The organism is Allobacillus saliphilus, from assembly GCF_018138385.1.
GTDB classification, from domain to species: Bacteria; Bacillota; Bacilli; order Bacillales; family Alkalibacillaceae; genus Allobacillus; species Allobacillus saliphilus.
In genome coordinates this window covers 1-50,461 of record NZ_JAGSIE010000028.1, presented here as the reverse complement: position 1 = coordinate 50,461, position 50,461 = coordinate 1, and the positions used below count along the sequence as shown (strand labels likewise).

Annotated in this window: 47 protein-coding genes, 2 pseudogenes and 1 riboswitch; of the genes and pseudogenes, 38 read left to right on the top strand and 11 right to left on the bottom strand. The window is 39.4% G+C overall.

All coding sequences use genetic code 11. The features are described from left to right. The first annotated feature begins 246 nt into the window (after window positions 1-246). The 4 genes from KC820_RS09760 to KC820_RS09745 all read left to right on the top strand — a co-directional run bounded on the left by KC820_RS09760 (window position 247) and on the right by KC820_RS09745 (window position 3,723). On the top strand, window positions 247-441 hold the full coding sequence (locus tag KC820_RS09760) for a CsbD family protein (protein WP_212370571.1): 195 nt from the start codon (window positions 247-249) through the stop codon (window positions 439-441). 186 nt (window positions 442-627) lie between these two features. Continuing rightward, window positions 628-1,317 carry a FadR/GntR family transcriptional regulator gene (locus tag KC820_RS09755; protein WP_212370569.1) on the top strand — a complete coding sequence of 230 codons (690 nt, stop codon included), beginning with the start codon at window positions 628-630 and terminating at the stop codon, window positions 1,315-1,317. Between the two features lie 2 nt (window positions 1,318-1,319). Next, window positions 1,320-2,570, top strand: coding sequence for a CynX/NimT family MFS transporter (locus KC820_RS09750; protein ID WP_212370567.1), 1,251 nt, complete (start codon window positions 1,320-1,322; stop codon window positions 2,568-2,570). A gap of 223 nt (window positions 2,571-2,793) precedes the next feature. Next, window positions 2,794-3,723: a glycine betaine ABC transporter substrate-binding protein gene (locus KC820_RS09745; RefSeq protein WP_212370565.1), complete on the top strand. Its 930-nt coding sequence runs from the start codon at window positions 2,794-2,796 to the stop codon at window positions 3,721-3,723. A gap of 73 nt (window positions 3,724-3,796) precedes the next feature. Here KC820_RS09745 and KC820_RS09740 read toward each other — a convergent pair whose 3' ends face one another. The 4 genes from KC820_RS09740 to KC820_RS09725 all read right to left on the bottom strand — a co-directional run bounded on the left by KC820_RS09740 (window position 3,797) and on the right by KC820_RS09725 (window position 6,135). Then, window positions 3,797-4,111 (bottom strand): DMT family transporter, encoded by a 315-nt coding sequence (locus tag KC820_RS09740; protein WP_212370563.1) that lies wholly within the window; start codon window positions 4,109-4,111, stop codon window positions 3,797-3,799. Between the two features lies 1 nt (window position 4,112). Then, entirely contained in the window at window positions 4,113-4,466 is a 354-nt protein-coding gene (locus KC820_RS09735; protein WP_212370561.1) for a DMT family transporter, read from the bottom strand. 87 nt (window positions 4,467-4,553) lie between these two features. Further along, complete coding sequence (locus KC820_RS09730) at window positions 4,554-5,165, bottom strand: TetR/AcrR family transcriptional regulator (protein ID WP_236782609.1); 612 nt, start codon at window positions 5,163-5,165, stop codon at window positions 4,554-4,556. Window positions 5,166-5,400: 235 nt separating this feature from the next. Next, complete coding sequence (locus tag KC820_RS09725) at window positions 5,401-6,135, bottom strand: glucose 1-dehydrogenase (protein WP_212370559.1); 735 nt, start codon at window positions 6,133-6,135, stop codon at window positions 5,401-5,403. Between the two features lie 280 nt (window positions 6,136-6,415). Here KC820_RS09725 and KC820_RS09720 point away from each other — a divergent pair, with 280 nt between their 5' ends. After that, a complete protein-coding gene (locus KC820_RS09720) occupies window positions 6,416-7,846 on the top strand; it encodes a polysaccharide deacetylase family protein (protein WP_212370558.1) in 1,431 nt (476 codons plus the stop codon). 100 nt (window positions 7,847-7,946) lie between these two features. Here KC820_RS09720 and KC820_RS13255 read toward each other — a convergent pair whose 3' ends face one another. Both KC820_RS13255 and KC820_RS13250 read right to left on the bottom strand, forming a co-directional pair. Then, window positions 7,947-8,486, bottom strand: coding sequence for a phosphatase PAP2 family protein (locus tag KC820_RS13255; protein WP_236782608.1), 540 nt, complete (start codon window positions 8,484-8,486; stop codon window positions 7,947-7,949). 147 nt (window positions 8,487-8,633) lie between these two features. Next, window positions 8,634-8,864 carry a hypothetical protein gene (locus KC820_RS13250; protein WP_236782607.1) on the bottom strand — a complete coding sequence of 77 codons (231 nt, stop codon included), beginning with the start codon at window positions 8,862-8,864 and terminating at the stop codon, window positions 8,634-8,636. Between the two features lie 233 nt (window positions 8,865-9,097). After that, a riboswitch (cobalamin riboswitch) is annotated at window positions 9,098-9,291 on the top strand. A gap of 132 nt (window positions 9,292-9,423) precedes the next feature. Between KC820_RS13250 and KC820_RS09710 the strand changes: the two genes are divergently transcribed. The 6 genes from KC820_RS09710 to KC820_RS09685 all read left to right on the top strand — a co-directional run bounded on the left by KC820_RS09710 (window position 9,424) and on the right by KC820_RS09685 (window position 16,176). Then, a complete protein-coding gene (locus tag KC820_RS09710) occupies window positions 9,424-11,658 on the top strand; it encodes a ribonucleoside-diphosphate reductase subunit alpha (protein WP_212370556.1) in 2,235 nt (744 codons plus the stop codon). After that, on the top strand, window positions 11,655-12,089 hold the full coding sequence (locus KC820_RS09705; protein ID WP_144162804.1) for a flavodoxin: 435 nt from the start codon (window positions 11,655-11,657) through the stop codon (window positions 12,087-12,089). The genes KC820_RS09710 and KC820_RS09705 overlap by 4 nt, the downstream gene beginning before the upstream one ends. Then, the gene (locus KC820_RS09700; RefSeq protein ID WP_144162802.1) at window positions 12,070-13,113 is read left to right on the top strand and encodes a ribonucleotide-diphosphate reductase subunit beta; all 1,044 of its coding nucleotides are present in this window, start codon (window positions 12,070-12,072) and stop codon (window positions 13,111-13,113) included. Before KC820_RS09705 ends, KC820_RS09700 begins: the two co-directional genes overlap by 20 nt. A 167-nt stretch (window positions 13,114-13,280) precedes the next feature. Next, entirely contained in the window at window positions 13,281-13,736 is a 456-nt protein-coding gene (locus KC820_RS09695; protein ID WP_336511039.1) for a MarR family winged helix-turn-helix transcriptional regulator, read from the top strand. A gap of 91 nt (window positions 13,737-13,827) precedes the next feature. Next, entirely contained in the window at window positions 13,828-14,592 is a 765-nt protein-coding gene (fadH, locus tag KC820_RS09690) for a 2,4-dienoyl-CoA reductase (RefSeq protein ID WP_144088390.1), read from the top strand. Window positions 14,593-14,631: 39 nt separating this feature from the next. Then, window positions 14,632-16,176 (top strand): class I adenylate-forming enzyme family protein, encoded by a 1,545-nt coding sequence (locus KC820_RS09685; protein WP_144088389.1) that lies wholly within the window; start codon window positions 14,632-14,634, stop codon window positions 16,174-16,176. A gap of 70 nt (window positions 16,177-16,246) precedes the next feature. Here KC820_RS09685 and KC820_RS09680 read toward each other — a convergent pair whose 3' ends face one another. Then, the gene (locus KC820_RS09680; protein ID WP_186278611.1) at window positions 16,247-16,402 is read right to left on the bottom strand and encodes a hypothetical protein; all 156 of its coding nucleotides are present in this window, start codon (window positions 16,400-16,402) and stop codon (window positions 16,247-16,249) included. Between the two features lie 82 nt (window positions 16,403-16,484). Between KC820_RS09680 and KC820_RS09675 the strand changes: the two genes are divergently transcribed. Continuing rightward, on the top strand, window positions 16,485-16,748 hold the full coding sequence (locus KC820_RS09675; RefSeq protein ID WP_212370575.1) for a cytosine permease: 264 nt from the start codon (window positions 16,485-16,487) through the stop codon (window positions 16,746-16,748). A gap of 195 nt (window positions 16,749-16,943) precedes the next feature. Beyond that, a complete protein-coding gene (locus KC820_RS09670) occupies window positions 16,944-18,458 on the top strand; it encodes a BCCT family transporter (protein WP_212370554.1) in 1,515 nt (504 codons plus the stop codon). A gap of 3 nt (window positions 18,459-18,461) precedes the next feature. On the opposite strand, the gene KC820_RS09665 is transcribed toward KC820_RS09670, so the two are convergent. Further along, entirely contained in the window at window positions 18,462-19,343 is an 882-nt protein-coding gene (locus KC820_RS09665; RefSeq protein WP_212370552.1) for a LysR family transcriptional regulator, read from the bottom strand. A 137-nt stretch (window positions 19,344-19,480) separates the two neighbouring features. Between KC820_RS09665 and hutG the strand changes: the two genes are divergently transcribed. The 5 genes from hutG to KC820_RS09640 all read left to right on the top strand — a co-directional run bounded on the left by hutG (window position 19,481) and on the right by KC820_RS09640 (window position 25,475). Continuing rightward, entirely contained in the window at window positions 19,481-20,455 is a 975-nt protein-coding gene (gene hutG, locus KC820_RS09660; protein ID WP_212370550.1) for a formimidoylglutamase, read from the top strand. 4 nt (window positions 20,456-20,459) lie between these two features. Further along, a complete protein-coding gene (gene hutU / locus KC820_RS09655; RefSeq protein WP_212370548.1) occupies window positions 20,460-22,115 on the top strand; it encodes a urocanate hydratase in 1,656 nt (551 codons plus the stop codon). Window positions 22,116-22,142: 27 nt separating this feature from the next. Next, entirely contained in the window at window positions 22,143-23,405 is a 1,263-nt protein-coding gene (hutI, locus tag KC820_RS09650; RefSeq protein WP_212370547.1) for an imidazolonepropionase, read from the top strand. A gap of 76 nt (window positions 23,406-23,481) precedes the next feature. Further along, window positions 23,482-24,816: a YjiH family protein gene (locus KC820_RS09645; protein WP_236782605.1), complete on the top strand. Its 1,335-nt coding sequence runs from the start codon at window positions 23,482-23,484 to the stop codon at window positions 24,814-24,816. Window positions 24,817-24,992: 176 nt separating this feature from the next. Beyond that, window positions 24,993-25,475, top strand: coding sequence for a nucleoside deaminase (locus KC820_RS09640; protein ID WP_212370545.1), 483 nt, complete (start codon window positions 24,993-24,995; stop codon window positions 25,473-25,475). Between the two features lie 381 nt (window positions 25,476-25,856). Here KC820_RS09640 and KC820_RS09635 read toward each other — a convergent pair whose 3' ends face one another. Further along, complete coding sequence (locus tag KC820_RS09635) at window positions 25,857-26,273, bottom strand: hypothetical protein (RefSeq protein ID WP_212370544.1); 417 nt, start codon at window positions 26,271-26,273, stop codon at window positions 25,857-25,859. A gap of 643 nt (window positions 26,274-26,916) precedes the next feature. On the opposite strand from KC820_RS09635, the pseudogene KC820_RS13245 reads away from it, so the two are divergent. From KC820_RS13245 to pdxA, 10 genes and pseudogenes are all read left to right on the top strand, one after another. Then, window positions 26,917-27,027 (top strand): annotated as a pseudogene (locus tag KC820_RS13245) (nucleoside deaminase); the annotation flags it as partial. A 516-nt stretch (window positions 27,028-27,543) separates the two neighbouring features. Continuing rightward, window positions 27,544-28,020, top strand: coding sequence for a hypothetical protein (locus tag KC820_RS09630; protein WP_212370543.1), 477 nt, complete (start codon window positions 27,544-27,546; stop codon window positions 28,018-28,020). 14 nt (window positions 28,021-28,034) lie between these two features. After that, entirely contained in the window at window positions 28,035-28,484 is a 450-nt protein-coding gene (locus tag KC820_RS09625) for a hypothetical protein (protein ID WP_212370542.1), read from the top strand. An 85-nt stretch (window positions 28,485-28,569) separates the two neighbouring features. Further along, window positions 28,570-28,686: pseudogene (locus KC820_RS13240) on the top strand (nucleoside deaminase); the annotation flags it as partial. 257 nt (window positions 28,687-28,943) lie between these two features. After that, a complete protein-coding gene (gene codB / locus KC820_RS09620; protein WP_212370540.1) occupies window positions 28,944-30,197 on the top strand; it encodes a cytosine permease in 1,254 nt (417 codons plus the stop codon). A 3-nt stretch (window positions 30,198-30,200) separates the two neighbouring features. Further along, window positions 30,201-31,463, top strand: coding sequence for a cytosine deaminase (gene codA / locus KC820_RS09615; RefSeq protein ID WP_212370538.1), 1,263 nt, complete (start codon window positions 30,201-30,203; stop codon window positions 31,461-31,463). Window positions 31,464-31,880: 417 nt separating this feature from the next. After that, window positions 31,881-33,599, top strand: coding sequence for a PrpR N-terminal domain-containing protein (locus KC820_RS09610; protein WP_212370536.1), 1,719 nt, complete (start codon window positions 31,881-31,883; stop codon window positions 33,597-33,599). Window positions 33,600-33,813: 214 nt separating this feature from the next. Then, on the top strand, window positions 33,814-34,800 hold the full coding sequence (locus tag KC820_RS09605; protein WP_212370534.1) for a 2-keto-3-deoxygluconate permease: 987 nt from the start codon (window positions 33,814-33,816) through the stop codon (window positions 34,798-34,800). A gap of 21 nt (window positions 34,801-34,821) precedes the next feature. Beyond that, window positions 34,822-36,123, top strand: a complete 1,302-nt coding sequence (locus KC820_RS09600; RefSeq protein WP_212370532.1) for a four-carbon acid sugar kinase family protein — start codon at window positions 34,822-34,824, stop codon at window positions 36,121-36,123. Continuing rightward, window positions 36,116-37,111, top strand: coding sequence for a 4-hydroxythreonine-4-phosphate dehydrogenase PdxA (pdxA, locus tag KC820_RS09595; RefSeq protein WP_212370529.1), 996 nt, complete (start codon window positions 36,116-36,118; stop codon window positions 37,109-37,111). The genes KC820_RS09600 and pdxA overlap by 8 nt, the downstream gene beginning before the upstream one ends. Before the next feature lie 53 nt (window positions 37,112-37,164). Here pdxA and KC820_RS09590 read toward each other — a convergent pair whose 3' ends face one another. Next, window positions 37,165-38,568, bottom strand: coding sequence for a purine-cytosine permease family protein (locus KC820_RS09590; RefSeq protein WP_212370526.1), 1,404 nt, complete (start codon window positions 38,566-38,568; stop codon window positions 37,165-37,167). Between the two features lie 428 nt (window positions 38,569-38,996). Between KC820_RS09590 and KC820_RS09585 the strand changes: the two genes are divergently transcribed. Continuing rightward, window positions 38,997-39,911, top strand: coding sequence for a DMT family transporter (locus KC820_RS09585; protein WP_212370523.1), 915 nt, complete (start codon window positions 38,997-38,999; stop codon window positions 39,909-39,911). Between the two features lie 315 nt (window positions 39,912-40,226). Here KC820_RS09585 and KC820_RS09580 read toward each other — a convergent pair whose 3' ends face one another. Next, window positions 40,227-41,069, bottom strand: coding sequence for a MurR/RpiR family transcriptional regulator (locus tag KC820_RS09580; RefSeq protein WP_212370521.1), 843 nt, complete (start codon window positions 41,067-41,069; stop codon window positions 40,227-40,229). 230 nt (window positions 41,070-41,299) lie between these two features. Here KC820_RS09580 and KC820_RS09575 point away from each other — a divergent pair, with 230 nt between their 5' ends. From KC820_RS09575 to KC820_RS09535, 9 genes are all read left to right on the top strand, one after another. Continuing rightward, a complete protein-coding gene (locus tag KC820_RS09575; protein WP_212370518.1) occupies window positions 41,300-42,175 on the top strand; it encodes an N-acetylneuraminate lyase in 876 nt (291 codons plus the stop codon). A 25-nt stretch (window positions 42,176-42,200) separates the two neighbouring features. Beyond that, window positions 42,201-42,869, top strand: a complete 669-nt coding sequence (locus KC820_RS09570) for an N-acetylmannosamine-6-phosphate 2-epimerase (protein ID WP_212370516.1) — start codon at window positions 42,201-42,203, stop codon at window positions 42,867-42,869. A gap of 54 nt (window positions 42,870-42,923) precedes the next feature. Further along, window positions 42,924-43,967, top strand: coding sequence for a sialic acid TRAP transporter substrate-binding protein SiaP (locus KC820_RS09565; protein WP_236782604.1), 1,044 nt, complete (start codon window positions 42,924-42,926; stop codon window positions 43,965-43,967). A gap of 25 nt (window positions 43,968-43,992) precedes the next feature. Beyond that, on the top strand, window positions 43,993-44,469 hold the full coding sequence (locus KC820_RS09560) for a TRAP transporter small permease (RefSeq protein ID WP_212370515.1): 477 nt from the start codon (window positions 43,993-43,995) through the stop codon (window positions 44,467-44,469). Next, window positions 44,470-45,747: a TRAP transporter large permease gene (locus tag KC820_RS09555; RefSeq protein ID WP_212370512.1), complete on the top strand. Its 1,278-nt coding sequence runs from the start codon at window positions 44,470-44,472 to the stop codon at window positions 45,745-45,747. Window positions 45,748-45,776: 29 nt separating this feature from the next. Then, window positions 45,777-46,685: an ROK family protein gene (locus tag KC820_RS09550; RefSeq protein ID WP_336511038.1), complete on the top strand. Its 909-nt coding sequence runs from the start codon at window positions 45,777-45,779 to the stop codon at window positions 46,683-46,685. 251 nt (window positions 46,686-46,936) lie between these two features. Further along, a complete protein-coding gene (locus KC820_RS09545) occupies window positions 46,937-47,578 on the top strand; it encodes a GDSL-type esterase/lipase family protein (RefSeq protein ID WP_212370509.1) in 642 nt (213 codons plus the stop codon). A gap of 546 nt (window positions 47,579-48,124) precedes the next feature. Next, window positions 48,125-49,033, top strand: coding sequence for a glycine betaine ABC transporter substrate-binding protein (locus tag KC820_RS09540; RefSeq protein WP_212370507.1), 909 nt, complete (start codon window positions 48,125-48,127; stop codon window positions 49,031-49,033). 188 nt (window positions 49,034-49,221) lie between these two features. Then, window positions 49,222-50,370 carry a dicarboxylate/amino acid:cation symporter gene (locus tag KC820_RS09535; RefSeq protein ID WP_212370505.1) on the top strand — a complete coding sequence of 383 codons (1,149 nt, stop codon included), beginning with the start codon at window positions 49,222-49,224 and terminating at the stop codon, window positions 50,368-50,370. Window positions 50,371-50,461: the final 91 nt, after the last annotated feature.

Here is a 50,461-nt window from a genome sequence, read left to right as displayed (position 1 = left end):
GACTACGGGGATAGCCTGATTATTTCCGCTCAATAGAGTGGATGACCCAGGAATCTCCCTCCTCAAAACGCGCTAGCATTTAGGTGGGAGTAGTTCAAACGTTCACAAATCAATAGTTTGTCTCCTGTTTTAGCAAGATACATGTTTACAAATTCTCCATGACGGTTAAATAAAAACTGTAAGCTTTCTAAAGCTTTTACTGATTTTAATTACAACCTGAACATTGCACAACAAGGAGGATTTAATATGTCAGATAAAGGTTTTGAAGAGAACGTAAAAGGTTCAATGGATAAAGTGAAAGGAAAAGCGAAAGAGGAATATGGTGAAATGACAGACGATGCTTCGAAAGAAATCGAAGGCAAGAAAGATCAAGTAAAAGGCGAAGCCAAAAAGAAATACGGCGATATGAAAGATAAGTTTAGCGATGATGATGAAAAATAATCGTTAAGATATGCAAAGCAACTTGTTGTTATTCAACAGGTTGCTTTTTTCATTTGGAATTTCGTTCGTAATCTATTCAACAGAAATGATCCCCCATTAAATAATTCACATAGTTTACAAAACCATTACCCTCACGTACAATATCCTATGTACCAATCATCCTACAACTTTTACGGAGGAACGAAAATGATTCAAAAAATAAATCGTTTATCGTTGGTGGAACAGGTTGCTGCACAAATGGAGCAATTAATTGAACAAGGACAGTGGAAGATAGAAGAAAAGCTTCCGCCTGAGATGGAGCTAATGGAAAAGTTCGGCGTCAGTCGCAACACATTACGTGAGGCGATTCGGGCATTAGTACACGCTGGTTTATTGGAAACAAAACAAGGGAGTGGAACGCTCGTCAAATCAGCGAGTGTTTTAGGCGCTGCTTTAAAACGTCATGTGAAGAAATCTACGATGTTAGAAACGCTTGAAGTGCGTTTTTCACTTGAGAAACAAGCTGCTAAAATGGCTGCTGAACGTCGAACAGAAGAAGACTTGACGAAACTTGAAGCAATTGTTTTAAAAACTAAAGTTGCTTCTGAAAAAGAAGACATAGATCAATTTATTACTTCTGACATTGAATTTCATAAAGCGATTGTTCAAGCTTCTGGCAATCAGTTACTCATTGATTTATATGAGCATATGACGGATTTATTATATTCATTTGTCCATGATTTCTTAGATATGCAGCCTTCTTTTCAGTTGGAGCAAGGACTTCACCTAAATTTATTGGATGCGATTCAGAAACAGGATCAAGCGTCTGCTGCAATGTATGTTGAGAATGATATGGAAGTATTAAAAGATTACATATTGAAGATGACGGAGGAGTAGTTTTGAGTAAGCAAACAGGAATACAAACAGACAACAATACTACGAGAGCCAGTTGGCTATTATTAATTGGTGTGATTTTAATCGGTTCAAACTTAAGGGTACCTATTACTTCAGTCGGGGCATTGATTACATTTATCCGTGACGATCTCGGAATTAGTAACTCTGTCGCAGGGCTAATTACCACGTTACCATTGCTAGCTTTTGCGGTGTTTTCACCATTTACACCGAGGATTGCAAGAAAAATTGGTATGGAATGGACAATTGGTTTGTCGATGATGTTGCTAATCGCCGGGATTGCGATTCGTTCGATTACCGGCATTGGCTTTTTATTTATAGGAACTTTATTTATTGGCTTGGCGATTGCCGTTGGGAACGTCTTAATACCAGCAATTATTAAGATGAGTTTTCCTTTTAAAATTGGGCTCATGACAGGTATATATGCTGTATTTATGAACATTTTCGGTGCTTTAGGTTCCGGGTTGAGTGTACCAGCTTCCTCGATTGGCAATATGGGATGGCAAGGTGCGCTAGGTGTATGGGGATTGCTTGCTGTCATCGCGTTGCTCATCTGGACTCCTCAACTACGCAAAAAAGGTGATTCATCACCGAAAGTGAATGTACAAACGGAGCAAAAAACGAATTTATGGCGTTCTCCGTTAGCTTGGGCTGTTACGGTTTTTATGGGCGGACAGTCTTTGGCCTTTTACACATTAATCACGTGGATGCCAGATGTGTTGAATTCAATTGGTTATAACGCAAGCACAGCCGGTTGGATGGTCTTTCTGTTACAAGCAGCCATTATCCCGACAACACTTGTCATGCCAATGGTTGCAGAAAAAATGAAGAATCAGGTCGGTTTGGCAATTGGAGCTGCTGTCATGTTTATCATCGGGTTTTCTGGATTGCTGCTCGGTAATATGGCATTCGTACCAGTATCAGCCATTTTACTCGGAGTTGCTGGAGGAAGTTGCTTCAGTCTTTCCATGATGTTCTTTACGTTAAGAACAAGAGACGGGAAAGAAGCGGCCGAATTATCAGGAATGGCGCAATCATTTGGATACTTGCTAGCTGCAGTCGGCCCTGTCTTTGTCGGTACATTGTATGACATAAGTGGTAGCTGGACGATGCCGATCGCATTTTTAATCGTGATTTCAATCATCATTCTGATTGCAGGTATTATATCTGGTAAGGAAGGTTTAGTCTCTGATCGATCTAAACAACAACATAAAAGAGATTTAGCTGGAGTTAATTAATCTAAAACAACGCTTGGGTATCGATTGCCTAAGCGTTGTTTTTCTTATGGTTTTATTCTTTTGAGATGTATAGGGAAAAACTGGGATTCAAAACTGTGCTAAACTATTAATAGAGGTGTATGTAAAAAATACACGAGCTAGAACCATATTCAATCATTGCTATTCAGTTTACTCACGCTAGAAACATGCTAGTAACAACAAGAAAAGGGAGTTGGAAGCAAAATTGTTTAAGACAAAATCATTCAACACATTTAATTTTTCAGTGTTGATTCTTATCGTTTTGACATTGTTTGTTGCAGGTTGCCAATCTGAAGATGTGGCTACAGAGGAAGAAGACCAGGATATTAATTACAGTGAAGAAGTAAACCATACAATTATTGGCATAGAGCCAGGTGCAGGCATTACTGTGACAACTGAAAAAGCCATTGATGAATATGAAAATTTAGAAGGTTGGAAGCTTGAGCAATCATCAACCACTGCTATGACAGCAGCACTTGATGATGCTATAGAAAAGGAAGAACCAATTATTATTACAGGCTGGAATCCGCATTGGATTTTTGCGAAGTATCCAGACATGAAGTATTTAGAAGACCCTGATAATGTTTATGGTGACGAAGAAGTGATTAAAACCCTTGCACGTAAGGGACTAAAAGAAGATATGCCTAATGCATATAAACTAATTGATCAATTTCAATGGGACATCGAAGATATGGAAGGGATTATGTATGAGACTCACCAAACGGGCGATGATTTGAAGGATGTCGCCAAGCGTTGGGTAAAAGATAATCCAGACAAAGTAGCGAAGTGGACAGAAGGTGTTGAGAAAACAGATGGAAAATCGATAGAATTGACATCAACACAATGGGATTCTGAACTATCAGCGACTTATGTTGTGGCAGAAGTACTAGAAGAATATGGCTATGATGTTACCGTAACACCTGTTGATTTGGCAATTGTTTATGAATCGGTTGCAAGCGGCGATGCCGATGCAACATTAGCGGTTTGGATGCCTATTACAACGAAAGCATTCTATGATAAACACGAAGGTAACTTTGACGACTTAGGTGAAAACCTTACCGGAGCTAAAATCGGTTTAGTCGTTCCCGAATATATGGATATTAACTCGATTGAAGATCTAGAGCCAGCAAAATAATGAGCATTTAAATAAAACGACTTGAACTCTCTAATGAGTTCGAGTCGTTTTTCATAATTCATCGTAATAATTCTTAAGAGACGGCTTTTAATCCTGTTACGCCAATAATTATAATGATTAAACTGATGATTCGTCCTAAGCTCTTTGATTCATTAAAGAAAATCATGTTTACAATTACTGCAGCCGCGGTTCCTATGCCGATCCAAACGGCGTAAGCTACACTGACCTGAAGATAATTAAAGGATGTATAGAGAAATAGAAATGCGCCGCCGAAACCACCGAAAAAGAGTAATGTGTTAAAAAGTGTTTTCCGTTCGCTGAATTTATTTAACCCAATAACGCCAACTAATTCGAGTATGGCTGCAAAAGATACGTAAACCCAACCCATATTAAGCACCTCCTTGTTCAGGTTCTAATTTTGATTCAGGTTTTTGATCTGCTAGGTTTAAAGCAATAACGCCGATGACAAGGATACTGATAAATAATCCTTTTTCCGCACTGAACGATTCTCCAAAAATAAAGACATCCATTAGCGAAGTACCAACTGCGCCGGCAGCTGCGAAAACAGCATACACCGTTCCTGTCGGTAATGACTCACATGCTTTTGAGAGAATAATAAAGTCTAAGACTATGATAGGAATAATAATTGCCCAATGCCACCAAGCAGAAGCGACGTTGAATCCGAAAATCCAAAATAATTCTAATAAACTTGTTAAGCTGACATAAAACCAAGCTCTTTTCATAAAAATTTCCTTCCTCATATGTGATTAGATTTAATTTAAATTTTTAGTGAATGAACGTCAGTCATTTTCAGATAAAATAAAAGGACGCTACGTGTGAGCGCCTAAAGCTTTGATCAAAAAGTAATATAATTCTTTTTGGTGTTCTTTGACAGCCTCTGTCTCTTGCTGATCATAAAGATATGCTTGCTCTGCCGCTGATTCAATCGTTCCGACTATAATTTTAGCAGTATATTTCACATTTAGTTCGGAATCAATTACCTGGTCTTTCATCCCGTTTCGCAATAGCTCTTCTATCCATTCGTATAAAGGGGCATAGATAATTTCCCAATTACCTACATACTGCGTTTGTGTTAATCCGGTGTATAGCAGTTTCGTAAGCTCTTTATATGTTTCTGTTAAATCGAAAATGACATGAATGATATCATTGATCTGCTGCTGAATAGGGCCACCGCTTACTTTTTTATTAAGACCTTCTAGTATTTTGTTGACCATCACTTCAGCAATCGCAGGCATAACTGCTAATTTAGAAGAAAAGTATAAATAAAAAGTCCCTTGAGCAATACCCGCTTTCTTTACAATCTCTGAAATTGTTGCTTTTTCAATTCCTTTTTCGGAGAAAACATCAATTGCCGATTGAATGATTCGTTCTTTTTTATCGATGCGACTCACGCCCTTCTTTCCAATATGACTGAATGTCATTCATTTTCAATTATATGCCGATTTTTAGAAAAATCAACTGATAAGTTCGATATGTTTCCACTTCATAATAAAGACGAGCGGTTTTGCTACTGCATTCATGTGAATCCTTCAGCGTTAATTCTAAATCCTTCAGTGTTAACCCGCTACTTTTCAGTGTTAAGCAACCTAACTATAAAAAAAGCACCTACCGAAGTCAGTTCTCGTTTTATTGATCATTCACAACTTACAATTACGCTTACTGTGCAGTCAATCCACCATCAATTACAAATTCTGAACCTGTGGAATAGCTAGATTCATCAGATGCTAAGAATAGTACCATATTGGATACTTCTTCAGGCTGTGCGACACGCTTCATTGGAATGCTTTTCGAGAACTCTTCAACTGCAGCTTTTGTGTCTTCTTGAACAACCATTGGTGTAGCGATGACACCTGGGTGTACAGAGTTTACGCGAATGCCCATTGGAGACAAGTTAAGAGCAGCTGCTTTCGTCATACCACGAACAGCGAACTTCGTATCTGTGTATCCGATTGCTCCTCCAACTAGGCCATTCATTGAAGAAATGTTAACAATCGAACCGCTACCTGCTTTTTTCATAGATGGTGCTACTGCTTTCATTCCTAGGAATACAGATACTTGGTTAATTTCAACCGTACGCTTGTATTCTTCTAATGTTAGGTCGAAGAGGCTTTTTGCCAAAGTAATTCCAGCGTTGTTCACAAGCACGTTAGCCGGTCCAAATGTTTCTTCTGTTTTCTCAATAACAGTCGTCCAATCTTCTTCGGATGTTACATTTTGTTTTACGAAAAGAGCATTTTCGTCCAGTTCATTTGCTAATGCCTCGCCTTTTTCTTCGTTCAAGTCTGTTAGTACGACTTTTGCTCCTTGCTCAATGAATAACTTTGCGTGAGATGCACCCATACCTTGTGCTGCCCCAGTAATAATTGCTACTTTATTTGCTAAACGACTCATAGGGTAATCCTCCTTGAATGATAGTGTGCAAGAATTCTTAGATGTCTTCACTCTTTTCATTTAAAACGAAGAAATAAGCTTGTTCAATTGTTTTGCTTTAGTTAGACGAAGTGTTTTTAAATGAAAAATTCAGAATGTATTTCAAGGAGATCATCGTTAGGAAATTATTAAAAAGTCGTTAAAAATTCATTGACTTATCAATAACGACATTGCAATCGTAAAATGATTTGACTACAATAAAAATATTGCAAAAAACAGAGACCAGACGAGGAGTTCACCGATGAAGCCCAAAAAAATCACTATATATATTTTAGTAGTCCTAGGAATATTAGTGGCTTTCTACATTAATAAAATCCTGTTAACTGATGATGACAGCGATTCTACAGATCCATTAAATGAGATTAACAAAGAAACGGAGCATTCAGCATATTCCGGAGTCAATATCATAACTGAAATCGCAGACGAATCATCTTATAACATGGCGATTCACTATCCTGAATTTGCAGGTGAGTCTTTAAATGAGGAAATAGAAGATTATATATCTATGTCTAAACAAGACTTTTTAACAGAGGTAAAAGAAAATGAAGATATACTTCAAGAATTGCCTGCTACGCTAAACGTTTTGTTTAATATTCATCCTGTAAATGAAAATATTTATTCAATTGTATTTCATAAAGAAAGTTATGTTACCGGCGCGAACGGCTACCAAAGTTCAAAAGTTCGATTAGTAGATGTCGAGCAAGAGAGATTTATTGAGCAATCAGAAATTCTAATCGATAACAAAGAAAATAGAAATAAAATCTACAACTTATTACTCGAAAGATTTCAACAACAAGAGGAATCCTATTTATTTGAAGACTTTTTAAAGGAATGGACAGAAAGCGAAGATAATCAATTTACAAATATGTTCTTTAAAGACCAGTCTGTTGTTTTTAAGTTTGATAAATATGAGGTGACTGCTGGTGCTGCAGGATCTCCCGAAATTTCAATACCTTTTCATAAAATGAAAGATATGTTTACGGACGGATGGAAAGAAAAAATCAATTTTGATCCTAAAGAAGAGCCGGAGCCAAGCAAAGAAGATGAATCGGAGACACCGAAGCCAAGCGAAAACGATGACGCGGGTGAAGAATCAAAAGAAGATGCAAATTCGAATAAAAAGAAAGTCGCTTTAACGTTCGATGACGGTCCACATCCAACAAACACATTGCAGATCCTTGAGTTGTTGGATAAACATGATGCGAAAGCTACTTTTTTCATGTTAGGGAACCGGGTTGACTTCTATCCAGACATTGCAAAAGTTATTGCGGAGAAAGGCCATGAGTTGGGAAATCATACGTGGACGCATAAAGACTTGACGACACTTGGTCAAGAAGAGATTAGCGAAGAAGTCGAAGTAACAAATGAAACGATATTGAGTGCAACAGGCGAAGAGCCGACAGTATTCCGGCCACCGTATGGAGCGATCGATGATCAAGTGCGAGAAGTTCTAGGGCTTCCACCAATATTATGGACAATCGATACTTTGGATTGGAAGTCTCGTGATCCTGATCAAATCGTTAAAATCGTTGAAGAAAACGTTACAGATGGTTCAGTAATTTTGATGCACGATATTCATGAAACAACGGTAACAGCAGTAGAGAGAATTTTAAATTCATTAGAAAAAGAAGGATATGAATTCGTGACGGTATCTGAAATAGAATCCAATTGAACAAATGATATTTAATTAAAAAATCCGAACGACGATTCTTGAAATAAACGAATCGGTTCGGATTTTTTTAGATGACATTAGGTTTAGTCTCTTCCTTAGATTAATAAAATAACTTTGGTCCATGCGCATGGGTATTTGATAAGTGTTGTTTCTTTTTTCTTTTTGGATTGAATTTATTGGCTACTAACGAATCGCAGGAGTCATCGAATTGAAAAGGGATGACTTGTTCATAAGGTGGCGGTGTGAGTTGAACATTTAAAGAATTACGATAAGGTGTATCGATACTTCGGCTTTCTATATCTCGATCTCTTTGCAATTGTCTTGTCACAAGCTCACCGACTTGCCTTCCAAGTCGTAAGCCTTGCTCGTTATCAACTGGAAAGTGGACGCCAGCGTATAATCGAGATTGTGCGGCTTCCTCTGCTAGCTCGTGTAGCTGCCTTCTCTCTGCCGGGAAAAAATAAGATAAAATGACTGCAGCCGCACCAGCGACTGCTGCGTGCCCAGATGGATAAGTAGGATGTCTTGGTGTGCAAAGGAACGTAGCTAACTTTTCGTCTAATTGGTTCGGGCGTGCAACGAGCCATTTAAATTTATAAAACCATGTCACAACAAATGCATCGTTGATTCCGGCATGCAACGCAGCTAAAATTCTTGCACCTCTTGGAGCTTCAACACCGTAAGAATCGATGAGCTAATCTGCAATTGGTGTCCATTGTTTTGTCGCAACTCCTGTACCCCAATAGGCCGCAATCGCTTTCTGTTCTCTCGTTAAATTCCGTTGTGTTCATTGTACGACGGTTAATTGTTGTTCCCAATTAATTGTACTAGGATGACGAACTTGAAAAGGGATCGTTTCACCAGTAAAGGTAGATACCCATTTTTCATCTTCTAACTGAATGAAATATGTCGTCCAGCTTCCTGCAAATGGAGCTTCGGGATTTTCAACAGGTCTTGATTCCCCCGCGTAAGGGAGTTCATCCCAACGAGGGTAATTCGTCGTTCTGGATTTGCTCAATGTGATGGACCTCTCTTTTAAAAAACTTTATAGTTATCATATGTCGTTATATCGTTGTGGTATAGGCTGATATAGATGGAATTCTTTATAGTTAAAATAAAAGAGAGGAGGGTCATAAAAGATTTCCGTACACTTACTGAGTGATTTTCTTTATATTAATCTTGTAATTCATTTTTGAGTATGATAGTCTTAACACAATATATTGATTTGTTTTTAGTTCATTTAAACTATATATAGTAATTTGGGGTTAAGGTGACATATTTGTCTTAATAGGGAATCCAGTGAAATGCTGGAACTGCCCCCGCAACTGTAAGTGTATCAGGTTAGACGTCCACTGTATTGCTCGTTTCACGATGGCAATATGGGAAGGGCTCTAATAGATGTTAAGCGCACGAGTCAGGAGACCTGCCGTAACTCTCAAGTTTCATTTCTCCGGGGTGAGGGATTATGAAACGATAGAAAAGTGTGCTTACAGAGGATATTTCTGTCGTTTTATAGTCGTTCAACTCGTTGAGAGGAACGACTATTTTTTGTTGGAATTAAAGAGGAGGGACGATGGATGATTACCGAACTAACTGTAAATGAGGAATCCATACGACAAGCGATTGATGAAGCGGCAGACGGACTACCGATCGAAACAGGTCCATATAAAGAAAAGTCGTTAAAAAGCATTCAACCAGATATGGAATATGAAAAAATAACAGATTTATTGATTAAAAATGCACTTGAAAACATTGATGAAGCAACACCGGATTGGAAGTATGTTGCAGCAAGACTTTATCTACGTGAGCTTTATAAAAAGGCAGGAGAAAACCGGAACGTCGATCCACGTATTGGCTACGGATCTTTTTATCAACTCATCCAAACGTTAACGGAAAAAGGTATTTACTCGGAAGCGATTTTGACGAAATATACAAAGGATGAAATTGATCATTTTCAAACGGTCATTGATCCTAAAAAAGATATGTTGTTTGACTATTTGGCTTTATATACATTGGCAACGCGTTACACGGCGACAGACCATGAAAAAAATGTATATGAATTGCCTCAAGAGCGTTGGATGATTATCGCGATGTATTTAATGCAAGATGAGCGTGTAGAGAAGCGGAGAGAGCTTGTAACTGAAGCGTATTGGGCATTAAGTAATTTATACATGACGGTTGCCACACCAACGTTGAATAATGCCGGAAAAACACATGGCCAACTATCCAGTTGTTTCATCGATACGGTGGAGGACAGTTTGCAGGGGATCTACGACAGTAACACGGATATAGCTAACCTATCGAAAAACGGTGGAGGTATTGGTGTTTACATGGGAAAAGTAAGAGCCCGCGGAAGTTCGATTAAAGGATTCAGTGGAATGTCCAGTGGGATCGTGCCATGGGTGAAGCAGTTGAATAATACAGCGGTCAGTGTCGACCAGTTGGGCACGAGAAAAGGAGCTATTGCTGTTTATTTAGATATTTGGCATCAAGACATTGAGTTGTTCCTTGATTTGAAGCTAAACAATGGTGATGAGCGCATGAGAGCGCATGATATATTTCCAGGTGTGACACTTCCGGATTTATTTATGGAAACGGTGGAAGAGCGCGGTGACTGGTATTTATTTGACCCACATGAAGTGAAACAAGTCATGGGCTATTCATTAGAAGACTTTTATGATGAAGAAAAGGGAAGCGGCTCCTTCCGAGAAAAATACAATGAGTGTGTTCAAAATGACCAATTGAGTAAGAAAAAAGTGAAAGCAATTGATTTGATGAAACGGATCATGCGCTCTCAATTGGAGTCGGGGACACCATTTATGTTTTACCGAGATGAAGTGAACCGACAAAATGTCAATTCACATACTGGAATGATTTATTGCTCTAACCTTTGTACGGAGATTACGCAAAACCAATCCCCGACCGAATTAGTGGAAGAATACATTGAAGAAGAAAATACGATTGTTAAAAAATATAAAGCAGGCGACTTCGTTGTCTGTAATCTTAGCTCAATTAACCTCGGTCGCGCGGTACCTGACAATGTCATTGAGCGGTTGATCACGATTCAAGTCCGTATGCTCGATAACGTCATTGATTTAAACAATCTGCCTGTGAAGCAAGCGGTTGTGACGAATCATAAATATCGTGCGATCGGCCTAGGAACATTTGGTTGGCATCACTTACTTGCACAGAAAAATATCGAATGGGAAACGGATCAAGCTGTGCAATACGCCGATGAACTATATGAAAAGATTGCTTACTACACGATTAAAACAAGTGCAGCTTTGGCGAAAGAAAAAGGAAGCTATCCATATTTTGAAGGAAGCAAATGGAGTACAGGGGAATATTTTGACCAGAAGGATTATTCAAACGAGCAGTGGACGGAATTAAAAGAAGAAGTTCAAAAGCATGGGATTCGAAATAGTTATCTGATGGCCGTTGCGCCAAATTCTTCTACATCAATGATTGCGGGCTCAACGGCAAGTATTGATCCGGTTTTTAAACCTTTTTACAGTGAAGAGAAAAAAGACTTTCGCATTCCTGTGACAGCGCCTGATCTCGACCATCATACGTATCACATTTATCGTCGTTCGGCTTATATTCTAGACCAGCGTTGGTCTGTTAAACAAAATGCAGCTCGTCAAAGACATGTCGATCAAAGTATATCTTTTAACTTTTATGTACCTCATACAATCCGAGCTTCAATCCTGCTCAATCTACATCTGCAAGCATGGAAGGAAGGGTTGAAAACGACTTACTATGTTCGTTCGACAGCAAATGACGTCGAAGAGTGTGAGTGGTGTGAAAGTTGAGGGTGATCATTCCTTATTTATCATACAGCGGGAACACGAAAGAAGTAGCGGAGTTAATTGAGGAACGATTAAAGAAGCGGGATGTTTTTGTAGACATGCACCCAATCGGAATTAGTCCTCCGTTTGACCCGATGGATTACGATTTAATTTTTCTCGGTACATTCACGTGGGATTACGGAGGTGTACCTGAAGAAGTGAAAGATTTTATTTTGGAAATTGGATATAAGCCTGATCATATTGCTGTTTTCGGTACAGGAGATACTCAATTCGGTGGAGAGGAATTGTTCTGTAACGCCGTAAACAAGCTTACAAAGTTTTATCACAGTAAATGGCCGGGATTAAAAATCGAACAATCGCCTAGAGGAAGTCAGGAAGAAAAAGTACACAACTGGGTTGAAGGAGTGTTACAACATGGAAAAATCTTTGCTTGAAAGAGCGAAAACGCTTGAACCGCTAAACCCGAATAAATCAACAGGGTTGTTTGGTGGACAATCAAGTGGGATTTTAAACTGGAATGATATCGCTTATCCTCATTGGTATAAAATGTACAAGCGACTATTGGGGAACTACTGGCAAGCGGATGAAGTGAATATGTCTGGTGACGTCAAACAATTTTCAGACTTAACGGAAGCTGAACAAGAGGCCTACTTAAAAATCATTGGCTTGTTATCCACACTTGACGCACCGCAAACGAGAACGGCATTACTCATCTCTTTATATGCAACAGACGCTTCCGTCCAATCAATTATGGCAGTAATTGCTCAACAAGAAGCTGTTCATAATGAAAGTTATTCGTACGTGCTTTCTTCCGTTGTTTCATTGGACGAACAAAACGAATCGTTTCAACACGGAAGAAAAGACCCTGTGTTGCTGAAGCGGAATGAGCAGATCATGCATCAATACAATCAATTTGTTGAAGAGCCGACTATTGAAAACATCTTGAAAACATTAGTTTATACGTCATTATTGGAAGGCATGTTTTTCTATTCCGGTTTTGCCTTCTTCTATAACTTGGCACGGAAAAACAAAATGGTCGGTACATCCACGATGATCAGCTATATTAACCGCGACGAGCTTGAACATGGTCGTTTTATTGCCGAACTGTTCCGGGCAACTTTAGCTGAAAATCCTGAACAGAATACGAGTGAACTGACAGAGTGGGTATACACGCATTTTCAACAATCCGTCGAGCTCGAGATTGAATGGTCACATTATGTTCTTCAAGATGTGGAAGGAATTGATCTCGACGAAATGGCAGGCTACATCAAATACCGTGCCAATAAAATGCTACGGATGATGGGACTTCATGAAATTTATCCTGAACATGTCGAAAACCCGATGAAGTGGATCCGTGCCTATGTCGATAATTTTGATGGTACGAAAACAGACTTCTTCGAACAAAAATCCAGACAGTATACGAAAACAAGTGACTTGAATGGGTTTGATGATTTGTAATTGAATGCAATATCTAAAATAAATCGATTGGAGCGCCGAACGTAACCAGATGTTCGGTGCTTTTTTATTCAAAAAAAAATAACTTGTATACAAAATACTTGTATACAAAATACTTGTATACATGATATACTGTAAAAAATAAAACATTCAGAAAATTAAAAAGGTTGGTGGTGGTAATAGAGAAATTCGATTGCTTACATTTTATTCTCGGAAAGGCACTGCAACAAGTAAAGCAGCTCAGTAAAGAAAAGTTGTCCTCATACGGAATAACATCCGTCCAGTTTGGAGTACTTTATTTCCTTTGGAAAAAGGATGGTCAACTTGGTTCGGAATTAGGAGAGCGCCTACAAATGGACAGCGCAACTGTAACTGGAATTATTGATCGATTGGAACAAGGTGGTTTTATTGAGCGTAGACTCGATTCTAGTGATCGTCGCAATCGTTTTGTGTTTTTAACAGAAAAAGGTCGTCTTCTAGAAGAACCACTAAGTCACAAAATGGATGAATTAGATTCGGAGTTACTGTCACAGTATGATGAAGAAAAAGTTCAAGAATTTAAGCAAATGTTATTTGATATTGGTCTAGGTCTAAAAAAAGGAACAAAAGCAGGTATGTTTTATTGAAATAGTCGTTATAGAAGTGAATTGTACATTTGATAGCAGAAAAATGAATGCGGTTTCATATTGAAAAGTATATCAAGGTGGAGGAGATTCAGTGAAAAACAAAGTAGTCATTGTAACGGGTGGTAGTAGCGGCATGGGAAAAGGCATGGCGAAAAAATTTGCGCAAGAAGGTGCAAAAGTCGTCATCACCGGGCGTTCGATGGAGCGATTACAGGCCGCTCAAGAAGAGATTGAACAAGTTGAAGGGCAAGTTCTTTGTGTAGAAATGGATGTTCGCGACCCAGACAAGGTGCAATATACCATCGAAGAGACGAAAAAAAGATTCGGTGAAATAGACTTTCTAGTGAATAACGCAGCGGGGAACTTTATGTGCGCAGCAGAAGATTTATCGATCAACGGTTGGAACTCAGTCGTAGACATAGTCTTAAATGGGACATGGTATTGTAGCCAAGCTGTCGGCAAAGAGTGGATAAAAACTGGAAAGAAAGGTCGTATTTTAAACATAGTCACTACTTATTCATGGACAGGTGGAGCTGGAGTTATCCATTCCGCTAGTGCGAAAGCAGGTGTCTTAGCAATGACACGAACACTAGCTGTTGAATGGGGTTCGAAGTATGGAATATGTGTAAATGCTATAGCCCCAGGACCGATTGAAGATACGGGTGGATCTGCTAAGCTTTTACAATCAGAAGAGGCTCGAAAACAAGTACTTAAAGGAGTACCTCTTGGCAGACCAGGTAGACCCGAAGAGATTGCAGGTCTAGCGAAGTTTTTATTTTCAGCTGAGGCAGACTACATCAATGGAGATTGTATAACGATGGATGGCGGGGCTTGGCTCAATCGCAGTCCTTTTTAAAACTTATAAATACTTAAACAAAGAAAGGGATGTTTATAAATGGAACATATGTTATTTAGTGATCCTATTATATTGAATGCTAAGCGTTATGGAGATAAAGAGGCAATCTCCTTTAAGGATAAAAGATTTACGTATGCACAGTTTAATCAGCGAATTAATCAATTAGCACACGCTTTACAAAGTGAAGGAATTCAGAAAGGTGATAAAGTTGCTTTTCAACTGATGAATTGTAATCAACTTTATGAGGTTGTTTTTGCTTGTGGAAAAATCGGCGCTGCTTATGTGCCAATTAATTCTCGTTTTGTATCACAGGAGATTAAGCATGTATTAGATGATTCTGAATCCGTTGCTCTAATATTCGACAGTCGGTTTTCTGATGAAGTAAAAGCTATTCAAGACCAAGCAGAACATACCCATCACTATATAAGTGTCGGTGAATCTGAGGTGTCTACTTTTGAATATGAACAATGGATCTCTCAGTTTCCTACTGATGAACCTATACCATCAGAGCCATTAAACGAATTGGACATATTTTGCATTATGTATACAGGTGGAACCACAGGGCGTCCAAAAGGTGCTGTCCGTTCTCATCGGAGTTTATATTTAGTTGCATTGCTTTTTAGTATCGAATTTTCAATTGGACGAGGTGGCAAAGGATTAGTTGCAGGGCCTGCATATGGTGCTGCTGCACTTTCCATATCGATACCAAACTTCTTTGTCGGTAACCCGGTTCATATTATGGAAAAATTTCACCCGGTGGAGGTTTTGGAAGCCATCGAGCAAGAAAAACCAACGACTACGTTTTTGGCTCCTCCAATGTTTGATGCTATCTTTGCCTTACCAGAAGATGTACGAGATCAGTACGATGTTTCATCAATGAAGAGTCTAATCTCTGTAGGAGCCCCGTTGCACACGAGTACGAAAGAAAAGGTCCTATCATTCTTTGCATCATCAGAATTAAACGAATTTTATGGGGCTACTGAACTCGGGGGAGCTGCAAACTTGTTTCCAGAAGACCAAAAGAAGAAAAATCGCTCTGTTGGACTGCCGATGCTTGGAATGGATGTAAAACTGCTTGATGATGATGGCGAAGAGGTCAAGCAAGGCGAAGCGGGTGCTTTTTATGTGAAAGGTATAACCTTATGTGATGAATATTATAAACGTCCGGAAGCCACAGAAGAAGCCTTTAAAGGTGAATGGCTCGGATTAGGTGATATGGGTATTCAAGATGAAGAAGGGTATTATTATATCGTCGATCGAAAGCAAGACATGATTCTATCGGGTGCGATTAATGTTTATCCAGCTGAAATTGAAGAAGTTTTGCATGAACATCCGAATATTGCGGATGTTGCAGTGATCGGTGTACCTCATGAAAAGTGGGGAGAGGTAGCGAAAGCTATTGTTGTACCTCGCGATGAAGAAAAAGCTAATGCTGACGATATTCTGGAATTTTGTAAGGGAAAGCTTGCGAAATTCAAAATTCCTCACTCAGTGGAATTTACAGATGAATTACCTCGTAGTCTTCAAGGGAAGTTATTAAAATACCAAATTCGAGAGAAATTTATTGAAGAAAAAGCTAGATAATAAAATAAAACCTTGCACGCATAAAAAGCGGCAAGGTTTTATTTTTCATCAAGAAGTTTTTTAACCCAAATCAATCTCGTTCTGAATCACGCATTTTTTTGCGATATTTCTTTTTCGCCTGTTCAATCGATTGGTTCATTAACGTTTCTTTGTCTAAGACAGGTTGGTTTTTATTTAAATGTTCCTTAACTCTTTTCTTCAGTTCTTTGAAAGCATGCTCATCCACTGAATCACCTTCTTTTATAAATAAAAGTTAATAAATCGTATGCTCCCAATAAACATTATAAACTTCTTCTTGTAGTTATTTCATCAATGTTCAATACAGCGCACATTTATCGACAGTCAGGATTGCTGTATCAACAGTTAGGCAATTGGAACTTAAGGGTGGTAAATATTGGTACTTTAAAGGCGTGAATCTACGGGCAATTATTGTTTGGCTCGTTGGTGTTATTTTCTACTTGGTGATTAATCCACTACCATTATTCACGGAAACAGTTGGGGCCGTATATCCTATCATTGTGGTAACGGCTGTATTATATTTAATCGTATCAAAAATAAATCCGAAGCAGTAAATTGTCATACCTCAAAAAGTTATTTTAACTTTTTGGGGTTTTTTTATGAATAATCTAAGCCGCTTTACTAGTAAGCGCCTTTTCATCGTCAAACATATATATCAATTACATATTATCCTCCTCCATGTCCAAAATAACGGTAGATGCTTCAATTGCTGAAAATCAATTCGATCGATAGAGGAGATTATAATTCATATGAAAAAAGATCCGGTTGTCTTTTATGCCGCACTAGCAATCATGTCAATTATCGTGTTTTTTGGAATCGTCACACCTAACTTGGTGGAAACCATTACGAATCAAACACAAGGATTCATTATCAATACGTTTGGTTGGTACTATTTGGTTTCTGTTTCATTAATCGTTTTAGCGTGTATTTATTTATTCATAAGCCCGGTCGGTAAAATTAAGCTTGGGAAACCTGACGAAAAGCCTGAATTTAGCCGTCCGACATGGATTGCGATGCTATTTAGTGCTGGAATTGGTATCGGGTTAATTTTTTACGGTGCTTATGAACCATTGAGTCACTATGCGATTAACTCACCTACGGGGGAATTGGGGACAGATCAAGGGATTAAAGATGCGATGCGGTACACGTATTTTCATTATGGCATTCACCCATGGTCAATTTATGGAATCGTTGCATTAGCAATTGCCTATTTTGGATTCAGAAAAGGTGAAATTAGCTTAATTAGTAAGACGCTGCGTCCGATTATTGGCAAACATGCTGATGGGACGACTGGCAAGGTCATTGACATTGTTGCGGTCATTTCAACAATCATGGGTGTAGCAACTTCTTTGGGTTTCGGTGCCATCCAAATTAACGGTGGCTTATCGTTTTTATTCGATATTCCGAAAAATTTAAGGTCACAGACAATTATTATCATTATCGTGACGATTCTCTTTATGATTTCTGCTTTAACAGGGATTGGTAAAGGGATTAAGTATCTCAGTAATATTAATATGAGCTTATCATTGCTACTATTTCTCGCTCTGTTTTTTCTCGGCTCGACGTTGTTCACGCTAAATCTATTGGTGACTTCTGTAGGTGGATATTTTCAAAATATCATTCAAATGAGTTTGCGGATTGCACCATTGAATGAGGATATCCGTGGTTGGATTAATGATTGGACGATATTTTATTGGGCATGGTGGATTGCATGGTCACCTTTTGTTGGATTGTTCATTGCTCGTGTTTCCAGAGGGAGATCGATTCGTGAATTCGTTACATTCGTCTTGTTAGCACCGACCATTCTTAGCTTTATCTGGTTTACGACGTTCGGTAGCGCTGCAATTACGACAGAAAGAGCAGGAATCAGCATTTCTTCCTTGTTACCGGAAGAATCGCTGTTTGGTGTATTGGAAACGTATCCGATCGGAATGGTATTATCCATTTTAACGATACTCATTATTGTCATTTTCTTTGTAACCTCAGCTGACTCGGGAACGTTCGTTTTAGGGATGATGACATCCAATGGAATTCAAAACCCTACCCGAAGAATTAAAGCGATTTGGGGCGTTTTCCTTTCTCTTACGGCATTGGCGTTAATCTATTCTGGCGGGTTGCTGGCGCTTCAAAACGCAATGATTGTTGCGGCCTTACCATTCTCGGTCGTTATCATATTAATGGCAATCAGTTTAATTACTTCTTTGCGAAGAGAAGCAAAAGAGTTAGGCATCCGGCATCAAAGACCTTTTAAGAGAAAAGAATAAGAGTTATTTAAAGTACGTCTCAATCATTTCAATAAATCGTTTCACAATCGGTGGCATGTACCGATTGTTTACATAAGCTAAGTATACTGTCCGTGAGATATTGTCTTCAGCAAGCGATTTGACGACTAAATTTGTATGTTTTGAGTAGGTGACATAGTTTTCAGGAACGACAGTGATGCCCAATCCTTTCTCAACTAAGCTACAGCTTGTTTCGAATCGTTCAATCTCAAACTGAATATTTGGTTGGACACCTGCTCGATTGAACGCATTCAAAATGTCTTGTCGTGTTTGAAAACCTTCTTTGCAAACAATGAAGCTTTCATTTTCTAAGTCATGTAATTGAATTGTGCGCTTATTAGCCAACCGGTGTCCTGAAGGGATCAGTGTTACGAGCTTTTCCTCATAGATCGGCAATGTTTCAATATCATTTTGAAAAATGTTCTGGTTTGTTATGGCGAGATGTATATCAAAGTTGTATAAAGCTTCCTCGACATCCGACAAACTTAATGTTTCCATCAAACTAACTTTTGCCTCTTCATATTCCTGTTTGAACTGCTTGAGAATTTCAGGCACGAAAAAGATCGTCGATTCGATTAAACCGATGGAAATTCCCAATGGTCCTTGTTGCTTCAATCGTTTCATTTCATCGGTCACATGTTGAAAGTGTTGAAGAAATCGACGTGCTTCCTCGTACAATATTCTTCCTTCATGGGTCAGATGCAAACTCCGCGAACCTCGATTGATCAACGTTAATCCAACACTCTCTTCAAGTTTTTTAATTGTCGCACTTAATGATGGTTGAGAGATATGTAGCTGTTCGGCAGCTTTTGTATAGGTACCAGCTTCGATAAGTGCAACGTAATAGCGTAATTGCCTCGTATCCATTTCTACTTTTTCACCACCTATAGTTAAAAGTAATAGAAATATAGAAAATATGTATTAGTAATTATACTATAAATAAATTACACTAATTACAATAGTTAATATATTCTGAAATTAATCCGAAAGGGGAATTATGCAACATGCGAGCAGAGGAGGATCTCTGGACGGGGAGAGTTGACAGTCATGATGATCCAGACAGTTTCAGATTACATCAAGTCGTTGAGCGAATGAGCGTTGACCAATTGAAAGATAGCGACCCATACTTTGCTTTCATCGGTTTTGAGAGTGATGAAGGTGTGAGAAGAAATAAAGGTCGACAAGGGGCTTCGAAAGCTCCTGATGAAATTCGAAGGCATCTTGCAAAAATCCCAAATCACTTGAAGACACAACTGGTGGATGTAGGTAATATCGTTTGTCAGGGACGTGCGTTGGAAGAAGCACAATCCTCTTTAGGAAACCAAGTGGCCAAGTTACTTGGTAGTCATGGAACACCGATTATTTTAGGTGGAGGCCACGAGACGTTATACGGTCATTACTTAGGGGCAAGAAAACATCTTGGATCGGACAAATCAGTAGGGATCATTAATATCGATGCCCATTTTGATTTACGTAACGACCCAGAACCTTCATCTGGCACAATGTTTCGGCAAATATTGGAGCAAGATCCAAAAGCGGGTTATTTATGCTTAGGCATTCAACGATTCGGTAACACACCGGCATTGTTTCATACAGCAGATCAATTAGGGTGCGAATATGTGCTAGAAGAAGAGCTGGAGCATAACAATTTTGCAGAAACCTTTAACATCATCGATACCTTTTCAGACCGGTTTGACTATATTATTTTAACATTATGTACCGATTCGATTATTGCTTCATCCGCACCGGGTGTTAGTGCTCCTTCACCGACAGGGATTGAACCGAAAACAGCGAAAAAACTACTTCATCATATTTCAAGAAGAAATAATTTATTGAGCTTCGACATTTCAGAGGTCAATCCTATGCTTGATCGTGAAGAGCAAACGGTTCGCTTGGCGTCTTATTTAGTAGCAGAGGTGATGGTAGGGATTGATTCTTGGAAATCTGAAAACGCTTTAAAAAATGAAATGGGGGACTGAGTCAATGAATAAAACAGCAGTTGAGCAATTTCAAGGAACCGAGCTACATACGAAAGGGTGGCTTCAAGAAGCGGCATTGCGTATGCTGAACAATAACTTGAATCCAGAAGTTGCCGAAAACCCGGATGAGCTCGTAGTTTATGGAGGAATCGGGAAGGCTGCAAGGAATTGGGATAGCTACCACGCGATTGTCAAAGAACTGAAGCAGCTTGAGAATGATGAAACGTTGCTCATTCAATCGGGTAAGCCTGTCGTTGTCTTTAAGACCCATGAAAATGCACCAAGAGTCTTGCTGGCAAATTCCAATTTGGTTCCCGCTTGGGCGAACTGGGAGCATTTTAATGAGTTAGACCAAAAGGGATTAATGATGTATGGACAGATGACAGCAGGAAGTTGGATTTACATCGGTAGTCAAGGGATCGTTCAAGGGACGTATGAGACGTTTGCTGAATGTGCGCGTCAGCACTTCGATGGTAGTTTACAAGGGACAATCACGCTTACCGCCGGATTAGGTGGTATGGGAGGAGCCCAGCCGCTCGCGGTGACGTTGAACAAAGGGGTATGTGTTGCAGTCGAAGTCGACCAGCACCGAATCGATCGCCGAATCGAAACAAAATATCTTGATACACAAGCTAAAGATTTAGCTGATGCGCTTGAACTGGCAAAAAATGCCCGTGATCGTGGTGAAGCGCTATCCATTGGCTTACTTGGCAATGCAGCGGAAATTTTACCTGAAATGATTGAGCGAGGGTTTATCCCGGATGTTCTGACAGACCAAACGTCTGCACATGACCCGAAAAATGGTTATGTTCCGACAGACTTGACGTTGGAGCAAGCCAATCTATTAAGAAAAGAAAACCCTGAACGTTATACTGAACTTTCTAGGAAAAGTATTGCCAAACATGTTGAAGCGATGCTCGACATGCAAAAGAAAGGTGCAATCACCTTTGACTATGGGAACAACATCCGACAGGTCGCCAAGGATGAAGGTGTTGAGAACGCCTTTGACTTCCCAGGCTTCGTTCCTGCTTATATCCGGCCACAGTTTTGTGAAGGAAAAGGGCCGTTCCGCTGGGTGGCTTTATCGGGAGACCCGGAAGATATTTATAAAACAGATGAAGTCATTTTAAAAGAATTCAGCTATAACGAATCACTCTGCAATTGGATACGTATGGCGCGCGAAAAGATTAGCTTCCAAGGGCTTCCGTCACGTATTTGCTGGTTAGGTTATGGCGAGCGTGCTCGTTTCGGAAAAATTATTAATGACATGGTGGCAAGCGGCGAATTGAAAGCTCCGATTGTAATTGGTAGAGACCATTTAGATTCCGGTTCAGTCGCATCGCCAAATCGTGAAACTGAGAGTATGAAAGATGGTAGTGACGCGGTTGCCGATTGGCCGATTTTAAACGCACTGATCAACAGTGTCGGCGGCGCGACATGGGTAAGTGTGCACCATGGAGGCGGCGTCGGAATGGGCTACTCGTTACACGCCGGTATGGTCATTGTGGCAGATGGAACGAAAGAAGCGGAACAACGACTGGAACGCGTATTGACATCAGACCCAGGGATGGGTGTTGCACGTCATGTCGATGCGGGCTACGAATTAGCGGAGAAGACAGCTCGTGAAAAAGGCGTTCATATCCCATTACTAGATCAATAAGTCATTTCATAGAGAAGGAGAATTCACATGTCAGAACTATTACTTATCAAAAATGCATCGCAGCTAGTGACGACGAAGGGTTATTCTGATCAACCTGCCAAACGAGAGAAAATGAGCGATTTAACGGTGATTGAAAATGGCAGTGTACTAATGAAGAACGGAACGATTCAAGCTGTAGGCTTACTAGAGGATATCGAAAAAGAACACGCGGAGTTAGTTGCTCAAGCGGAGGTAATTGATGCGACTGGAAAGTTAGTAACGCCAGGATTAATCGATCCACATACTCATCTTGTCCATGCTGGAACTCGAGAGAATGAATATGCGATGCGCCTCAAAGGCAAAACGTATATGGAAATTATGAATGCTGGTGGTGGAATTCATGCCACGACTAGAGCGACGAAGGAAGCAAGCTTCGATCAACTTTATGAAGAGTCGAAGAAGCGGCTGTTTACATTTTTTAAGTATGGGGTCACAACAGTAGAAGCAAAAAGTGGCTACGGACTTTCCCTTGAGCACGAGATGAAACAACTGGAAGTAGCGAAAAAGCTTGCTGAAGACCATGAGATGGATATCGTTTCTACCTTTATGGGTGCGCATGCGATTCCAATGGATGAAAAGGACAACCCGGAACCATTCGTCAAACGTGTCATTGAAGAGATGATTCCTGAAGTGGCCAAGAAAGAGTTAGCTACATTCAATGATGTGTTTTGTGAAAGAGGTGTGTTTACGCCTGAACAATCACGTCGTATTTTACAAGCTGGAAAAGAGCACGGCTTGATTCCGAAAATACATGCAGATGAAATTGAACCGTATGGGGGAGCAGAATTAGCCGCTGAAGTCGGAGCCATTTCAGCTGACCATTTATTGAAAGCTTCTGATGAAGGAATCCGGCAAATGGCAGAGCGTGACGTAATCGGTGTGCTGTTACCGGGGACAGCGTTCTTCTTGATGGCAGAGTATGCCGATGCAAGGAAGATGATCGACCAAGGCGTTGCTGTAGCGCTATCGACAGATGCGAATCCAGGTTCATCTCCGACATTGTCATTGCAATTCATTATGAACCTAGGGTGTTTGAAAATGGGCATGACTCCAGAAGAAGTGTTAGTCGCGACAACGATTAACGCCGCACACGCCATTGGTAAAGCAGAACAAATCGGTAGTTTGGAGGTGGGAAAACAAGCGGATGTAGCTATTTTCAATGTGTCGAACTATCTCAAACTATCGTACAACTATGGCATGAACCATATTGACCAAGTAATTAAAAAAGGGAAAGTAGTCGTAGAAAACTAGATGTTATGTAGTGCAGCTCTGTTAAATCTAAAAGATTTTTAACAGAGCTTTATTTTACCTATGGGAGGTTATGCAAATGGAAGCAGAAAAGCAAGTGCATCAACCACAAGAGGAGCACCACACGAATTGGCAAAATATACTTAAGTTTATCGGTTACAGTTTTTTAGGAGCTTTTATGTTTTTTATCCCCATTACGATCAATGGGTCTTCGAGCATTATGCTTGATCATATGGTGACATTTATTAGAGAGAATTTCACAGCTGTTGTACCGTACTATATTCTAGCGGTTATCGTTTTTGGAGCGGTTTACCCCTTTGCGAATAAAACGTGGAATAAAAATAAAGTCGTTATTGGTTTATCGATGTTTAAAGTAGCTGGAGCCATATTTGCCTTTATGCTTGTGTTTGATTTTGGTCCAGCTTGGCTTTTTAATCCGGATTTAGGCCCGTTTCTTTTTAATAGTTTAGTTACTTCAGTTGGCGTCTTGGTCCCGATTGGTGCTGTTTTCTTGGCTTTGCTCGTCGGTTATGGATTTTTGGAGTTTATTGGTGTCTTGGTTCAGCCAATCATGCGACCGGTTTGGAAAACGCCGGGTCGATCAGCAATCGACGCAGTAGCTTCATTCGTCGGAAGTTATTCAATCGGAATGTTGATCACCAACCGCGTATATAAAGAAGGAAAGTACACACTGAAAGAAGCGTGGATTATTGCAACTGGATTTTCAACAGTATCAGCAACATTCATGGTGGTCGTAGCCAGCACGCTAGACATTATGCACATATGGAATACTTATTTTTGGGTTACATTGTTTGTCACCTTTCTTGTAACCGCTATCACGGTTAGAATTTGGCCATTAAACAAAGTTAGTGAAGACTATTACCAAGGTCAAGAGGGAACGCCAGAAATAGAAGTCAAAGGAAATCGACTTAAAGCTGCGTGGGATGAAGGAATGTCTGTCGCAAATAATTCCTTACCATTAATGAAAAACGTCTGGATCAATTTCAAAGATGGCGTCATTATGGCAGCATCCATTTTGCCAACCATTTTGTCTGTCGGACTTTTAGGGTTGATCCTATCTACTTACACACCTGTATTTGATATAATCGGCTACATTTTCTATCCATTTACGTTATTGGTTCAACTTCCAGAGCCTTTATTGGCAGCAAAAGCAGCAGCTGTAGAAATCGCCGAAATGTTCTTGCCGGCATTGATGGTTGTGGATGCTTCCTTAGTAACGAAATTTGTCATGGGGGTTCTATCCGTTTCAGCAATCATTTTCTTCTCTGCAACGATTCCGACAATCTTGGCAACGGATATCGAAGTCAGTATTCCTAAGTTGATTATCATTTGGATCGAACGAACAATCCTTACGATTTTGATCGCAACACCGATCGCTTTTCTGCTTCTCTAGCAAAAATACAGATACCACAAATGAACCGTGTCACTGATGTCGACGCGGTTCTTTGTTTTTGTGTATGAGAACAAAAAGATGTAAAAGCTGGCTTGCTAAGAACGGGACTTGTAAAATGAAAGGTAGAGTTTTCTTTTAATAGATTATCGATAAAAACAGAGAAAGGTGGAAAATTTATGATTTCAGAAGTGGATATAAAGCACTTACGCCGCTGTGTGGAATTAGCGAAAGAGGCGCTCGAAAAAGGGGATGAGCCATTCGGTTCCATTCTTGTTTCTGCGGATGGGAAGGTACTCCATGAAGACCACAACCATGTAGCTGGCGGAGATCATACCCAGCATCCGGAGTTTGCTTTGGCGCGCTGGGCGGCGAACAATATGAGTCCGGAAGAAAGAAGTGAGGCGACGGTTTATACGTCTGGTGAGCATTGCCCGATGTGTGCGGCGGCTCATGGTTGGGTAGGTCTAGGGCGTATTGTGTATGCGAGCTCGTCTGAGCAATTGGTGGAGTGGATGAATGAAATGGGAGTTGGGCCTTCACCAGTTCGGAACCTACCGATTCAAGAGGTGATTCGCGACGCAGAGGTAGATGGCCCTGTCCCTGAGTTGGCAGAGGAAGTGCGTGAGCTACACGTTCAGCTTCATCGGAAGAATCTTTAATTGGCTGAGTAAGTAGGATGAATGTTAAGTATCGTTACTGGATAACTGGCTTTTTTTGTATTGGAACACTAGGTATTTTTCAAATGTATGAGCGTTCAGTTTATCGAGTTGGTGAGCTGGGGTATGAAGCACTTTACCAAAGGTTTAAAGAGTTGGTCAGAATTGTCGTAATGACAAATGAAGTAAAGAACCGATTCCTAATTAAAAGTTGGGGTTATAGATTCTGGGTTTAATTTGATCATCATAATTTAAGCTTAAAAGTGTGGCTCTGTTAAAGTTAAATATTTATATTTATATAAAAAACAGAACTTCCAAATATTTGGAGGTTCTGTTTGGTTTTATTCTCTTGTTTCACTAACGCTACCCGTTACTACAATTAGGTTAAGGGTTTGAAACAATGGCACTTAATGAGCCACCTATATTGAAAGGTACTTTTTCATTCTTCTCGATAATATTGCCCTTTAAGTCAATCTCCAAGTCAACAACTTCAATGCCCTCTTTAAGATTATGCGGAATTGAAATTTCTTTAGTTTCATTCGATTTAACCTTAGTTTCTTCTAAAAATTCAACAACTTCTCTTTTTGCATTACTATTATTTAATTTTTCCTCATTCAAAGGATAGCTTATTTCCAAAGAAAGGATGTCTAAGTCAAATCCTGATTGATTTGTTAGTTCAATCGTATTAGATTCAACTTCAAAAGTAATATATTCATCATTAAAAGTTTCTTTGTTTTCCGAACAACCTATCATTACACCAAGGAATATTATGAATCCAATTAAAACTGCACATTTCTTCATCATTTTCCTCCGATTTCCTTTCAACTAAACTGCTCCGTTAGTTGAATAAATAAATAACCTTAATACAGTAAACTTAGATAATCTAATTGTATCATAAGTTTCAATGTTTGGAATTATTTTATTATTAACCATTAAGTCGTTCCTCATATTGTTTTTTCCTTAGAGAGTATATTGGGGTAGAAATAACATAGAAAAGAAACCATTCTTCAATCAGGAAATGATAGACCGATTATCAGAACGGATGATTTAGTATTAACATTGCAAGCAATAAAAGTATCGATATAGCTTGAACTATATTATTTACTTTTTTCGTTTCTGGTTTTCCTAAAACCAATCTAACTTGCCAAATAATCAAAATGACAATGGACAATGACCAATTAACTATTAAGATAAAATCCCCCCTTTTTAATTGATGTAAGTACCTGTTTATTTAATGTCATTCTTTATTCAATAGATCCTATCAAGTAGTTCAATAATTGGATTGGATTGTCCTTTCAAAAACCAATGATTTTCTCATAGGAAATCTCGAACTACGAACCAAAAATAATTAAATACTATGGCTGATAATAGGAGTTTAGACGTTACAAAAGTGATACATGTGGACCTAAATTTGCTACTTCACTAAACCATTCAGATGTAGAATTCACTTGTTTACAATTTACCGATTCAAGAGGTGATTCGCGACGCGTAGATAGATGGTCCGGTCCCTGAATTGGCCGCGGAAGTCCGTGAGTTACATCGGAAGTTTCATTAAAACAGTCGATAAATTGAGCTGGTTTAAGTGATGTTAAAAGGGAATAGCTTCTTATCATTTAGTCAAGAAGCATTTGTTCATTCCTTTTATACTGAAATCCTGTTAATGCCGACTTCTACGATAGAAATATCTGTCGATTAATGTAACGGGGGATTCTTTACAACATCACGTGAAATATCCTATCTATGTCTTAGGAATGTTACGGTGAATATGATAGCCAAGTGTATCTTTTATCGACTCTTGGTTTTTTCTCCTGATAAACGGTTTGCTGATTCCCTATTTTTCCAATTTATATTTTTGTATAGACTCAGGAGCAAGTTTGAAAATAATTAGTTTCCTTTAGTAAGAATTATTTGTACTTTTATGCAAAACTACTGAGTATAATAAAACTAAAACTTTCTATATTTTCAATATATTAAGTTTTATCTTTGTATATTTGTGATAGTATTCAAACAAATAATAAAGAAAGGAGAAAATAAAGCATGAAACTTAGGTAAATTCTAAAGAGGTGGGGTAATGTTCAAAAAAATAAGCAAGAGATTTATTTTTAAAACGTTATTTTTACTTTTACTAATTCCTACTTATATGGTTATTAGTGGTGAGCAAGGAATAAATGCAATGCCAGGTGGTTGTGAAATAAAAAGTATTGAGATAAATGTTAGCCCAGCTCCAACTGAGAGTGATACTGAGGATTTTAGAATTATGTGTGGTGGTGCTGGCCAAATAAAATGGAATGGAATAAAATCCTCTGCTAACCTCACCAACCAAACATCTAAAGTTAATAATTACGATAAGTACACAGGGAGAAGTGGAGCATTAAATGACTTTTATAAAATGCCAGGTAAGACTCAAAATTTACCAGACGGTGTATTGACAAGGCAATACGATGGAAAGACTGTAACATATTATCCAAGAGCAACATCTACAGGTAAACCAACTCTGCAATATCCAGCATCAAACTCGAGGGTTTGGGACAAAATTAGATATAAATAAGGTAGTTGATTATAATGAAGAAAAAAAATGGAGAAAAACTCCATGTTTGGCAACCTGACATGACTTTAAAGGGTAAAAACCCATCAGAAATAGTTATGGAGGAAGTGGCTTGCAAGCCCGATTCATTGACCATAATTTTCAAAGACTTTTATAGTAATAGAATAAAAATTGTGTATGATCAGGAATGCCCTTTAGAGTACGTTGTTTGGAGCTTTCGGTATGGAACGGAGATAGGGAGGTCAGATTTGAGTAGGTTAGATCAAGATTTTTCCTATTTAAATTCCGATGAATCCCCATATTTTTTTAAAGTATCTAATTCTTCCTATATTAAGTCATTTGACGATAACCATATAGCTAATAAACAACTTTATCCCACAGTAGAGCATCATTTATATCTGACTGGAGATGATGTTTTTGAAGTAATATCAAACTACGAACCAAAAATAATTAAATACTATGGCTGATAATAGGAGTTTAGACGTTACAAAAGTGATACATGTAGACCTAAATTTGCTACTTCACTAAACGATTCAGATGTAGAACCCACTTGTTTACAATTTACCGATTCAAGAGGTGATTCGCGACGCGGTAGTAGATGGCCCTGTCCCTGAACTGGCTGAGGAAGTGCGTGAGCTTCACGTTCAGCTTCATCGGAAGAATCGGTAAAATCAAGCCACATTTATCTTGACAATCGACGTTCACATTGTAATAATGAGAACAATCACATATAGGTACCTTTAATTCAGTCCAGAGAGACTGACAAGGACAACGGTTTAGAAATGGGATACGTGTATACACGTATCAGCACGTCATTCTATTTCTAAAAGCTTCTTGTCGGTCGGGCAAGGAGCTTTTTTTATGCGAAAATTTGTAAATCTCCTTGTTCGACTTGGTGCCAGTGAAAAGACAAGGAGGAATTGTATATGGATCATGAATTTTCATTACGTGCAGTACCACAATCTCATCGGGTCGGTTTTATGAAAATGTTTGCAGTGATGATGGGATTAACGTTTTTCTCAGCAAGTATGTTGTCGGGTGGCGAACTAGGATTGGGATTAACCTTCCAAGAGTTCATTTGGATGGTGTTATTAGGAAACTTAATTCTTGGGCTATACACGAGTGGCTTAGCGTATATGGCTGCAAAAACGGGTTTGTCGACACACTTGCTTGCAAGATACGCATTTGGTGAAAAGGGTTCGTATTTAGCTTCATTTTTACTAGGCGCAACACAAGTCGGTTGGTTCGGTGTGGGCTTGGCAATGTTCGCCGTTCCTGTGCACAAGGTGACAGGGATTGATATGTGGCTGTTAGTCATCCTTTCAGGTATTGTCATGACGGCATCCGCGTTTTATGGCATGAAAGCCTTGGCCATTTTAAGTTTTATAGCGGTTCCTGCTATCGCAATCATCGGGAGCGTGTCTGTTGGAATAGCAATTGACGATCTAGGAGGTCTGGCCCAACTAGCTAACTATAAACCTGAAACGTCATTAGGACTCGCCGTTGCATTAACGATTTGTGTTGGGTCGTTTGCGAGTGCAGGTACGCTAACGCCGGATTTCGTTCGGTTTGCGAAAACGAAAAAATCAGCCGTCATCATTACATTAATCGCGTTTTTTATCGGAAATTCATTAATGTTCTTATTCGGAGCAGTTGGGGCAATCGCTACTGGATTTGGAGACATTTCAGAGGTCATGTTTGTGCAAGGGTTAATTGTTCCAGCGATTATCGTCCTCGGATTAAACATTTGGACGACGAATGATAACGCGCTCTATGCATCAGGACTTGGGTTTTCAAACATTACGAAAATGAAAAAAAATAAGCTCGTCGTTTTTAACGGAATCATCGGAACAATTTTTGCGATGTGGTTGTACAATAACTTCGTCGGTTGGTTATCTTTATTAGGAGCAGCATTACCTCCGATTGGAGCAATTTTACTTGCCGATTTCTTTATACTAAGAAAAGGTCACTACGCACCGTTGAAAGAAATGTCATTCCCACCTGTTCGTTGGCCGGCGATTATCGCGTGGGGTGGTGGGTTTGCGGCGGCGCAGTTACTCCCTGGCATTCCCCCACTAAATGGCATGATTGGTTCGGTTATCTTATTCACGAGTTTAACATTCGTTGTGGAGCGCGTTATGGGAGCCAAAACGAATGCAGTATTAGGAAAAGAGGTATAATAAATGATTATCCAAAATGCTTCACTAACAAAACGAGAAGGTTTATGGAACATTCATATTGAAAATGGGCTGTTCAAAAAAATCGAACAAGCTAAGCCGGTCGATGGAGCATTGGACGTAGGTGGCAAGCTTGTGAGTGCACCTTTCATTGAGCCACACATTCATTTAGATACGACACTGACAGCTGGTGAGCCAAAGTGGAATGAAAGCGGCACGTTATTTGAAGGCATTGAAACGTGGGCTGAGAGAAAGCAATTATTGACGGTTGACGATGTTAAACGACGAGCGACAAAAGCGATTCAATGGCAGGTTAGTCAAGGAATTCAACATATTCGTACGCATGTAGACGTCTGTGATCCAACATTAACAGCCTTGAAGGCATTACTCGAAGTGAAAGAAGAGATGGCGGATTATGTTGATCTTCAGTTGGTCGCTTTTCCTCAGGAAGGTTATTTATCTTATCCAAATGGGTCAGAGCTGGTTGAAGAAGCATTGAAAATGGGTGCGGATGTTGTCGGTGGCATCCCCCACTTCGAATTTACCCGTGAATACGGGATTAAATCGATGAAAATAGCGTTTGACTTAGCGGAAAAATACGACAAGCTCATCGATATTCACTGTGATGAAATTGATGATGAACAATCGCGTTTTGTGGAGGTTGTTGCAACAGAAGCGTATGAGCGAGGATTAGGCAACCGAGTGACAGCAAGTCATACGACAGCAATGCATTCGTATAATGGGGCATATGTATCGAAATTAATGAAAATCTTAAAGCTCTCGAATATCAACTTTGTCGCCAATCCACTTGTGAATACCCATTTACAAGGTCGCTTTGATGATTATCCGAAGCGACGTGGCGTAACCCGAGTGAAGGAGTTGACTGAAGCGGGTCTCAATGTTTGTTTTGGTCATGACGACATCGTCGATCCGTGGTATCCACTAGGAACGGGGAATATGTTGCAGGTACTCCAAATGGGTCTTCACGTCACTCATTTGATGGGCTATCAACAAATAAATGATTCGTTTGATTATATTACCGAAAATAGTGCAGTTACCTTGAATATCCAGGATCGATATGGAATCGAAGAAGGGAAGCCAGCGAATTTTATTATCTTGAATGCGACGAATCGGTATGATGCGATTCGAACACAAGCAGAAGTGCTGGCCTCTTATCGAAACGGAAGAAAAATTGCAGAAACGAAGCCGAAAGAAATGTCCCTATTTTTAAATGATAATGAGAAACAAATTGATTTTGGCTGGAAGTAAGACTAATCCTACGAAGATGAAAATGGGCGAAATGCATTTAAATAATTCGGTCGTTTTAAAGATAAACCCTTATTTTTAAGCACTACCCACGATTAGAACCTTTCTATTCGGGGTAGTTTATTTTTTTACTCTCTACCCTTGAATAGAGCCTCTCTATTCGAAAATAGTGCATGCTATCCTTGAATAGAACATTTTTTGTGAATCATGCACGACAATGGTTTGCTATCCATCATCCGGTTTTATGACTTCAGTGTTAACCTTCGTCACTTCAGCGTTAATTCGCTCAACTTCAGTGTTAACCTACATCGCTCCAGCGTTTCGTACCCAAATAAAAAAATCCCTCCCACCAGGCATGACATGAAAATCACTTTATGGCATAATACAATTGTTGAAATATGCAACGGATGAGGGGTTTTTATGATTAAGGTTTTACTTGTAGCGCCATACAATGGTCTGGCTGAAACAGCGAAAAATATGGATATTCCAGCTGATATTCAATTAGATACGACAGTAGCAAACTTGGAAGAGGGCGTCATTGAAGCTAAGCGGGCAAAAGAGGTAGGCTATGATATTATTATCAGTCGTGGTGGTACGGCATCACTAATTCAAGAATCCGTTTCCATTCCTGTCGTGCATATTGATATTACTGGCTATGATATGTTGCGTGTATTTACCTTGATCAGTGGTGTGAAAACTGGAGTGGCTCTTGTTGGGTTTAGAAATATTTCTGAAGGTGCAGTGACCATTTGTGAGATTTTAGAGTTTGACGTAAAAATGGTGACGATTGAATCTTCGAGTGAAGTTCGAGCGAAATTAGAACAATTGAAAGAGGATGGCACTGCTGTTGTGATTGGAGATGTCATAACCGTTGAAGTTGCTCAGCGACTTGGCTTGCGAGGTGTCTTGATTACTTCCGGAAGAGAAGCAATTATGAACGCCATCGATGAAGCAAAGCGAATTCATCACTTTTTCCGAAGAGTTAATTACCGTCATCATATTTATAAACAAGCCTTTGAACAGATACCACTTCCATTGGTTTTGGTGGATGAGAAAGGAAAGGTCATCGAACAGAATGAATCATTTGCGAAAATAGATAAGGCGAATGAATTGGTACGAGCAGAGTCCCTATCCAGACTAATCAAGCGAGTTATTGATTATCAACAAACACAGTGGGAAGAAATTGAATTTGAATCGCGCATTTATCAACTTCAAGGTTTCCCTATAAGCAATCGAGAAAAGATTGTAGGGATTCAATTGAATGCATCAGTAAATAACCGTGATGGTGAGCGCGTGATATCAGTGGTGAATGACCCAGCTCATCAACCACTGATCGGAGATAGTGAATGGATTGAACAGCTTGAGGAGAAGGTTGACCGTGCAGCGGCGACCAACGAAATTACCCGTCTTGTAGGGGAGCGGGGAACAGGTAAATATACGGTTGCTCAACAAATTCATTTTAAGCGATTTGATCATACGGCACCGATTGTAGAGATTCAAGGTTCACTTTTTACGAGAGAAACCTTGCCTTATTTAAAGAAAATATTTAACTCATTGACCAGCGGAACAGTGATTGTGAAAAATACAGATTTAGTTACTTATGATATTAAAAAAGAACTTTTGTATCTGTTGACGGACTTATCGAATCAAATAAAAGTGATCACTTTACAGGAAGATTTGCGGGAAACCGATGCGATCACTTATTATGACGACGAGATCATTTTCCTCCCACCCCTTCGAGAACGAAAGAAAGATATATTGGCTTTCGTTGACTATTTCTTGACGGAGATGCATATGGAAAAGGGTAGTGAGACCGTCGGGGTAAATGAGGAAGCGGCTCGGTACTTATTGCAATATGATTGGAAGGGGAATCTTCCTGAATTACGTTCGGTTGTGAAGCAATTAAGTTGTTTAACGAGAGGTTATTACATTGATGTGTCCGACGTGAAAAAGGTTATGAATAAGGATAATCTAGCAAATGAGTCAGTAGAATCATTAACAATAAATGGCACATTGAAAGAAATGGAAAAGCAAATCATTCAGCAAGTATTAATGGAAGAGAATCAAAACCAAACGAAGGCAGCCAAGAGATTAGGGATTAACCGTTCAACATTGTGGCGAAAATTAAGAGATGAATAATAAACACCAATTTATAGGATACTAATATCCAAAGAGAGTCTACTAGGCTCTCTTTTTTTGTTTCATTTTGCAACGAATTTAAGGTATTGAGAACATTTCAGAAAAATATTGTAAAATAATGTTGCAAATTTAATCGGATTAAATTATTATTACACGTGTAACCGCTTTATTGGTGTTAGAAATTTAAACGATTTACATATGAAGGAGGAGAACAATGAAGATTAAAGCAACATTGGATCGAATTCCAGGAGGCATGATGGTTGTCCCATTATTGCTTGCTGCAACACTCAATACATTTGCACCCGATTTATTAAGAATCGGTAACTTCACACAACAATTATTTGTTGATGGTGCAGGAACATTAATTGCCCTGTTCCTTTTGTGTACAGGTGCACAAATTAATCTACGAAACGTCGGTGTCAGCCTCGGGAAAGGTGCGACATTGTTGGCAACCAAATGGTTTGTCGGAGCAATATTCGGTTTACTCGCGTATATGTTCGCAGGAGACAACGGATTATGGTTAGGGTTAGCGCCAATCGCAATTATCGCTGCTATGACCAATAGTAACGGTGGCTTGTACGTCGCGCTCGTTGGACAATATGGTGACAAAACAGATCGTGCAGCTTATTCGCTTTTAGCATTGAACGATGGACCGTTCTTCACGATGGTTGCATTAGCGATATTCGGTGCAATGGGCTTTGTGGACGGGTTGTTCTCTTTCGTATCATTCATATCTGTTTTACTACCAATAATTGTAGGTATGGTTTTAGGAAACTTGGACGACGAAATGCGACAGTTCCTGGATAAAGGTAGTTCAATGCTAATTCCGTTCTTTGCTTTTGCATTAGGTATGGGTATTGATTTCAATGCAATCATTAACGGTGGATTATCAGGTGTTCTACTGGGTGTCGCAACAGTATTCATTACAGGTACTGCGGGTTACTTTGTGTTTAGAGCACTTAAGTGGAATCCGATTGCCGGTGCTGCAGAAGGATCGACCGCAGGAAACGCTGTAGCAACACCAGCAGCGATTGCAGCAGCAAGTGCAACATTTGCAACACACGTTGACTTGGCGACCGTTCAAGTAGCTGCATCTACGGTAACGACTGCAGTTTTACTACCAATCTATGTCGGATTTTTAGTAAAACGTTTGGAGAAAAAAGGTGTGAACATACCGGACGATTATGTGGTGCATGAATAATTTTAAAGGAAGTTATCAACAATGAAATTACAAATAGGAATAATAGCGGATGACTTGACCGGCGCAAATGATTCAGGTGTTCAATTAACAAAAAAGGGAATACCTACGTCAGTGTTGTTTGACATTCCGCAAATATCAAATAGACTTAATCACGGTTTAGTGATCGACACAAATTCACGCGCCTTAACGAAAGAAGAAGCTATATCCATCACAACTCAAGCTGGTGAATACTTAAAAAAATCAGGATTTACTACAATTTATAAAAAAATGGATTCGACATTAAGAGGGCACATCGGTACCGAATTACAAGCATTGGACAACGTTTTTAATCCGGAGTTTATTTTCATTGCACCGGCGTTCCCGTCGCTTGGCCGAACAACAAAAGATGGAATCCACTACGTGAACGGTGTGAAATTAGCAGACACAGAAACTGCAAAAGATCCGAAGCATCCGGTGAAAAATTCATCGATTCAAGCATTGATTGAGGAAGAGATTGGCGTATCGGTTGGCCTGATTCGTCAAGAAGATCTTCATGCAGATCAAGACTCGTTTTCGAAGAAGATTGAGAGCTTTAAGGCTCAAGGAATATCATATCTTGTCTGTGATGCAGAAACTCTCGAGGAACTTCGGGAGGGAGCAAAAAAAATGAGCTCGGTTTCTGGCGATGTCATCTGGGCAGGCTCTGCTGGTTTGGCGGAAGTTATACCGGAAACGTTAGGTCTTCAGAGTGAAGTCGGAGAGCAAGTCGAACGAAAAGTGACACATGTGATGACAGTTTGCGGCAGTTTATCACAGGTTACACAAAAACAGGTTCAATATGCAGCAAATCAACCACAGATTGAAGCCGTTGAAATCGACCCGACCATCTTCTTTTCCGATGAATGGGAATATGCTCGACAAACGTATATTGAACGTTGTTTAGAAGGTTTTGCAAAAGAGAAAGATGTCGTCTTATATGTACCTTCGGATGAACGTGCGCGCGGTGACGTAAAAGCAATCGGAACAAAACTGAATTTAACAAAAAACGCAATTGGTGAGCGAATCTCAAACGGCATCGGTGAAATCGTTGAACAAGTAGCTTTAAAAAATAGAGATCTGAGCGGCTTTGTTTTAACGGGTGGAGACACGGCAAAAGACACATCCCGCCACTTAGGAGGACTAGGTTTTCAACTGATTCAAGAAGTGGAAACGGGTATTCCTTTAGGAACATTGATCGGACCAGAAAAAGACTACTTAGTCATCACGAAAGCAGGTGCTTTTGGAACGGAAGCTTCCATTCACCATGCAATGCTTGAATTAAAAGGAGTTCATAACCATGTCTAACAAGCCAATTATAGGAATAACAATGGGTGATGCAGCAGGCGTCGGTCCTGAAATCATCGTTAAAAGTTTACAGACAGAGAGAATATATCAAGAAGCTACACCAATTGTTATTGGTGATGCAAAAATGCTGAATAAAGCAGTAGAGAGATTAAATATAGAAGCGTCTATTAAAGTGATCGATAAAGATACGGAATTTACAGCAACATACGGTGAAATTGCTTGTATTGATTTAGATATTTTACCAGCAGACCTTCCTTTTGGCGAGGTTTCCAGTGAAGCGGGTCATGCTGCGTTTGAATATCTACGTACAGCAATTGAACTGGCAAACGAGAATAAAATTGATGCAATTTGTACTTTACCATTAAATAAAGAAGCATTGCATAAAGGCGGTCATATTTACCCAGGACATACAGAGATACTGGCGGAATTGACCGATACAAAAGATTTTTCCATGATGCTTTCATCTCCTAAGTTGAAAGTCATCCATGTGACAACCCATGTAGGGTTAATTGATGCGATCAATATGATTGAGCCAGAACGTGTATATAAAGTCATCCGGTTAGCACATGATACATTGAATAAATCAGGAATTGACCAACCGAAAATCGGTGTGTGTGGAATTAATCCGCACGCAGGTGAAAATGGATTATTCGGCTATGGTGAGGAAGAAGAAAAGATCATTCCAGCGATCGAGCGTGCAACAGGGGAAGGTATTGATGTCGAAGGGCCGCTCCCTGCGGACACATTGTTTTTCCGTGCACAACGAGGCGATTTCGATATCGTTGTAGCGATGTATCATGATCAGGGGCACGGGCCAATCAAGGTGTTAGGACTTGAAGCAGGAGTCAATATCACTGTCGGTCTTCCGATTATACGTACAAGTGTAGACCATGGCACTGCCTTTGATATTGCCGGAAAAGGAATTGCAGATGAAAGAAGTATGCTAGAAGCGTTGGACCAAGCAATTGAATTGGCGCCGAGACGATAATCAGAGTTCAACAAGAAAAGCACGCCTAAACGGGCGTGCTTTTTTATGTTTTTCTAAGCAATACATTCTTCTTTTTCGATATCGGTTGCCTCTTCGGAAATGTAATATTTTCCTTTCGTCACAATTGCAATAACAACCGTTAAAATCGCCGCCAAAACTGAAGCAAAGAAAGCCGCGGTGCTTTGTAAGAAAGGACCGATAAATCCAAGTGCAGCAATGGTACCTAAAGTTGTAGAGATGACTAATGCGCCAACACCAACTGGATTCCATTTGTGCAAGTTCTCTTGTCTTGCTTCATAATATCCTGGACCGATTTTTAGGATTTTTTTCACAATAACCGCATCAGCAACAAGGACTGAAGCCCATGCCAATAAGAAAACACCTTGGAAGGTCATTACTGTATCGAGATGATTGACGATTTTACCAAGCATCAATGCAATGGCACTAAGCCCTGTTACGACAACCCAAAAACGACGTCCTGGTTTGAAATGAAAGATGTTTTCAAAGAAACTTGATAGTGATAAAGAGCCACTATAAATATTTGTGACGTTGATTCGTACTTGTGTAAGCATCGTGAACAATGCACCCCAAAAACCTAATAGAAGTACAATATAAACGCCTGGATTCGGTTCACCTAAACGAACACCGAACCAAATGCCTAGTCCACCCATTACCCCAAAACAAAAAATCTGTGGGATAAATCCGATTGCAAATATTCCAATCTTCGTATCTTTTGGTTTGAGAAAACGAGCATAATCTGAAGCAAGTAACGGGGTTAACCCCATAATTCCATGTTGCATCCCAATACATAGTAATAAGGCCGATCCGCCAACTTGAACATTCTCTGGCATATACGTCCAAAAGTATCCGTCATATTCTGAAGTTTGAAGGGCAGCTAAGACGATTGCTGCAATTAAAAAGACGAAGAATAGTGGTAAAGACCATTTTTGTAGTTTGTCCAATTGCTTAATTCCGAACCAATTTAATGGAATGACAATGGAACCGAAGAAAAGAATTAATATCCACTCAGGGATAACAGGGAAAAATTCATGTACGGCAGAAACTAAAATTAAACCTTCCAACGCACAATACATAATGAAGTTCGTAGCGTAAATAAAGGAGGTTAACGATGCGCCTATATAGCCAAATCCGCCGCCTCGTGACAATAAGTTTACATTCATCCCAGACTTAGCTGATAAGTAGGCGATGAACGTGCCAAGAATTCCTGCGACGATAATTGCATATACGGCTGAAATGATAGCGTTGATCGCACCGAATTGCAGTGCCATCACACTTCCCATTTGAAAATAAAAAATTGCCGTAGCAATTCCGAACGTAATGTTTGTAATACTCAACCATCCCATATTTCGTTTGTTTAGAGGTACCCTATCCAATGAATAGTCATCACTCGTCTGTTCCGTTTGATTTTTATCTGTTATAGAGGTGTTTGTACTCAACCTGATCAACTCCCTTGCATCATTCGTAGTAAATGGAATATTGCATTGAGTGGAGGATCGTTGTTATTGGGATATTGGAAAGTATGAAAGTTTGATAGTAAAGTCAATCTTTCATTGCTGTCTCTAATGTTATGACAATGATTAGAGACGCGTTTTTTCACAAACCTCTATAAACATATCAATAAGCTCAACTGTTCTCAAACACGTTTATATGTGGTAATTTGCCCTATAACACACCTAGGACTTTTATATCTCCAGAATACTTGTTATATCTAACAAATACCCACCTAATCACATTAAAAAGATAACGCGACTTGGCTATGTGAGTAATTTATTATTTAATGAAATTTTATGCATCATAGAGTCTGAATGGTTCTTGTGTTACTATCAATGAATGATTGAAAGATACATAGAAAGAAGGAAGACATTTGGGAAAAACGAAGATTTATTTGATTATATTTTTAGTTGTTGCTGCGTGGGGATTCAATGTCACAGCGACGAAGATTTTAGTGACGAATTTCATGCCGGTCACGATGACAGCTGCAAGAATATTTGTCGCGGGTGTTTTTGTTTTTATTTTCTTGGCGTTAATGAAAAGAATTCGGCGATTGACGAAAAGAGAATGGCGTACGGTCATTATAGCGAGTCTGTTCAGTGTTGTTGGACACCAATACTTTTTATCTGTTGGATTGACTGAAACAACTGCTTCAAATGGTGGAATGATATTAGGTACAGTCCCGTTGATGACAGCGATTATGGCGGTTATCTTTTTAGGGAATCGATTGACTTTGGTTCGTGTTGTCGGTTTTTTATTAGGATTAATCGGTGTGTCTTTTATAGTCATCGTTGGAAGTGAAGGATTAAGTGAGGTATCCATTGGAGATATCCATGTGTTCTTATCGGTGCTTGCTCAGGCAATTAGTTTTATCATCATTGCTAAGGCTTCACCGACGTTAGATCCGAGGTTGCTAACAGGCTATATGTTAATCATAGGTTCGATTGGTTTGTTTGGTATTGGTTTATGCTTGGAACCGAATGGTCTAGATAGCTTGCTCGGTCAATCAAATATCGGAATCTGGGCAATCTTCTTAGCTTCCGCGGTTATTGCAACAGCGCTAGGTCACATGTTTTACAATGATTCAATTGGAAAAGTTGGACCTGCTGCGACGGCTATTTTTCTTAACTTAAACCCATTTTTCGCGTTGATTAGTGCGGTTCTTTTTTTAGGTGAAGTTATTGGGTTTGCTCAAGTTCTCGGATTCATTTTAATTTTAGCCGGTGTATTTCTCGGCTCAGGTGCATACGAGGAGATACGTCGTAAACGACGACTGAAACAGGTCTGATTTAATGATAATAGGAGTCCAATTGTTGCAGATATGCTCCCCACTAAGGGAAATATGAGTCATTTTTTACGAAATATGCTCCGTTTGTGAAACGATATGTGTCTGATTCGTAAGGAAATGAGTCCAAGCAAAAAAATTATGTGACTAATTTCAAAATATATGAGCTCTTCTTCCTTATAAATACCCCCCAGTTAGTAAGGTGACTAACTAGGGGGTATTTTCATCACTATGAAAAAGAGTCCAGCCGATTAGTGTGTTGAAATCATTTTCCATCCGAACGATGAGAAAGGACAACTTCCAGCTCCTCAACGAAAATTAATACAATTTATTCGAAATGGTTTGCGCGATTCTTTCTTTTGTCTTTTTGGCGTCTTCATAATTTCTCATTGTGATTCCCGTACATAATAAATCAATGACGAACAGTTGCGAGATCTTCGAAACGAGTGATCCACTATCCAAAGGATTTTCCTTAGCGGAAGTCAGTAATACAATGTCTGCGTATTTGGATAAAGGTGATTCGGTATAGTTCGTAATTGCGATGACTGTTGCGTCGTTAGCTTTACTGGTTTCAACTGCATCAATAATGTCTTTCGTACTACCGGTTAAGCTGATCGCAATCACAACTGTATCTTTATTTACCGAGTTTGCGCGGAGTACTTGGTTGTGTGAATCGGTAATCGTTTCAATATTAACTCCGATTCGCATAAGGCGATTTTGCATATCCAATCCAGCGATTCCAGAAGAAGAGACACCAAAAACAACGACGTTTGTTGCTTGGTCGATTTTGTCAATGGCCCGTTGCAGCTGTTCGTCATCGACTAGCTTGTACGTATCGTCAACTGCTTGAACCATGTTGTTTCTCACTTTATCGATATACGTATCATCATTGAGTTGTTGGTCACGCATAGAAATTTCTCTTGCTAAGGCTAGCTTAAAACCTTGGTATCCTTTATAGCCCAATTTTCTACAGAAACGTAAAACAGTTGCTTCACCGACATGGCAGGCATTGGCTAACTCAGTCAATGATTGATAAACGATTTGATCTAAATTATTTGTAATGTATGTATACAACTTTTGTTCGGATTTGGTAAACGTATTTTTATGTTGTTCCATTAAAATAGTTAAATCAATAGTAGTTCGGTTAATATTCTCGAACATGATAATCCTCCTTTTTCTGTCGAATATATTCATTCTGTTCATTTTAGCAGACTCTGAAATGTGTTATATAGTTCACATTATACTAGAAATTGTCTGAATGGTGTGTATTTTGGAGTAAACCTCCACTTTTCTAAAGTTTATTGACAAAACGCTTTCATATTTGGTATGATACACATAAATCATCAAGAATGAAAGCGCATTCTTAAAATGCTGCTGGATGGAGGTATAGTATGAAAGGGATCATGACAGCTTTGATTACACCATTCAATGAAGATGGAACCCTTAACGACAAAGGTTTACGGGAGGTGGTTCGACATAATATTGACGTAATGGGAGTCGACGGCTTATACATAGGCGGTTCTACTGGCGAAAGTTTCTTAATGGACGAAGCCATGAGAAGTGAACTGCTTAAAATCGTCAAAGAAGAAGCTGGAGATGCAGTTACACTGATTGCACAAATCGGTTCATTAAATATCGAAGAGGCAATCAGATTAGGTAACGAAGCCAAGGAACTTGGATATGACGCATTGTCAGCGATTACCCCTTACTATTACAAGTTCAGTTTTGAAGAAATCAAGTCTTATTACGAAAGAATCACGGAAGAAACGAATCATCCAATGGTCGTTTATTCCATTCCTGTACTTACCGGGACACAAATGACAATCGATGACTACGGTGAGCTATTGGCTATACCAAATGTCGTTGGTGTTAAGTATTCCGACACAAATCTTTCCAGACTTACGAAGTTGAAAGAATTGTACCCGGATAAAGTGTTCTACGGCGGTGCAGATGATATGTTGCTTCAATACATTATTTCTGGAGCAGATGGAGCAATCGGCAGTACTTACAGCTTACTAGGAAAGCAAGCAAAAGCATTATTCGATGCACTTCAAAATTCAGAGCTTAAAGAAGCAAAAAACTTACAGCTAGAAATGAATCAAGTAATCGCTAAAATGGAAAGCATCGGCGTCTATCAGACACTCAAGCATGTATTGAAAGAGCAAGGAGTCGACGCTGGCTTCATGAAGTTCCCTTTCAAAGAATTGACAGATGATGAAAAACGACAAGCATCAGAAATCGTTGACATCTTAGCTTCAGGGAAATAAATCATCTTAGTAGGAGTATAAGTTGATGAGTAAAAAATTAATTGTGTCTTGTCAAGCATTAGAAGAAGAACCGCTTCACAGCTCGCTGATTATGTCCAAAATGGCGTTGGCAGCTTACCAAGGTGGAGCGAGTGGCATCCGTGCCAATACAGTCGCAGATATTCAAGCAATCAAACAAGAGGTTGATCTACCGATTATCGGGATTATCAAGAGAGATTATGGGGACAATGAAGTTCGAATCACCGCAACGTTAAAAGAAGTGGAAGAATTAGCGACAGAGGGCGTTGAAGTTATTGCGTTTGACGCTACAAATCGAATTCGCCCACACAACAAGAGCTTTGATCAATTCTTTCGAGAAGTGAAAGAAAAGTTTCCAAACCAAAAGTTCATGGCAGATGTTTCAACAGTTGAAGAAGCGGTGCATGCCGAAAAGCTTGGTGTTGATATCGTTGCTACGACATTAGTCGGATACACACCGTACACAGAAGGGGATGTTCCGCTAGAAGTTTTAGAAGAAACTTTGAAAGCGGTTAACATACCTGTCATTGCGGAAGGAAACATAGATACACCAGAGAAAGCGAAAAAGGCATTGGAATTAGGTGCTTATAAGGTCGTCGTTGGCAGTGCCATCACACGACCGCAAGTAATCACGGAGAAGTTTTCTCAAAAAATGAATGAAGTGGAAACCAAATAGGGAGGAAGAAAAATTATTAAAAAACGTTTATTATTTTTCTTAAGTCTAGCTTTATTGTTGGTCATCGCAGCTTGTGGAGGTAATGATGAAGATTCCTCATCAGCTAACGAGGGCGAAGCAAACGGAGAAGAAAGTAGCGAAAGCAGTGACAATGGTGAAAGCAGTGAAGCATCCGGTGAAACTTATGAGTTGGAATTCGGTATGCAGCCAAACACACAGGCAAATGAGTACAAAGCTGCTGAGTTTTTAGCGGATTATGTTGAAAAAGAAAGTGATGGCCGTTTGACAGTAACGATTTTCCCTGATGCTCAATTAGGAAATGACTTGTCAATGCTAGGTCAATTGCAAGATGGAACATTAGATATTACGCTAGCAGAGATGGGACGTTTCGGTGAGTGGATCCCACGTGCGGAACTATTGGCTATGCCTTATGTCATTCAAGATTTTGATCACATTAAAAACGTTGTTTATAACACTGAATTCGGTGAAGACCTACGTGCTGAGTTAGTTGAAGAACATGGTATGCGTGTTATTGATAGTGCTTACAACGGAACGCGTGTAACATCTTCTAACTCTCCAATTGAAGAACTAGCAGATATGGAAGGTATGAGCCTTCGTGTACCAGAAGCACAAACACTTCTAGACTATGCAAAATATACAGGTGCGAACCCTACACCAATGGCATTCGGTGAAGTTTATCTTGCATTGCAAACAGGCCAGGTAGATGGTCAGGAAAACCCACTTCCGACAATTGAAGCGCAAAGTTTCCATGAAGTTCAAGATTACATTGCTTTGACGAACCACGTTGTTAACGACAACACGTATGTAGTAAGTGAGAAGACATATCAAGAGCTTCCGGAAGATCTTCGCAAAATCCTTGAAGAAGGAATTGATGCAGCGACAGATCACCATACAGAACTATTCCAAACACAAGAAGAAGAGTTAATTTCCTTCTTTGAAGAAGAAGGTGTAACAATTACTGAGCCGAACTTAGATGAGTTCAGAGAAGCTGTTTCTGAAGCTTACCCGAATTATTATGAAGATATCGGTGAAGACGCAGAGAAATATATGGAAGTGATTCAAGGGGCAGCAGAATAAACAAAAACCGTGAAGGTGATTATTCATGTTAAAGAAAATTTATAACAACTTAGAAGAAATAATCGGCAGTGCCCTATTTCTAGTCATGTTAATTGTTCTAGTTGCTCAAACTCTATCACGCCAAGGGGTCGGTGTACCCCTGGTGTGGTCAGAGGAATTGAGTAAACTTCTTTTTATTTACGCAGGATATTTAGGCATTGTAGCTGGTATTAAAGATAAAGGTCACGTAGCAATTGACGTTTTCGTAAATAAGTTACCAGCTAAAATGCAAAAATGGATTTATTTATTTAATCAACTATTAATCTTAGCCGCATTGATTACGGTGTTTTATATTAGTTTTACAATTGTTCAAAGACAAGAGCATTTAGAAATGGTAACTTTGCAGATTTCATATGTATATATGTATGCAGCCTTGCCAATTCTAACTGGTTTAATGATCTTTCGTTTAGTTGAGCGTTTGATTAAAGAATGGCGTCAAAGTAAAGCAGCGGAGGTGGAATAGATGGAGATTGCGATTATTTTTATCATATGGATTCTGTTGCTCTTCATCGGAATTCCTGTCGGTTTTACGCTGCTCATTGCTGCGCTTTCTTATTTTGTCTTAGGTGACTGGAACCTGATTTATGCCTCTGGTGCTCAATTAATAGATGGAATAAATAATTTTACATTGTTAGCTATCCCATTCTTTATATTGACAGGTACATTAATGAACGCGTCCGGAATAACCGATCGTATTTTCAACTTCGCTCTAGCGTTAGTCGGTCATATTCCTGGTGGGGTCGGACATGTGAACATTACGGCAAGTTTAATGTTCTCCGGAATGTCAGGATCCTCATTGGCAGACGCGGGTGGTCTAGGTCAATTGGAAATTCGCACAATGCGTAAAGCAGGTTACCATGATGACTTCAATGGTGGATTGACGGCGGCGACTTCCATTTTAAGTGGAATCATTCCACCAAGCTTGAACATGATTATTTATGCCGCGATCGCGAACGTTTCGGTGGCTTCAATGTTCATTGCTGGCTTGGTACCAGGTCTATTAATCGCCGTCGCTTTGTTTATCACGACTTTTATTATGGCAAAAAAACGCGGTTACAAGGTTCTTGAACGTGCAAACTTAAGAATAATCTGGAAGCGTTTCTTGGAAGCGTTCTGGGCATTGCTTACACCGTTAATTATTATTGTAGGTATATTCTCAGGATTTTTCACGCCGACAGAAGCTGCTGTTGTCAGTACGGTATATGCGATGTTCCTCGGTTTCTTTATTTATAAAGAGCTGACATTGAAGAAGGCATACGAAAACTTCGTTGAATCGTTTAAAATGACGGGTGTTGTCATCTTGATGCTTGCAGCAATTGAATTCTTTGGTCAATTCGTAGCAAGAGAGCGAGTGGCCATTAAAGTAGCTGATGCATTTTTAGGGATAACAGAAGAACCTATTTTCTTATTGTTACTGATCAGTTTATTATTGATTATATTGGGAACATTTATCGACGCATTGGCCTTGTTGGTCCTTGTCGTACCGGTATTGATTCCGGTCGTCACGAGTGTCGGAATTGATCCGATTTTCTTCGGTGCGTTCGTGATTCTAAACTTAATGATCGGTATTTTGACGCCTCCTATGGGAATGGCATTATTCGTTGTATCAAGGGTTGGTAATATTCCGGTTGGAACGATGTACCGAGGTGTCCTGCCGTTTCTTTTACCAATCGTCGTTGTTATGTTATTACTCGTCTTTCTTCCTGGAATTTCAACATTCCTCGTCGACATCTTAAGGTAATAATAGAAAATTGAATGGAGGAAGACAACGTGTTAGCAGGAGCAATTGATATAGGCGGAACAAGTATCAAATACGGTGTCTTGGATAATCATGGTAAGGTTCTAACAAAGTCAAAAACACCAACAGACGTAAAAGGTGGCGGCCCTGCAATCCTTAACCAAGTGAAAGATCTTGTGCGAGAGTTGCAAGCTGATTATGAACTTTCTGGGATTGCTGTCAGTACGGCCGGTCAAATCAACCGAAAAGAAGGAACGGTCATTTATGCGACTGATTCGCTTCCGAATTATACGGGATTAAATATTAAGGAAATCTTAGAATCTGAGTTCGGCGTGCCTGTTACAGTGGACAATGACGTCAACTGTGCAGCTATGGGCGAGTATTGGAAAGGTGCAGCAAAGCAGGTTGATCAATTTCTCTGCATGACACTCGGCACAGGAATCGGCGGTGCGATTGTGATTAATGGAGAGATTTATGATGGAGCTGCTTATTCTGCCGGTGAATTTGGTCATATGAACCTTTACCCAGGTGGTGAACCGTGCACGTGTGGGGATGAGGGTTGTTATGAACGGTATGCTTCCAGCAAAGCTTTAAGCAAGCGGGCTCGAAGTGTCATCGAAGACTATAATTCTTTGCCGGATTTGTTTTGGCGAGCAAAAAATGAAGACAAGCTAGCAGAGTCTGTCATTAACCGCTGGGTAGATGACGTTGCCTTAGGAATCAAAACGTTGGTACATATCTTTAACCCACCTATGATTGTTATCGGCGGTGGCGTTTCAGAACAAGGAGATTATTTGCTAGATAAACTAGAGCAGCGTGTAAATAATCGAATTATGGTTTCCTTTGAAAGATCCTTATCGATTAAGCTTGCTCAAAACGGTAACGATGCCAACTTACAAGGCGCTGTCTATCAATTATTGCAATATGTGAAAGAAAAATAAGTACGATTTTAAAAATCACTGCTGATGTAGTGATTTTTATTTTACCCAGACGGCATATTTTGTGTTTGGCTCATATAATTCGCTTTTAGACTTATATTTCTTTTATTTGGTCACATAATTTGCCGATTAAGTCACATAAATCTGGATTCAGGGAGAATATCAGGTAAATTTGGCTCATATAGTTGCGATTTGGGCGCATTAGCCGGTCAGGGTACATATAAAATTACCAAAGTAAGGTGGTACAGTTATTTATGAGAAAACGGATCGTTTGTTTTGGAGATTCCAATACTTGGGGATTAAACGCAGAAACAATGAAAAGATTTCCTGAAAACGTTAGATGGACTGGTCTTTTACAAGAAAAATTAAGTGACGAATATCAAGTTATTGAAGAAGGGCTACCAGGAAGAACGAGTGTCGTGGACGACCCTTTACTTGAAGGAATGAATGGTATAGATTATATCGTTCCGTGCATAAAAAGTCATGCACCAGTGGAACTTCTCATCATCATGTTAGGGACAAATGATACGAAGGAACGTTTTGGATTGACGGCTCACAATATTGCCCAAGGTATTACTAGGTTAGCTAAAAAAGCTCAAGAAGCACATGAGGAGATTTATGATAAAGCGCTTCAAGTATTAGTAATCGCTCCACCAATGATTGGCTCACATTACAAAAAGACAGAGATTCGGAAGTCAATGGGTGACAATTGCGACATTAAGTCGAGTGAGTTGCCGGGCTTTTTAAAAGAATTCGTGACGAATACGAATATCTTTTTCTTGGACGCGAGCAAAGAAGTCGTGATGAATGAAATTGATTATATGCACTTAGATGAAAATGGTCATAAGCAACTAAGCGAACTTGTATTGAAAAAAGTCCGATATGTGCTAAGTTAATGAAACTATTCATGTATTCTTTTATTGATCGAAAAGTTAGTCCGTAGCATTCTTGATGAATTCAACAGTATTTTGTAATTTATCAGTTTAGATTGGTTATTTGAAGGGTCAACATAAAATTTGATGGATAAGTAAGGGAAACAGAGATTGTTTCAAAAAGTTGCTACCCGTAAACTTAGAGTGTGTGTGCGGTCGCATTTTCATTTGCCTTTTATCATGCAAGCAGCACCTATCCACATGGGTAGGTGCTGTTTTAATTTAATTTCGCTGGCATTTTTGAATTCACCAATTTAACTGAATAAAGCAGGTTGATTATTCAGTAGTAATTTAGATGATTCGAAAGGTATTTTTCAATTTTTCATCATGATATATATAGCTGATAACTCAGAAGCCCATTTGAAGGATAATGCTTAAAAACACGAATTGTTAAGAAAATTATGAAACGGTATGATTAAAGGGTATGTGGAGATAAGCGTTTAGCCTTGTATTTTTGACATACTTAAAACCTCAAAAAATTATAAATCTGAAAGGGAGTATTAATTAATCATGAAGAAGTTGAAAAAGATAGGAATTGTTGCTGGACTATCTTTAGCACTTGTTGCTTGTGGTGGTGATGATTCAGAAGAGAGTAGCGCTGAGAATGGATCGAATGATGTGAATGTTGGTGAAGAAGTTGAGTACACCATAACTGGTATTGAACCTGGTGCAGGAATTTCACAGGCTACGAACAAAGCATTGGAAGAATACGATAACCTAGAAGGTTGGACACATGAAGAATCTTCTACAGCAGCCATGTTAACAGAGCTTGGCGAAGCGCTTGATAATGAAGAAGAGATTATCATCGCGGCATGGAACCCACACTATATGTTCGCAAAGTATGACATCAAATATATTGACGATCCAAAAGGTGTTTATGGCGGTGAGGAGTATATCACCACTATCGCTCGTAAAGGATTAAAAGAAGACATGCCAGAAGCGTATGAAATTCTTGATAACTTCTTCTGGGAAGTAGAAGATATGGAATCGATTATGCTTGCAGCCCAAGAAAAAGATCTTGAAGAAGCAGCGCAAGATTGGGTTGACGAAAACCAAGAGACTGTCGACAGCTGGACTGAAGGCGTAGATTCTGTTGATGGCCAGGATATTGAGTTAGCGTTGACACCATGGGATTCAGAACGTTCATCTGCTCAAGTCGTCAAAATAGCATTGGAGTCTAAAGGATTTAATGTCACATTGACACCAGTAGATCCACAAATCGTTTTCCAAGCTGTATCAGCTGGGGATGCTGATGCTTCTTTAGCTCCTTGGATGCCACAAACACATAAGGATTTCTATGAGAAATATGAAGGCGAATATGAAGACTTAGGGAAAAACCTAGAGGGCGCAAAAATAGGTTTAGCTGTACCGACGTATATGGATGTTGAGTCGATAGAAGACTTAGAACCTAAAAAATAATGGAATAGAAAATCTATTAAGAAGCTGGGGAATGAATTTCCTGGCTTCTTTTTTAATATTTTAAGACATAAAATGAGACTATAATAGACAATATGAAAAAGAAAATATAATGAAGAAAAACGCTTTTGTTCTTGTCGTGTTTTTGTTTCAATGCTATACTACGTCAAAAATGGAAACGGGGAATTCAAGTGAAGTTAATAGTAAAATTATTAATTGGGGTAGTTTTGGGAATTGCTGTGGGCTTGGTTGCTCCTGAATTTCTAATTCGTATCATCGTTACTTTCAAAGAGATTTTTGGTCAATTTTTAGGATTTACGATTCCATTGATTATCATCTTCTTTATTATTAGTGGTCTAGCGAGCTTCGGCAAAGAATCGGGGAAAATGCTCGGTGTGACTTCCGCGATCGCATACTCATCAACAATTCTAGCGGGGACACTGGCATTTTTTATTGCAATTATCATTATCCCAATGGTTGTTAATCAAGGTGGTGGAAGTGCTGAGGAGACTGCGGGCTTTGAACCATATTTTGAGTTAACCATTGATCCAATTATGGGAGTCATGACTGCGCTTGTGTTGGCATTCGTCTTCGGTATTGGAATTACGCGCATACATACGCCGACAATTAGAGCATTTTTTGACGAAGGAAAAGAAATTGTTGAGCGTTTGATTTGGAAAATTATTATACCGCTTTTGCCGTTTTACATTGCAAGTATTTTTGCTGAGTTGGCTGCTGATGGAGCCGTTTTCAGAACACTTCAGACGTTTGGAGTTGTTCTTATCATGGCGGTGATTATGCACTGGGTTTGGATATTGATTTTGTATGTAGTTGCTGGAGGGCTTACAGGAAGAAATCCGTTTCGTGCATTAAAAACGATGCTACCAGCGTATTTCACAGGTTTAGGGACGATGTCCAGTGCGGCAACAATCCCAGTAACCGTGAGGCAGTCGAAACTGAACAACGTTGATGAAGGGGTAGCAGATTCAGCGGTTCCATTAAGTGCAACAATTCATTTAGCGGGTAGTACAATCACAATTGTTACTTGCTCCGTCGCTGTTATGATGTTGACGGAAGGACTCTCTTTACCAAGCTTCGCTACAATGCTTCCATTTGTTATGATGCTTGGAATCATTATGATTGCTGCACCGGGTGTGCCTGGAGGAGCGGTTATGGCTGCTTTAGGACTACTTGGTAGTATGTTAGGATTTGGCGAAACCGCTTTAGGATTGATGATTGCGTTGTATATGGCGCAAGACAGTTTTGGAACAGCTGCGAACGTTACTGGTGATGGTGCAATTGCAATAATGGTCGACAAGTTTACGAAGAAATTGAACTAAAATAAATAAAAAACAAGAGGCTGGGACAAAACTCAGTAAATTGAAAAAGCGTGGTACTTACCGATTAGGCAGGTACCACGCTTTTTTATAT

Bases quoted from the DNA above. Each gene is read 5' to 3' on its own strand.
- KC820_RS09605 (WP_212370534.1), top strand. From the start codon at position 33,814: ATGAAGATTAAAGCAACATTGGATCGAATTCCAGGAGGCATGATGGTT.
- KC820_RS09580 (WP_212370521.1), bottom strand. From the start codon at position 41,069: ATGTTCGAGAATATTAACCGAACTACTATTGATTTAACTATTTTAATG.
- KC820_RS09610 (WP_212370536.1), top strand. From the start codon at position 31,881: ATGATTAAGGTTTTACTTGTAGCGCCATACAATGGTCTGGCTGAAACA.
- pdxA (WP_212370529.1), top strand. From the start codon at position 36,116: ATGTCTAACAAGCCAATTATAGGAATAACAATGGGTGATGCAGCAGGC.
- KC820_RS09720 (WP_212370558.1), top strand. From the start codon at position 6,416: ATGAAGCCCAAAAAAATCACTATATATATTTTAGTAGTCCTAGGAATA.
- KC820_RS09600 (WP_212370532.1), top strand. From the start codon at position 34,822: ATGAAATTACAAATAGGAATAATAGCGGATGACTTGACCGGCGCAAAT.
- codA (WP_212370538.1), top strand. From the start codon at position 30,201: ATGATTATCCAAAATGCTTCACTAACAAAACGAGAAGGTTTATGGAAC.
- hutG (WP_212370550.1), top strand. From the start codon at position 19,481: ATGCGAGCAGAGGAGGATCTCTGGACGGGGAGAGTTGACAGTCATGAT.
- KC820_RS09685 (WP_144088389.1), top strand. From the start codon at position 14,632: ATGGAACATATGTTATTTAGTGATCCTATTATATTGAATGCTAAGCGT.
- KC820_RS09760 (WP_212370571.1), top strand. From the start codon at position 247: ATGTCAGATAAAGGTTTTGAAGAGAACGTAAAAGGTTCAATGGATAAA.
- KC820_RS09560 (WP_212370515.1), top strand. From the start codon at position 43,993: ATGTTAAAGAAAATTTATAACAACTTAGAAGAAATAATCGGCAGTGCC.
- KC820_RS09630 (WP_212370543.1), top strand. From the start codon at position 27,544: ATGTTCAAAAAAATAAGCAAGAGATTTATTTTTAAAACGTTATTTTTA.
- KC820_RS09575 (WP_212370518.1), top strand. From the start codon at position 41,300: ATGAAAGGGATCATGACAGCTTTGATTACACCATTCAATGAAGATGGA.
- KC820_RS09570 (WP_212370516.1), top strand. From the start codon at position 42,201: ATGAGTAAAAAATTAATTGTGTCTTGTCAAGCATTAGAAGAAGAACCG.
- KC820_RS09625 (WP_212370542.1), top strand. From the start codon at position 28,035: ATGAAGAAAAAAAATGGAGAAAAACTCCATGTTTGGCAACCTGACATG.
- KC820_RS09540 (WP_212370507.1), top strand. From the start codon at position 48,125: ATGAAGAAGTTGAAAAAGATAGGAATTGTTGCTGGACTATCTTTAGCA.
- KC820_RS09700 (WP_144162802.1), top strand. From the start codon at position 12,070: ATGGAAAAATCTTTGCTTGAAAGAGCGAAAACGCTTGAACCGCTAAAC.
- hutI (WP_212370547.1), top strand. From the start codon at position 22,143: ATGTCAGAACTATTACTTATCAAAAATGCATCGCAGCTAGTGACGACG.
- KC820_RS09645 (WP_236782605.1), top strand. From the start codon at position 23,482: ATGGAAGCAGAAAAGCAAGTGCATCAACCACAAGAGGAGCACCACACG.
- KC820_RS09545 (WP_212370509.1), top strand. From the start codon at position 46,937: ATGAGAAAACGGATCGTTTGTTTTGGAGATTCCAATACTTGGGGATTA.
- codB (WP_212370540.1), top strand. From the start codon at position 28,944: ATGGATCATGAATTTTCATTACGTGCAGTACCACAATCTCATCGGGTC.
- KC820_RS09640 (WP_212370545.1), top strand. From the start codon at position 24,993: ATGATTTCAGAAGTGGATATAAAGCACTTACGCCGCTGTGTGGAATTA.
- KC820_RS09755 (WP_212370569.1), top strand. From the start codon at position 628: ATGATTCAAAAAATAAATCGTTTATCGTTGGTGGAACAGGTTGCTGCA.
- KC820_RS09670 (WP_212370554.1), top strand. From the start codon at position 16,944: ATGAAAAAAGATCCGGTTGTCTTTTATGCCGCACTAGCAATCATGTCA.
- KC820_RS09740 (WP_212370563.1), bottom strand. From the start codon at position 4,111: ATGGGTTGGGTTTACGTATCTTTTGCAGCCATACTCGAATTAGTTGGC.
- KC820_RS09710 (WP_212370556.1), top strand. From the start codon at position 9,424: ATGATTACCGAACTAACTGTAAATGAGGAATCCATACGACAAGCGATT.
- KC820_RS09735 (WP_212370561.1), bottom strand. From the start codon at position 4,466: ATGAAAAGAGCTTGGTTTTATGTCAGCTTAACAAGTTTATTAGAATTA.
- KC820_RS09665 (WP_212370552.1), bottom strand. From the start codon at position 19,343: ATGGATACGAGGCAATTACGCTATTACGTTGCACTTATCGAAGCTGGT.
- KC820_RS09635 (WP_212370544.1), bottom strand. From the start codon at position 26,273: ATGAAGAAATGTGCAGTTTTAATTGGATTCATAATATTCCTTGGTGTA.
- hutU (WP_212370548.1), top strand. From the start codon at position 20,460: ATGAATAAAACAGCAGTTGAGCAATTTCAAGGAACCGAGCTACATACG.
- KC820_RS09730 (WP_236782609.1), bottom strand. From the start codon at position 5,165: ATGACATTCAGTCATATTGGAAAGAAGGGCGTGAGTCGCATCGATAAA.
- KC820_RS09725 (WP_212370559.1), bottom strand. From the start codon at position 6,135: ATGAGTCGTTTAGCAAATAAAGTAGCAATTATTACTGGGGCAGCACAA.
- KC820_RS09555 (WP_212370512.1), top strand. From the start codon at position 44,470: ATGGAGATTGCGATTATTTTTATCATATGGATTCTGTTGCTCTTCATC.